Source organism: Paraburkholderia sp. SEWSISQ10-3 4 (assembly GCF_030464785.1).
GTDB lineage: Bacteria > Pseudomonadota > Gammaproteobacteria > Burkholderiales > Burkholderiaceae > Paraburkholderia > Paraburkholderia aspalathi.
Genome location: NZ_JALPRI010000026.1, coordinates 57052 through 114722 on the forward strand (window position 1 = coordinate 57052; position 57671 = coordinate 114722).

Annotated in this window: 42 protein-coding genes (2 of these 42 only partly in view); 23 read left to right on the plus strand and 19 right to left on the minus strand. The window is 62.8% G+C overall.

The annotated features are described in order from the left end of the window. From M0D68_RS31890 to M0D68_RS31915, 6 genes are all read left to right on the plus strand, one after another. On the plus strand, positions 1-335 hold the 3' portion of the coding sequence (locus M0D68_RS31890; RefSeq protein ID WP_200620951.1) for a VOC family protein. 100 nt of this gene lie to the left of the window's left edge; 335 of the gene's 435 nt are visible here — the last part of the coding sequence; the start codon falls outside the window, past its left edge; the stop codon is at positions 333-335. Between the two features lie 434 nt (positions 336-769). After that, a complete protein-coding gene (locus M0D68_RS31895) occupies positions 770-3994 on the plus strand; it encodes an efflux RND transporter permease subunit (protein WP_093632933.1) in 3225 nt (1074 codons plus the stop codon). 41 nt (positions 3995-4035) lie between these two features. After that, positions 4036-5259, plus strand: coding sequence for an efflux RND transporter periplasmic adaptor subunit (locus tag M0D68_RS31900; RefSeq protein ID WP_093632932.1), 1224 nt, complete (start codon positions 4036-4038; stop codon positions 5257-5259). A gap of 29 nt (positions 5260-5288) precedes the next feature. Continuing rightward, positions 5289-6776, plus strand: a complete 1488-nt coding sequence (locus M0D68_RS31905; RefSeq protein WP_266226407.1) for an efflux transporter outer membrane subunit — start codon at positions 5289-5291, stop codon at positions 6774-6776. Between the two features lie 79 nt (positions 6777-6855). Then, positions 6856-7542, plus strand: a complete 687-nt coding sequence (locus tag M0D68_RS31910) for a heavy metal response regulator transcription factor (protein WP_093632931.1) — start codon at positions 6856-6858, stop codon at positions 7540-7542. Continuing rightward, complete coding sequence (locus M0D68_RS31915; protein ID WP_093632930.1) at positions 7539-8963, plus strand: heavy metal sensor histidine kinase; 1425 nt, start codon at positions 7539-7541, stop codon at positions 8961-8963. The genes M0D68_RS31910 and M0D68_RS31915 overlap by 4 nt, the downstream gene beginning before the upstream one ends. On the opposite strand, the gene dinB is transcribed toward M0D68_RS31915, so the two are convergent. The 4 genes from dinB to M0D68_RS31935 form a co-directional block, all read right to left on the minus strand. Beyond that, on the minus strand, positions 8960-10126 hold the full coding sequence (gene dinB, locus M0D68_RS31920) for a DNA polymerase IV (RefSeq protein ID WP_266226374.1): 1167 nt from the start codon (positions 10124-10126) through the stop codon (positions 8960-8962). The genes M0D68_RS31915 and dinB overlap by 4 nt on opposite strands. A 183-nt stretch (positions 10127-10309) precedes the next feature. Beyond that, positions 10310-11455, minus strand: a complete 1146-nt coding sequence (locus M0D68_RS31925; protein ID WP_200621349.1) for a substrate-binding domain-containing protein — start codon at positions 11453-11455, stop codon at positions 10310-10312. A gap of 119 nt (positions 11456-11574) precedes the next feature. Continuing rightward, positions 11575-12576, minus strand: a complete 1002-nt coding sequence (locus M0D68_RS31930; RefSeq protein WP_054038800.1) for an ABC transporter permease — start codon at positions 12574-12576, stop codon at positions 11575-11577. Continuing rightward, positions 12573-14204 carry a sugar ABC transporter ATP-binding protein gene (locus M0D68_RS31935; RefSeq protein ID WP_266226376.1) on the minus strand — a complete coding sequence of 544 codons (1632 nt, stop codon included), beginning with the start codon at positions 14202-14204 and terminating at the stop codon, positions 12573-12575. The genes M0D68_RS31930 and M0D68_RS31935 overlap by 4 nt, the downstream gene beginning before the upstream one ends. A gap of 252 nt (positions 14205-14456) precedes the next feature. Here M0D68_RS31935 and deoC point away from each other — a divergent pair, with 252 nt between their 5' ends. The 7 genes from deoC (at position 14457) to M0D68_RS31970 (ending at position 23980) form a co-directional block, all read left to right on the plus strand. Next, a complete protein-coding gene (gene deoC / locus M0D68_RS31940; RefSeq protein ID WP_200572176.1) occupies positions 14457-15467 on the plus strand; it encodes a deoxyribose-phosphate aldolase in 1011 nt (336 codons plus the stop codon). Positions 15468-15483: 16 nt separating this feature from the next. Continuing rightward, entirely contained in the window at positions 15484-17877 is a 2394-nt protein-coding gene (locus M0D68_RS31945) for an aldehyde dehydrogenase family protein (protein WP_266226378.1), read from the plus strand. 162 nt (positions 17878-18039) lie between these two features. Beyond that, on the plus strand, positions 18040-19005 hold the full coding sequence (gene rbsK, locus M0D68_RS31950; RefSeq protein WP_266226381.1) for a ribokinase: 966 nt from the start codon (positions 18040-18042) through the stop codon (positions 19003-19005). A gap of 34 nt (positions 19006-19039) precedes the next feature. Further along, positions 19040-20110, plus strand: a complete 1071-nt coding sequence (locus M0D68_RS31955) for an ABC transporter permease (protein ID WP_266226382.1) — start codon at positions 19040-19042, stop codon at positions 20108-20110. 137 nt (positions 20111-20247) lie between these two features. Next, complete coding sequence (locus M0D68_RS31960) at positions 20248-21252, plus strand: autoinducer 2 ABC transporter substrate-binding protein (RefSeq protein WP_093632922.1); 1005 nt, start codon at positions 20248-20250, stop codon at positions 21250-21252. Positions 21253-21346: 94 nt separating this feature from the next. Then, positions 21347-22903 carry a sugar ABC transporter ATP-binding protein gene (locus tag M0D68_RS31965; RefSeq protein ID WP_266226384.1) on the plus strand — a complete coding sequence of 519 codons (1557 nt, stop codon included), beginning with the start codon at positions 21347-21349 and terminating at the stop codon, positions 22901-22903. Positions 22904-22918: 15 nt separating this feature from the next. Then, a complete protein-coding gene (locus M0D68_RS31970) occupies positions 22919-23980 on the plus strand; it encodes an ABC transporter permease (RefSeq protein ID WP_093632920.1) in 1062 nt (353 codons plus the stop codon). A 55-nt stretch (positions 23981-24035) separates the two neighbouring features. On the opposite strand, the gene M0D68_RS31975 is transcribed toward M0D68_RS31970, so the two are convergent. The 5 genes from M0D68_RS31975 to M0D68_RS31995 all read right to left on the minus strand — a co-directional run bounded on the left by M0D68_RS31975 (position 24036) and on the right by M0D68_RS31995 (position 27812). Further along, complete coding sequence (locus tag M0D68_RS31975) at positions 24036-24761, minus strand: DeoR/GlpR family DNA-binding transcription regulator (RefSeq protein WP_266226386.1); 726 nt, start codon at positions 24759-24761, stop codon at positions 24036-24038. 206 nt (positions 24762-24967) lie between these two features. After that, on the minus strand, positions 24968-25579 hold the full coding sequence (locus M0D68_RS31980; RefSeq protein ID WP_167378300.1) for a hypothetical protein: 612 nt from the start codon (positions 25577-25579) through the stop codon (positions 24968-24970). Positions 25580-25961: 382 nt separating this feature from the next. Beyond that, positions 25962-26540, minus strand: coding sequence for a YceI family protein (locus M0D68_RS31985; RefSeq protein WP_093632917.1), 579 nt, complete (start codon positions 26538-26540; stop codon positions 25962-25964). 48 nt (positions 26541-26588) lie between these two features. After that, the gene (locus M0D68_RS31990; protein WP_200621357.1) at positions 26589-27152 is read right to left on the minus strand and encodes a YceI family protein; all 564 of its coding nucleotides are present in this window, start codon (positions 27150-27152) and stop codon (positions 26589-26591) included. A 105-nt stretch (positions 27153-27257) separates the two neighbouring features. Next, positions 27258-27812 carry a cytochrome b gene (locus tag M0D68_RS31995; protein WP_200621358.1) on the minus strand — a complete coding sequence of 185 codons (555 nt, stop codon included), beginning with the start codon at positions 27810-27812 and terminating at the stop codon, positions 27258-27260. Between the two features lie 225 nt (positions 27813-28037). On the opposite strand from M0D68_RS31995, the gene M0D68_RS32000 reads away from it, so the two are divergent. Continuing rightward, complete coding sequence (locus M0D68_RS32000; RefSeq protein ID WP_200621359.1) at positions 28038-29054, plus strand: sensor domain-containing diguanylate cyclase; 1017 nt, start codon at positions 28038-28040, stop codon at positions 29052-29054. 126 nt (positions 29055-29180) lie between these two features. Further along, the gene (locus M0D68_RS32005) at positions 29181-30431 is read left to right on the plus strand and encodes an arsenic transporter (RefSeq protein WP_093632913.1); all 1251 of its coding nucleotides are present in this window, start codon (positions 29181-29183) and stop codon (positions 30429-30431) included. Between the two features lie 21 nt (positions 30432-30452). Here M0D68_RS32005 and M0D68_RS32010 read toward each other — a convergent pair whose 3' ends face one another. Then, a complete protein-coding gene (locus M0D68_RS32010) occupies positions 30453-30698 on the minus strand; it encodes a hypothetical protein (protein ID WP_093632912.1) in 246 nt (81 codons plus the stop codon). A 545-nt stretch (positions 30699-31243) separates the two neighbouring features. Next, complete coding sequence (locus M0D68_RS32015) at positions 31244-31582, minus strand: hypothetical protein (RefSeq protein WP_200651546.1); 339 nt, start codon at positions 31580-31582, stop codon at positions 31244-31246. A gap of 438 nt (positions 31583-32020) precedes the next feature. Here M0D68_RS32015 and M0D68_RS32020 point away from each other — a divergent pair, with 438 nt between their 5' ends. Genes M0D68_RS32020 through M0D68_RS32045 form a run of 6 tightly spaced genes read left to right on the plus strand, consistent with a single transcriptional unit; the run spans position 32021 to position 40314 of the window. After that, the gene (locus M0D68_RS32020; RefSeq protein ID WP_054038902.1) at positions 32021-32314 is read left to right on the plus strand and encodes a hypothetical protein; all 294 of its coding nucleotides are present in this window, start codon (positions 32021-32023) and stop codon (positions 32312-32314) included. 50 nt (positions 32315-32364) lie between these two features. Further along, entirely contained in the window at positions 32365-33933 is a 1569-nt protein-coding gene (locus M0D68_RS32025) for an efflux transporter outer membrane subunit (RefSeq protein WP_266226388.1), read from the plus strand. Positions 33934-33937: 4 nt separating this feature from the next. Further along, entirely contained in the window at positions 33938-35068 is a 1131-nt protein-coding gene (locus M0D68_RS32030; RefSeq protein WP_266226390.1) for an efflux RND transporter periplasmic adaptor subunit, read from the plus strand. Further along, positions 35065-38196 carry an efflux RND transporter permease subunit gene (locus tag M0D68_RS32035; RefSeq protein WP_200621364.1) on the plus strand — a complete coding sequence of 1044 codons (3132 nt, stop codon included), beginning with the start codon at positions 35065-35067 and terminating at the stop codon, positions 38194-38196. Before M0D68_RS32030 ends, M0D68_RS32035 begins: the two co-directional genes overlap by 4 nt. 16 nt (positions 38197-38212) lie before the next feature. Then, complete coding sequence (locus M0D68_RS32040) at positions 38213-38926, plus strand: response regulator (RefSeq protein WP_093632907.1); 714 nt, start codon at positions 38213-38215, stop codon at positions 38924-38926. Beyond that, positions 38923-40314 (plus strand): ATP-binding protein, encoded by a 1392-nt coding sequence (locus tag M0D68_RS32045; protein WP_211708344.1) that lies wholly within the window; start codon positions 38923-38925, stop codon positions 40312-40314. The genes M0D68_RS32040 and M0D68_RS32045 overlap by 4 nt, the downstream gene beginning before the upstream one ends. Here M0D68_RS32045 and M0D68_RS32050 read toward each other — a convergent pair. Both M0D68_RS32050 and M0D68_RS32055 read right to left on the minus strand, forming a co-directional pair. Further along, a complete protein-coding gene (locus M0D68_RS32050; RefSeq protein ID WP_266212518.1) occupies positions 40259-40525 on the minus strand; it encodes a hypothetical protein in 267 nt (88 codons plus the stop codon). The two genes, M0D68_RS32045 and M0D68_RS32050, sit on opposite strands and share 56 nt — an antisense overlap. Positions 40526-40747: 222 nt before the next feature. Further along, positions 40748-41776: an SGNH/GDSL hydrolase family protein gene (locus M0D68_RS32055; RefSeq protein WP_266226394.1), complete on the minus strand. Its 1029-nt coding sequence runs from the start codon at positions 41774-41776 to the stop codon at positions 40748-40750. Positions 41777-42045: 269 nt separating this feature from the next. On the opposite strand from M0D68_RS32055, the gene M0D68_RS32060 reads away from it, so the two are divergent. After that, positions 42046-42699 carry a glutathione S-transferase family protein gene (locus tag M0D68_RS32060; RefSeq protein ID WP_266226408.1) on the plus strand — a complete coding sequence of 218 codons (654 nt, stop codon included), beginning with the start codon at positions 42046-42048 and terminating at the stop codon, positions 42697-42699. 108 nt (positions 42700-42807) lie between these two features. After that, complete coding sequence (locus M0D68_RS32065; RefSeq protein WP_167378291.1) at positions 42808-43653, plus strand: MBL fold metallo-hydrolase; 846 nt, start codon at positions 42808-42810, stop codon at positions 43651-43653. A gap of 62 nt (positions 43654-43715) precedes the next feature. On the opposite strand, the gene M0D68_RS32070 is transcribed toward M0D68_RS32065, so the two are convergent. The 6 genes from M0D68_RS32070 to bcsA form a co-directional block, all read right to left on the minus strand. Beyond that, positions 43716-44636: a DUF72 domain-containing protein gene (locus M0D68_RS32070; RefSeq protein WP_093632903.1), complete on the minus strand. Its 921-nt coding sequence runs from the start codon at positions 44634-44636 to the stop codon at positions 43716-43718. 36 nt (positions 44637-44672) lie between these two features. Then, positions 44673-47324, minus strand: a complete 2652-nt coding sequence (locus M0D68_RS32075; protein ID WP_266226396.1) for a response regulator — start codon at positions 47322-47324, stop codon at positions 44673-44675. Between the two features lie 966 nt (positions 47325-48290). Then, the gene (locus M0D68_RS32080; RefSeq protein ID WP_266226398.1) at positions 48291-53057 is read right to left on the minus strand and encodes a cellulose synthase subunit BcsC-related outer membrane protein; all 4767 of its coding nucleotides are present in this window, start codon (positions 53055-53057) and stop codon (positions 48291-48293) included. Beyond that, the gene (gene bcsZ / locus M0D68_RS32085; protein ID WP_266226400.1) at positions 53048-54256 is read right to left on the minus strand and encodes a cellulose synthase complex periplasmic endoglucanase BcsZ; all 1209 of its coding nucleotides are present in this window, start codon (positions 54254-54256) and stop codon (positions 53048-53050) included. The genes M0D68_RS32080 and bcsZ overlap by 10 nt, the downstream gene beginning before the upstream one ends. A gap of 10 nt (positions 54257-54266) precedes the next feature. Further along, the gene (bcsB, locus tag M0D68_RS32090; protein WP_266226401.1) at positions 54267-56777 is read right to left on the minus strand and encodes a cellulose biosynthesis cyclic di-GMP-binding regulatory protein BcsB; all 2511 of its coding nucleotides are present in this window, start codon (positions 56775-56777) and stop codon (positions 54267-54269) included. 3 nt (positions 56778-56780) lie between these two features. Next, positions 56781-57671, minus strand: partial view of a UDP-forming cellulose synthase catalytic subunit gene (bcsA, locus tag M0D68_RS32095; protein ID WP_093632897.1) — the final stretch only. The gene runs 1314 nt beyond the window's last position; the window shows 891 of its 2205 coding nt (coding positions 1315-2205); its start codon lies beyond the right edge, outside the window; the stop codon is at positions 56781-56783.

Below are 57671 nucleotides of genomic sequence, written 5' to 3' on the forward strand. Positions count from 1 at the left end.
CGGAGGGGCGCAGCTCCCCGGAATGGATCGATTTCAACTTCTATGGACATCAGATCGTCGCGCACCTCGCACCAGAGGAAATCGGCCACCGTCACACTAGCAAGGTCGACGGCGACGCGGTGCCGGTGCGCCACTTCGGCGCGGTGCTCTCGATGGCGCAATGGCAGGCCGCAGCGGACAAACTGCAAAAGGCCGGCATCGACTTCATCATCGAACCGCACGTGCGCTTCAAGGGCGAGGTCGGCGAACAGGCCACGATGTTCTTCCTCGATCCGTCGGGCAACGCACTGGAATTCAAGGCGTTTGCCGATATGTCGTCGTTGTTTGCGAAGTGAAGTGATGTAGGTGCGAGGGCGCCGGCGGCACGCGCCGGTGCTTCGAAACGAAAAGGCCGGTCAACAATCATGTTGACCGGCCTTTTTGCCTGGCGCTAAAGCTCGGCGATTCACCGGCCGCGCCGGAATGAATCCCGGAATCGGCGCCGGAGCGTAAGGTATTTGCTTTCCATAACTTATTCTGAAGGCATGTCTCGCGGCAGTTCGGCGAGACATGCCTTTGGCAACACCCTTAAAAGAGCGTATCTACCTCTCATCAAACGTTTGCGCGGCATGAACCCGCGTGCGTTTGAAGCGCTGCTTCTCCTTACATTAGCCTTCCTGACAATCTGGCCATTTTGGCGCCATGCAGGCGTTGGTACTATGGATCTAGCATAGGTACGGATTCACCCATCCCCTCCCATTCCTTACCTGCATTCTCTCGGGCGCGTTTCATGTGGATCGTCAACGTTGCGCTTAAGCGGCCATACACGTTCATCGTGATGGCCATTCTGATCTTGCTGGCGACGCCATTTGTGCTGTTGACCACGCCGGTCGACGTGCTGCCGGAGATCAATATTCCGGTGGTCAGCATCATCTGGAATTACACGGGGTTGTCGGCCGAAGACATGGCCAACCGCATCACGTCCGTCAACGAGCGCAGCCTGACCACCACGGTCAACGACATCGAGCACATTGAATCGCAGTCGCTCGCGGGCATCACGATTCTCAAGGTGTTCCTGCAGCCGAACGCGAACATCCAGACCGCGATCGCGCAAACCGTGGCTGTGGAACAGGCGCAGCTCAAGCAGATGCCGCCAGGCGCGACGCCGCCGCTGGTGATCAGTTATTCGGCTTCCAGCATTCCGGTGATCCAGCTCGGTTTGTCGAGCCCGAAGCTCTCCGAGCAGGCGCTCAACGACACGGCACTGAACTTCCTGCGCCCGCAACTGGTGACGATTCCGGGCGCGGCCGTACCGTACCCGTACGGCGGCAAATCACGTCTGATCTCGGTCGACCTCGACACACGCGCCTTGCTCGCAAAGGGCCTGACGCCTTCGGATGTGGTCAGCGCGTTCAACGCGCAAAACCTGATTCTGCCGACCGGTACGGCCAAGATCGGGCCGAAGGAATACACGATCAACATGAACGGCTCGCCCGCCACGGTGGAAGGGCTTAACGACATTCCGGTGCGCACGCTCAATGGCGCGACGACGTACTTGCGTGAAGTTGCGCACGTGCGCGACGGCTTCTCGCCGCAGACCAATATCGTGCGGCAGGACGGACACCGCGGCGTGCTGATGTCGGTGCTGAAGAACGGTAGCGCCTCGACGCTTTCGATCGTCAATACGCTGCAAGGCATTCTGCCGGCGGCGCGCGCCGCGTTGCCGCCGGACCTGAACATCACGGCCCTGTTCGATCAGTCCGTGTTCGTGAAAGCGGCGGTGCAGGGCGTGGTGCGTGAGGCGCTGGTTGCCGCGGCGTTGACGGCCGCGATGATCCTGCTGTTCCTCGGCAATTGGCGCAGCACCTGCATCATCGCGATTTCGATTCCGCTGTCGATTCTGTCCTCGCTGATCGCCCTGCACGCGCTCGGGCAAACCATCAATATCATGACGCTGGGCGGCCTTGCGCTCGCGGTCGGGATTCTGGTCGACGATGCGACGGTGACGATCGAGAATATCGAACGGCACCTGCATATGGGCACGAATCTGCACGATGCGATTCTCGACGGCGCCGGCGAAATCGCGATACCGGCGCTCGTCTCCACGCTGTGTATCTGTATCGTGTTCGTGCCGATGTTCTTCCTGACCGGCGTCGCGCGTTATCTGTTCGTGCCCCTTGCCGAAGCGGTGGTGTTCGCAATGCTCGCCTCGTACGTTTTGTCGCGTACGCTGGTGCCGACGCTGGCCATGCTGCTGATGGGCCATGCGCACAAGCCCAAGGCCGATGCCCGGCCGAGCGTGTTTCGGCGCATCTACCTGCGTTTCGATCACGGCTTCGAGCGCATGCGGTCCACCTACATCGTGATTCTCAGCAGCGTGCTGGTGCGGCGCGGCATGTTCGGCAGCCTGTTCCTCGGCTTCTGCGTGGTGTCGATGGGTCTGGTTTTCGTGCTCGGTGAAGACTTCTTTCCGAGCGTCGACGCCGGCGACATTCGTCTCCACATGCGTGCGCCGACCGGTACGCGCATCGAGGAAACCGCGCGTCTCGCGGACGAAGTCGAGAAGGTGATCCGCGAGGTCGTGCCGGCCGACGAACTCGGCACGATCCTCGACAACCTCGGTTTGCCGTATAGCGGTATCAATCTTTCGTATAGCAACGCGGGCACGATCGGCACGCTCGACGGCGAAATTCAGGTCGCCCTGAAAGAAGACCACCACCCGACGCAAATCTACATGGACAAACTGCGCGCGATCCTGCCGCAGCGTTTTCCGGGCGTCGAGTTCTTCTTTCAACCGGCCGACATCGTCACGCAGATTCTCAACTTCGGCTTGCCCGCCGCCGTGGACGTGCAGATTTCCGGCGCGGATCAGCAGGGCAACTTCGACGTTGCGCGCAAGCTGCTGAAACAGGTGCGGATGATTCCCGGCACCGTCGACACCCACATCCAGCAAAAACTGGACGAACCGGCGATCAATCTTCAGATGGATCGCACGCGCCTGCAACAACTCAATCTGAGTGCAAGCAATGTGGCGCAAAATGTACTGATTTCCTTGTCGGGCAGTTCGCAGACTTCGCCGGGTTTCTGGTTCAACAACAAGAACGGTGTCGAATACAGCGTCGCGGTGCAGACGCCGCAGTATCAGATCTCGTCGATCGATGAGTTGTTGCGCACGCCCGTTTCGGCCTCGGCCAACGGTCCGACGCAACTGCTCGGCAACTTGGTGCGCGTCTCGCCGCAGAATCAGTTCGCGGAAGTCACGCACTACAACATCAGGCCGGTGATCGACCTGTACGTGAGCGTCGAAAAGCGCGACCTGGGCAGCGTGGCCACGCAGGTCGACAAGCTGGTGAACAACGTGCGGGCCTCGTTGCCGCGCGGTAGCCAGATCACCTTGCGCGGGCAGGTGCAGACCATGCGCAGTTCGTTCTTCGGTCTCGGGATCGGCGTGGCGATGGCCATTGTGCTGGTGTACCTGCTGATCGTGGTGAATTTCCAGTCGTGGGTCGATCCGCTGATCATCATCAGCGCATTGCCCGCGGCACTGGCGGGCATCGTCTGGATGCTGTTCCTGACCGGCACGCACTTGAGCGTGCCCGCCTTGACGGGGGCGATCATGACGATGGGCGTCGCTACCGCCAACAGTATTTTGATGGTGTCGTTCGCGCGCCAGCGGCTCTCCTCCGGGGCGCCGCCGCTCACCGCCGCGCTCGAAGCCGGTGCTAGCCGGATCAGGCCGGTGCTGATGACGGCGTTCGCGATGATCATCGGCATGATTCCGATGGCGCTGGGGCTCGGCGAGGGCGCTGAGCAGAACGCGCCGCTCGGCCGCGCGGTGATCGGTGGCTTGCTATTCGCCACCGTGTCCACGCTGTTTTTTGTGCCACTGGTGTTCGCAGGTATTCATACCCGCCTCGCGCGGCGCCATCGCGACGATGACGACACGGATACCACGGGCGGCCACGGTAACGACGGCCCCGCGCCTGACCACGGCGGCGCAGGCAAGCCCGCGTAACGTTCAATGTAAATGACGGCTGACTGAGATGGCTGACTGAGATGACCGAAAAAACCCATGCATCGCTGGCGATTCCCGCGCGAGAGACCGAAGGCGGCCACGCCTTGCCCCCGCGCAATCGCGAATGGAAGCGCGCCAAAATCGCCATCTGGATCGTGCTGGCGCTGCTCGCCGTGGGCGCGTTGCGCACCGTGATCGCGAATGTTCTGCAAAGCCGCTCGGTCGCCGAGACGACGAAGCAGAACGCCACGCAGTATGTGAACGTGGTCAGTCCGACGCAAACCGAGGGCGGTGGCAACACCTTGTTGCCGGGCACGTTGCGCGGCTTTGTGGAATCGCCGATCTATGCGCGTTCCACCGGTTATCTGCTGCACTGGTACGCCGATATCGGCACGCGCGTGAAGCAGGGGCAACTGCTCGCCGATCTGGATACGCCCGAGATCGATCAGGAACTCGCCCAGGCGCTGGCGCAGCGCGCGCAAACCAGTTCGAGTCTCGGCCTCGCCAAAAGCTCGATGGAACGCTGGCAGCAACTGCGTCAACGCGATGCGGTTTCGCAGCAGGAACTCGACGAACGGACCAGCACCTACTCGCAGGACCTGGCCAATCTCGCTGCCGCCGATGCCAACGTGAAACGCCTGCAGCAACTCGAATCGTTCAAGCGCATCGTCGCGCCATTTGCGGGCGTGGTCACGCAGCGCAATGTGGATGTCGGCGATCTGATCGACGCGGGCAGCGGCACGAGTCGTGCATTGTTCGCGCTGGCGCAATCGGACCCGTTGCGGGTCTATGTGCAATTGCCGCAGGCGTACGCGCAAAACGTGTCGGTCGGGCAGAAGGTGGTGGTGACGCAGGCTGAATTGCCGGGGCAGCAGTTTCACGGCACGATCACGCACATCTCCGGCGCGATCGACGTGCCGACCCGTTCGTTGCAAGTCGAAGTGACCTTGCCGAATCCTGACGACAAGCTGCGGCCGGGCGCGTATGTGCAGGTAGCCGTGCCGGCGGCGGCGCATGCGCAACTGATGGTGCCGGGCAATGCCTTGCTGTTCCGCGCAGAAGGTCCGCGGGTCGCGGTGGTCGATGCGAACGGCACTGTGGCCTTGCACAAGGTCGTGATCGCGCAGGACCTGGGACAGTCGCTCGAAATCGAAAGCGGGATCGAGGCGAACGACAAGGTCATCATCAACCCGAGCGATTCGATCGCGGACGGCGATCATGTGCTGATCACGCAGCCGAAGAAAAACGGCAAGGGGGCGTCGTGATCGCGAAGCAGGCGAGTGCTTATCGGGCACTGACATCGCGAGCGACACGAACGGCGCTGGCGGTCACCGCGAGTGCGGCCTTGCTGGCTGCATGCACAGTCGGCCCGGACTATCAGCGGCCGCAAGCCGAGGTGCCGCCAACCTGGCAAACCGATTCGTACTGGCGCGTCGCGGCGCCTTCGCATGCGCCGATCTCGTTGGACTGGTGGAGCGCCTTCGACGATCAGACGCTCGGGACGCTGGAAACGCAGGCGCTCGCGCAGAATCAGACATTGGCTGCGGCGAGCGCACATTACGCGCAGGCCAAAGCGACGCTGGCGAACACCCGTGCGCAGCAGATTCCTGAAGTCGATCTCGGAGCGTCCGGGTCGCGCTTCAGAATTTCGCAGGATCGCCCGCTGACCAATTACAACACGCCGACCACGTCGACAGTACAGAACAATCTGCAACTTGGCCCGACGATCAACTACGACACCGATCTATTCGGCCGGATACGTCGTGAAGTGGAGGGCGCCGCGGCCTCCGCGCAGCAATCGGCCGACGACCTCGCCAACGCACGGCTCGTCCTCACCACTGATCTCGCCACCGACTATTTCTCGCTGCGTGAACTTGACGCCGAGATCGACGTGCTGAATCAATCGGTGAAACTGCAGCAAAAGGCACTCGATTACGTCACGACCGAGCACGATCTCGGTTCGGTGTCCGGGCTCGACGTGTTGCAGCAGAAGTCGCTGCTCGATTCGACGCGCGTGCAGGCGCAACTCCTGCTGAATCAGCGCGCACAGTTTGAACATGCGATTGCCGCCCTGGTCGGCGTGCCCGCGCCGCAATTCGCGATCGAGCCCAAAGTGCTCGCGACACAGGTGCCGGCGATTCCGCTCGGTTTGCCGAGCGACGTCTTGCAACGCCGTCCGGATATCGCCTCGGCGGAGCGCGCGATGGCCGCGGCGAATGCGCAGATCGGCGTCGCCAAGGCGGCGTTCTTTCCGAGCCTGACGCTGACGCCGAGCATCGGCTGGGAAAGCACGCAGTTCGCGAGCCTGTTTAGCGCGCCGACGCTGATGTGGACGCTCGGCGCTGCAGTGGGCCAGGTGCTGTTCGACGGCGGCCGCCGTGCGGCGAACGTGCAATTTGCGAGCGAAGGCTACAAGGCCACCGAGGCGAACTACCGCCAAACCGTGCTCAATGCATTCCAGCAGGTGCAGGACGGCATCACCGGCCTCTCCGTTCTGGATGGCGCGTCGAAGCAGTCGCGTGAGGCGGTGACCGATGCACAGCATCTTCTGGCGCTCGCCAACGATCGTTATTCGGGCGGCCTGGTCGCTTACCTCGACGTCATCACCGCGCAGCAGTCGCTGCTGACCAGCGAGCGTCAGGACGTGCAGATCCACGGCCAGCAGATGACCCTCTCGGTTTCACTGGTGAAGGCGCTGGGCGGCGGCTGGGATGCCGCGGACGTAGCGGGCGCGCAGCCGCCCGGCAATGCAACGAAGGAGGCGATGGCTCCCGCGAAGTGAGCCGCCCGACAATGACACGGCCAGACAGGAAAGAGGAAAAACGAGGCGTTTCGTATAATGCACATACAAGGGGACGCGCATGAAATTGCTGATCGTTGAAGACGAGCATAAGGTGGTGGACTACCTGCGCTCCGGTTTGACAGAGCAGGGCTGGGTTGTCGACGTGGCGCTCGACGGCGAGGAAGGCATGCATCTCGCCACCGAATTCGATTACGACGTGATCGTCCTCGATGTCATGCTGCCCAAACGCGACGGCTTCAGCGTGCTGAAGGCGCTGCGCATGCGCAAGTCGACGCCGGTCATCATGCTCACTGCCCGCGATCACGTGAACGACCGTGTGCGTGGCCTGCGCGAAGGCGCCGACGACTACCTCACCAAACCCTTTTCCTTTCTCGAACTGGTCGAGCGGCTGCATGCGCTGGCGCGCCGCACGCGTTCGCAGGAATCTACGCTGATTTCCGTCGGCGATCTGTTCGTTGATCTGATCGGCCGGCGCGCCACCCGCGACGGCATACGCCTCGATCTGACCGCAAAGGAATTCCAGTTGCTGAGCGTACTGGCGCGCCGGCAAGGCGACATCCTCTCGAAGACCGCCATCACCGAACTCGTGTGGGACGTCAACTTCGATAGCCATACGAACGTGGTCGAGACCGCGATCAAACGATTGCGCGCCAAGCTCGACGGCCCGTTTTCCTCGAAGCTGCTGCACACCGTGCGCGGCATGGGCTACGTGCTCGAAGTGCGTGAAGAGGCAGAGCAATCATGAACCGTTCAATCGCGCGCCGCCTTGCGTTGATGTTTGCACTCGTGGCGCTACTGGTGTTCACGCTGATCGGCACCGGGCTGTTTCTGGTGCTGCGCACGCAACTCGAACACCATTTGCGCGAATCGCTCGACGATCGTACCGAGATCGCGCGCATCATCGTCTATCACGCGGTGACGCCGGAGAAGTGGCGCATGGCGCGCGAAAAACTCACGGACATGATGCCGCACGACGGCAGCACCGTGTACGCGGTGTCGAGTACCGATCCGTATTTTCACTATGGCAAGCCCATCGAGGGGCCCGTGGTGTCGAGCTGGCCGGGTGGCTATGCGAGGGTATCGCCCGTCGGCGGCGGCGCGGACATGCTGACCATCACGGTGACGATACCGGCTTACGGGGCCCGCCCACCTGTGCAATTGCAGGTCGCCGCCAGTTGTTCGCCGAATACCCGCACAATGCGCGTGTTCGGGGCGGCGCTCGCCGCGCTGTCCGCGTTGGGCAGTCTCGCCGTGCTGCTGCTGAGTTACTCGGTCGCGCGGCTCGGTCTTGCGCCGTTGACGCGCCTGACGAGAGAAGCGTCCGCGGTGAGTCCGAATAACCGCTCACAGCGTCTGAATACGGCCTCGCTGCCACTCGAATTGAGCGATCTGGCCAACTCGTTCAACGGCGCGCTCGAACGTCTGGACGGCGCATACGGCCGCCTCGAATCGTTCAACGCGGACGTCGCTCATGAATTGCGCACACCGGTGACGATTCTGATCGGCCAGACCGAAGTGGCGTTGACACGCAACCGCTCCGTCGACGATTTGCGCCATACGCTGCAATCGAACCTCGAAGAGTTCGAACGTATGCGCGCGATTATCAACGACATGCTGTTCCTCGCTCGCGCCGACCAGGGCGAACGCGCGACGGGCCTCGTCGAGGTGTCGCTGGCTGCGGAAGTTGCGCATACGCTGGAGTTTCTCGAGATTCCGCTGGAAGAAGCACGCGTGCATGCGCAGTTGCGCGGCGATGCGGTGGCGCGTGTGAACCGCTCGCTGTTCGGCCGCGCCTGCACGAATCTGCTGATGAACGCGATCCAGCACTGCGCGCCTGGCGCGGCGATTACGGTAACGATCCTGGAAGTAGCGGATCAGTTGCGCGTAGCGGTCGCCAACCCGGGCGAGCCGATCGAGCCGGCCGTGCTTGAACATCTGTTCGACCGGTTCTATCGCGCGGAAGTGTCCCGCACCAATAGCCGCGAAAACCACGGCCTGGGTCTTGCGATCGTGAAGGCGATTGCCGAGATGCATCGCGGCACGGTGTCGGTGGAAAGCGCGAACGGCGTTAACACGTTTGCGTTTTCGATTGCGGCGTCGAGTATGGAAGCCAGTTTGCCGGCGGCGCGTGTGAATGCCGGTGTCCCGGCGGAAGCAGCAGGTTAATCTTTGCTGGTAAAAGGCAAGTCGGCCTGAACCGGCACGCGCCGCTTTGCCGGTTGCGCGTTGGCCGGTGTCAATGCGCTCACACGCACGCCCAGCAGCCGCAGCTTGCGCTTTAATTCCACCCGTCTCAGACATTCCGTTGCGGCGCGCCGGATCTCGGTGGCGTCGGCGGTTGGTTCGTCGAGCGTCAGATCGCGCGTGACTGTGCGGAAGTCGTCGTAGCGCAGTTTGATGCCCACGGTGCGCCCCACATAGCCCTTCCTCACCAGGTCTTCCGCGACCCGCACACACAAGCTGGTAAACGAACTGGAAAGGGCCGGACGATCGTGACGTGGATGCAGATCGCGTTCGAAGGTCGTCTCGCGGCTCATCGACTTGGGTTCCGACTCGACCACGACCGGCCGCTCGTCGTAGCCTTGCGCGACCTGCATGAGCCAGGCCGAGTAGCTGCGTCCGAAGTTGTCCTGCAACAAACCCGCGTCCGCCGCCGCCAGATCGCCGACCGTGGCGAGGCCGAGCGAGGTGAGTTTTTCCGCGGCCTTCGGCCCGATTCCATTGACCTTGCGCACCGGTAACGGCCAGACGCGCAACGGCACATCCGCAGGCGTGAGGATCGTGAGGCCGTCGGGTTTGTCGAGTTCGGAGCCGATCTTCGCCAGTAGCTTGTTCGGCGCCACGCAAATGGAGCAGGTGAGACCGGTCGCCTGATTGACGGCCTGCTTGATGCGCGCGGCGATCTCGCGCGGCTCGCCCGGCAACTCGGTGAGGTCGATATAGATTTCGTCAATGCCGCGGTCTTCGATCCGATCGGTGAAGGTGGCGACCGCCTGTTTGAACAGGCGCGAGTAGTGACGATACGACTCGAAATCGGTGGGTAGCAGAATCGCCTCCGGCGCGAGCACGGCGGCTTTCATCATGCCCATCGCGGAGAACACGCCGAGCGCGCGGGCCTCGTAAGTGGAGGTGGTCACCACGCCGCGGCCCGCGTAATCGCGCAGCTTTGCAAAGCGAAGGCTGCCGTCTTCGAGCTTTTGCGGCACGGCATTGCGGCCGCCGCCGATCACCACCGCCTTGCCGCGCAGTTGCGGATAGCGCAGGAGTTCAACGGACGCGTAGAACGCGTCCATGTCCAGGTGCGCGATGTGGCGGCTTGCAGAACTCATGGCTGGCGGAAACGGGTGACGGTGCGGGCAGCGAGCATAACAGTCGATGCATGTGCCGTGCTGCCCGATCGTATGACTTGCTGCGTCGGGCGTCAGGACGTGCGAGCCATGATGCGCTGCACGCCGGACGCCAAACCGTAATAGTACCTTGCTCCGCCGGGGCAAGGTGCCGCGCTTGAAGCGTTAGCCGCAAGCCGGCTTGGCTTTCTTGCAGGCGTCCGCAAGCTGGGGCGGCGGGTCTTTCTTGAACACCGTCTTATACGACTCGAGCACGTTCGACTGAACCACCGGCAGAGACTGCACGCCAATCCATGCTGGCGGCGTCTGGCCGATCAGCGCCTTCATCATCGCCATGGCTTCGGCCACGCCTTGATCGTACGGGCGCTGCGAGCCGGTTGCCTTGAGCGGTCCGCCCTTGGCGATCTCGATCGCGGACTGAAGGCCCAGGTCGACCGTTGTGACGGGAATGTTCACGCCTTGCGCGCGCATCGACGTCAGTGTGTCGAGCGCTGGTTGATCCCAGACGGCGAACAGCCCCTTCACGTCCGGATTGCCGGTGAGGAAATCGCCCGCGATCTGGCCCACTTTCGACGGGTCCGTAAACGCGACCTGTTTAATCTTGATGTCCGGACGATTCTTCTTGATCCAGTCGTTGACGGCCTTGGTGCGTTCCGTCGTGCTGAAGTAATCCACGCCGAAATTCACCAGCCCGATCGTCGCGCCCTGCGGGACGCACGAAGCGAGTACTTTCGCGGCGATCTGACCGTTGCCTTCGCTGTCGGCGGAAATCATCGCTGCGTATTGTTCAGGATGCTTGAGGCCAGTTGGCACGTTGTCCATGAACACGAGTTTGATCCCGGCCTCGGACACTTTCTTGTAGGTGGCGGCCGTGGCCGTGCCGTCGACAGGAATGGAGATGATGCCGTCCGGGTGACGCTGAATGGTGTTCTCGATATCCGCGATCTGCTTGTCGACCTGGTATTCCGCCGAAGCCGTGCCGATCACTTCCACGCCGTATTTTTTGAGCGTGTCCGTGATGCCTTGCACCTGCAGTTGCGACCAGTCGAGATTCATGGTCTGCATCGAAATGCCGACCTTGAATTTGCCAGCCTTGATTTTGGCGATGTCGGCGTCGCTCAGCTTCACGGCATCCACTGAGGCCGCTTTTTCGCCGTTCGGCCCTTGCCCGACGATCGTTTTCGGTCCGATCGAACCGGCCGGCAAGCTGGTCACGCATTGCGCGTAGGCTCCCGATGAAGCCAGTGCCAGGACGGCCGCCGCCGCCATGAGAGTGGGTAGAACACTTCCTGAGCCACGACGATGTTTCATGATTCTTCTCCGTTGGTCTTCATGTTTGTGTTACGTCTCCTGCCATTCACGAACAACGCGGGCACGTGACATCTCGCGTGATCGACGTGCTTTCCTCATTTCCCTGGTTACTTCCTGAATCACTTCCTGGTAAACGCCACAGCCGCGACGATGATGGCGCCCTTGATCACCAGTTGCAGCGACGAACTGACGCCCAGCAGTACCAACCCGTTATTGAGCGTGCCGATGATGAGGCTGCCGAGCAGCGTGCCGAGCACGAAGCCGCGGCCGCCGAACAGACTGCAACCGCCGAGCGTCACAGAAGCGATCACATCGAGCTCGAGCCCTTGCACGACATCGGGCCGCGCCGCGTGCGAGCGCGCGGCGAGCACGAGCGCCGCAAGCCCGGCCAGCGCGCCGGTGAGAATGAAGGCGAGGGTGGTCACGCGCCGCGTGTTGATGCCGGAGTAGAGCGCCGCAGTCGGATTGCCGCCGGCCGCATAGATCTGCCGGCCGAACACGCTGTAATGCAGCAGCAGGATGCCGGCGATCACGGTCAGCACCGTCCAGATGATCGGCACCGGCACACCGGCAATATCGCCCTCGCCGAAGATCGAGATGAACGAGTCGTTGGTGATGATCTCGGGCCGGGTTGTCGTCACCATCAGCGCGAGTCCGCGTGCCGCGCTCAAGGTGCCGAGCGTCACGAGAAACGAGGGAATGTTCAGCCGCGTGGTGACGACGCCATTGATCGCGCCGACGATTGCGCCGGTGCCGATGCCGGCAATCGCGCCGATGATCCAGCTGTCGCCGACATGCGACATGGCGAGCGCCGCGGACATGCCCGAGAGCGCCAAGGTCGAGCCCACCGACAGATCGATCTGCCGCGCAATGATCACGAAGGTCATGCCGATCGCGACGATCGAGACCAGTGCGGTCTGCCGGCCGATATTCAGGAAGTTGTCGATGGAGAGAAACCACGGCGAGGCAAAGCTGAACACCACCAGCAGGATCGCGAACGCGCCGTAGAGTGCATAGGGCCGGTCGCCTTGCAGGAGGAGTTGCGCGAGGCGCCGCATACGGCTCTTCTGCGGTGGCGATGCCTGCCGTTTAGCCGTCAGCGGCGAGACAGAGTCGTTCATATTGCGCGCTCGAAAGAAGTCCCCTCGGGGGACTCGATGGAAGAACGGGACAGCTGGATCAAGTGATGAAGCGCTTCGGCGTTGGCGAGTTCGGCGCGCTCGACGGTCTTGACGATCGAGCCGTCCGCGACGATCGAAATCCGGCCGCACAGGCGCAACAGTTCATCGAGGTCCGAGGACACGACGAGCACGGCCGTGCCCGCTCGCGCGGCGTCATGCACTACGCCGTAGATCTCCTCGCGTGCGCCGACGTCGACGCCGACAGTCGGTTCGTCGAGCAACAGAAGCGTGGGGCGCGGATGGTTCCACTTTGCAAAGACCACTTTCTGCTGGTTGCCGCCGGATAAAAACTTGACCGCGGTCGAGGAGCCGGGCGCCTTGACGGCCAGCTCTTTCATCGAGCGCTTCGCCTGGTTGACGGCCGCCTGGCTGCGCAACCATCCCCAGCGAGAAAATTGCGGCAACCGCGGCAAGGTCAGGTTGCGTTCGATCGAATGATCGAGAACAAGCCCTTCAAGATGACGATCCTCAGGCACGAGCGCTATGCCGAGCTGGATGGCTTCGGCGGGCGTGATACGCGAGCGCGATTGGCCGCCGATCTCGATGGCGCCCGCGTCGATCCTGCGAATGCCAAAGATGGTTTGCAGAATTTCCGTGCGCCCGCTGCCGATCAATCCCGCGAGCCCGTGGATCTCGCGAGGACGAACCGTGAGGTCGACGTCGTGAAGCCTGTCATTGCTCACGTTCGACAATTTGAGAACGGTTACCGCGGCGGCATTGGCTGTGGCCGATGTTTGCGCTCCAACAGCGGATTCATCACCGGTAGCGCCGACAGCCGTCCTTTCCCGCGCCTGCAACGCGGCATGGCCGGGACCGACGATCGCGGCGACCAGCTGCTTCATATCGGTCTCCGCCGTCGAAAATGTGCCGGCGTTGGCGCCATCGCGGAACACGGTGACGCGCTGCGAAATACGAAACACCTCATTCAACCGATGCGTCACGTAGATCACGCCCACGCCACGGTTCGTGACCGCGCGAATCGCGTCGAACAGAATCTGCTCTTCGCCGCCCGTGAGCGCCGAGGTGGGTTCGTCGAGGATCAGGACCCGCACGTCGCCCATCAGCGCCTTGCAGATCTCAGTCATTTGCCGGTAGGCGAACGGCAATGCGCCAACGGCGGTGCGCGGGTCGAGCGGGATGCCGTGCGAGCGAAGAAACTCGCTAACCGTCGCCATGAGCTGGCGGTTTTTCACAAAGCCGAGGCGTGTGCGAGGCTCGCGCCCCAGCATCAGATTGGCGCCGACCGATAGCGATTCGACGAGGCTCAGATCCTGGTAGACCACGGCAACACCCGCCTCACGCGATCGCGCCGGCGACTCGAACGCCACTGTCTGGCCATCGATCTCGATGACGCCGTCGTCGTAGGTGTGAACGCCGCTGAGGATCTTGATCAGCGTGGATTTGCCCGCGCCGTTTTCGCCGAGCAAGGCATGCACTTCGCCGGGCAACACATCAAGGCTGACGCCGCGCAGCGCCTGCACGCCACCAAATCGCTTGGTGACGCCCGCAACACGGATCAATGGAACCTGAGGCGATGACGCGGCCGCGACCGCAACCGGCTCACTCATCTGGCATGTCTCCTTCGTCAAGACGACGACATTCTTTTCTTTGTATGTGGTGCTATCGGGCAAAGCCGTGTTGTGATCTTCGCATCATGAATATGGTGCGTCAATAACATTGGCGGCGCTCGCAGGGCTTGGGTGCCTGCTTATGTGATGATTGAAGCGTAATACTTGTTATGATTCTATCAATCGTTGTAGCATAAGTGGGAACAAATTGTCGGCGGGTGTTGTGCGCCGCATCAAATTTTCGGATGTCTTATGCCTGAAGCCCCTGTGCTTTCTTCTTCGGTCGTCGCGCTGCGCGGTGGCCCGCTCATTCACCCGGTGCGCAACCCGGGCATGCCGTTCGACGCATCCTGGCTGGACGGCTTGCGCGTCAACCAGTCGGCGGTCGAACGGCGCACGGCGACCCTTGCCACGCGTCGTACCGTCAAGAAAGATGCGCAGGCAGCGTGGCTGCTGAAGGCCGTCACCTGCATCGACCTCACCACGCTCAATGGCGACGACACCGAAGGCCGCGTGCGCCGCCTGTGTGCGAAGGCGCGCCAACCGGTGCGGGCCGATCTGCTCGAAGCGCTCGGTATCGCGCCGCAAGGCATCACGACGGGCGCGGTCTGCGTCTATCACCGTTTCGTCGCGGCGGCGGTGGATGCGCTGCAGGGCAGCGGCATTCCGGTCGCGGCGGTGTCGACAGGATTTCCCGCCGGGCTGATTCCGCATCCGTTGAAGCTGAAAGAGATCGAGGCTTCGGTTGCGGACGGGGCGCAGGAAATCGACATTGTCGTCACGCGTGAATATGTGCTGACCGGCAACTGGCAGGCGCTCTACGACGAAGTGCGCGACTTCCGTGCAGCCTGCGGCCCCGCGCACCTGAAGACGATTCTGGCGACCGGCGACATTCGCACGCTCTCCAACGTGGCGCGCGCCTCGATGGTTTGCATGATGGCCGGCGCGGACTTCATCAAGACGTCGACCGGCAAGGAAGGCGTCAACGCCACGCTGGATGTTTCGCTGGTGATGGTGCGCATGATTCGTGAGTACCAGGAGCGCACCGGCGTGCCGATTGGCTTCAAACCGGCCGGCGGCGTGTCGAGCGCGAAGTCGGTGCTGTCCTATCAGATCCTCATGAAGGAAGAGCTCGGCCGCCCGTGGCTTGAACCTGAGCTGTTCCGTATCGGCGCCTCGAGCCTGCTGGCCGATATCGAACGCCAGCTCGAACATCACGTCAGCGGTCGTTACTCCGCTTTCAACCGTCACCCCGTAGCCTGAACAGAAGACCGATCCCATGAGCGTAGCCGAGTATTTTTCATCGATGGAGTACGGTCCCGCACCCGAGGACGATCAACCCGCGCGCGCCTGGCTCGCGCAGCATGAGGCGAGCTTCGGGCATTTCATCGGCGGGGCGTGGCATGCGCCGGCCGCCGGTGAGCACTTTGTTTCGCACGCACCTGCAACAGGCGGGCGGCTTGCCGAGATCGCGCAGGGCGATGCGGCCGACGTCGACGCTGCGGTAGCGGCCGCGCGTGCCGCGCAGCCGGGCTGGCTCGCGCTTGGCGGCGCCGGACGGGCGCGGCATCTGTATGCGCTTGCGCGCATGGTCCAGCGCCATAGCCGCCTCTTTGCCGTGCTCGAAGCGCTCGACAACGGCAAGCCGATTCGTGAGACGCGCGATATCGACGTGCCGCTCGTTGCGCGGCACTTCCTGCATCACGCGGGTTGGGCGCAGTTGCAGGAGAGCGAATTCGCCGATTACGCGCCGCTCGGGGTCGTCGGGCAGATCGTGCCGTGGAATTTTCCGCTGCTGATGCTCGCGTGGAAGATCGCACCGGCGATCGCAACGGGCAACTGCGTCGTGTTGAAGCCGGCTGAATACACGCCGCTCACCGCGTTGCTGTTCGCCGAACTCGCTCATCGAACGGGGTTGCCGGCGGGCGTGCTGAACGTTGTCACGGGTGATGGCCGCACGGGCGCCGCGCTCGTCGAACATCCGCGGGTGGACAAGATCGCTTTCACGGGTTCGACGGAAGTCGGGCGCCTGATTCGCGCGGCTACGGCCGGCACGGGCAAATCGCTGACGCTCGAACTCGGCGGCAAGTCGCCGTTCATCGTGTTCGACGATGCGGATCTCGATGGCGCCGTCGAAGGTGTGGTTGACGCGATCTGGTTTAACCAGGGGCAGGTCTGCTGCGCCGGCTCGCGACTGCTCGTGCAGGAGGGGATCGAAGCGCGCTTCATCGCAAAGCTGAAGCGCCGCATGGAAACGCTGCGCGTCGGCACGTCGCTCGATAAAAGTATCGATATCGGTGCGATCGTCGATCCGGTGCAGCTCGAACGCATCGAGTCGCTGGTGGAAACCGGCCGGCGCGAAGGCTGTGCGGTGTGGCAGTCGCCCGATACGACGATGCCCGCCGGCGGTTGCTTCTATCCGCCCACGCTCGTCACCGGCGTGGCGCCGGCATCTACTCTCGCGCAGGAAGAAATCTTCGGACCGGTGCTGGTCACGATGAGCTTTCGCACGCCGGATGAGGCGATTGCGCTCGCCAACAATTCGCGCTACGGACTCGCCGCGAGCGTGTGGAGCGAGACCATCGGCCGCGCGCTCGATATCGCGCCGCGTCTCGCGTGCGGTGTCGTATGGATCAACGCGACCAATCTGTTCGATGCGGCGGTCGGCTTTGGCGGTTATCGCGAGTCCGGCTATGGTCGCGAAGGCGGCCGTGAGGGCATCTACGAATATCTGAAACCGCGGGCGTGGTTCGATCTTGCTGTCCGTCAGCCTGTGCGCGCTGAACAGACGGCAGGCGCAGGCGAGCGCGATCCGTTGTCGAACGTCACGCTGATCGATCGCACCGCGAAACTCTTTATCGGCGGCAAGCAGGTGCGTCCGGATAGCGGCTTTTCGCTGCCGGTACACGCGCCGGATGGGACGCTGGTCGGTGAAGTGGGCGAGGGCAACCGCAAGGACATTCGCAACGCGGTCGAAGCGGCGCGCGCGGCGCAGAAGTGGTCGCAGGCAAGTACGCATAACCGTGCTCAGGTGCTGTTCTATCTCGCGGAGAACCTGGCCATTCGTGCGGACGAGTTCGCGCGGCAACTCGTAACGAGAAACGGCGCGACGGAAGCGGCAGCGCATGCGGAAGTCGAGGCGGCGGTGGCGCGTCTCTTCACGTACGCGGCGTGGGCCGACAAGTTCGACGGCGCCGTGCATACGCCGCCGCTGCGCGGCGTCGCGCTGGCGATGCATGAGCCGCTCGGTGTGATCGGCATTGCCTGTCCGGACGAAGCGCCGTTGCTCGGCTTCGTCTCGCTGGCGGCGCCCGCATTGGCCATGGGTAATCGCGTGGTGGTGTTGCCGAGCGTCTCATGTCCGCTTACGGTGACCGACTTTTATCAGGTAGCCGAAACGTCGGATGTGCCGGCCGGTGTGTTGAACATCGTCACCGGTGAACGTGGCGCGCTGTTGCCGGCGCTCGCCAAACACGACGACGTCGATGCCGTCTGGTGTTTCGGCAACGCGGCGGATTCGACACTGGTCGAGCGCGAGTCGATCGGTAATCTGAAGCGTACGTTCGTCGATCACGGCCGCCAGTTCGACTGGTTCGACCGTTCGAGCGAAGGCCGGCCGTTCCTGCGCCAGGCCGTCCAGGTGAAGAACATCTGGATACCGTATGGAGACTGATTGAACGTCGGCCCTTACGCCTGAACACCCTGCACGCCAACCAGAAAATGGAGGAGACAACGTGCTGAAGCATCTGGATCTGCAATGGAACACCGCGGTGCTGCGCGCAATACATGCCCCGCGCGCATGCCTCACGATCAACGCGCCTCAAGGGGAACGCGAATGAACACGTCTTTGCAAGGAAATGGGCGTGTCGTCATTCTCGGCATCTACGTCACCGACCTGACGTTTCGCGCCGGACGTATGCCGCTGATCGGCGAGACGATTGCCGGCACGGCCTTCGCGATGGGGCCGGGCGGCAAGGGCTCAAATCAGGCGGTGGCGGCGGCGCGCGCCGGTGCCCAGGTGGTGTTCTGCACGCGCATCGGCAACGACGCGTTCGGTGAGATTGCGCGCGCCACATGGGCCGCTGAAGGCATCACGGCACGCGCCTCGGTAGTGGAGGGCGTGTCCACGGGCGCCGCGCATATCTTTGTCGACGACAACACCGGCATGAACGCGATCATCGTCGCCTCCGGCGCGGCCGGCACGATGGAGGCAGCCGACGTCGACGCGATCGAAGCCGATATCGCCGCCGCGCGCGTATTCGTCACGCAACTCGAACAGCCGCTGGCTGCCGCGCGCCGCGGGCTCGAAGTGGCGCGCCGGCACGGCGTCATCACCGTGTTCAATCCGGCGCCCGCCTTTCCGCTCGACGACGACATCTTTCCGTTGTGCGACTACATCACCCCGAATGAAACCGAGGCCACCGCGCTCACCGGCGTGCCGATCGCGAATGCCGACGACGCGCGCCGTGCCGCCGACGTGCTGCTCGCCAAAGGTGTCGGCGCGGTGATCGTCACGCTGGGGGAAGGCGGCGCGCTGCTGCACTCGGCAAGCCAATCGATACTCGTGCCGGCCTATCACTGCGGCCGCGTGGTGGAGACCGCCGGCGCCGGCGACGGCTTCACGGGCGGTTTCGCGGCGGCGCTTGCACGCGGCGACGACGCCGTCTCGGCGCTGCGTTTCGGCTGCGCGCTCGCCGGCATTTCCGTCACGCGCCCGGGCACGGCGCCTTCCATGCCGACGCTTGACGAAGTGAACCGCGTGTTGAGCCAGCCGGCCGAGGCCGCCTCGCCGCTGTCCTGACCGTTCGCGAAGACTGAAGGAGATCGCGCTCATCATGAAGTCCTCGTTCACCGCTGGAAAAATGTTCGGCGACCGGCAACTGAATTTTCTGCTGATCGTCAATGTACTCGTCGTGCTGGTCGCGACGTGGCTTTCGCATGGGCAATTCGTCGACATAGACAACCTGCAGTCGATGGGCGGGCAGTTGCCCGAACTCGGCTTGTTGGCGCTCGGCATCATGTTGTCGATGGTCTCGGGCAACGGCGGGATCGATCTGTCAGGTGTCGGGCTCGCGAACCTGTCCGGGATGGTTGCAGCGCTCGTCGTGCCGCACTTTGTCAACGGCGACGATTCGCCCGCGCTCTACACGTCGCTCTTCTGCGCGATCGTGGTGGCGATGGGGCTGCTGGGCGGCCTCCTGAACGGCGTGGTGATCGCGCGCCTCAGGCTCACACCGATTCTCTGCACGCTCGGCACGCAGTTGCTGTTCACGGGCTTTGCGGTGGTGCTCAGCAACGGCGCCTCGGTGCATGTCGACTATGTCGACCCCTTGTCGAATATCGGCAACGGTACCGTGTTTCAGGTGCCGATCGCGTTCTGCATCTTTATCGCGGCGGTGATCGTGCTCGGCTGGTTGCTCAGACGCAGCCCGTTCGGCCTGCGTCTCTATCTGATGGGCACCAACCCCAAAGCGGCGTTCTATGCGGGCATTCCGCGCGCGCGGATGTTGATTACGACGTATGCGATGTGCGGCGTGCTGGCGTCGCTCGCTGGTCTGATCAGCGCGACCCATACGTCCAGTGCGAAATGGGACTATGGCAATTCCTATCTGCTGATCGCCATCCTGATCGCGGTGATGGGCGGCGTGAATCCCGCCGGCGGTCACGGCCGCATCATCTGCGTGTTCTTTGCCGCAACCGTGCTGCAGTTCCTCTCGAGTCTGTTCAATCTGCTCGGCGTATCGCAGTTTTTCGGCGATTGCGCGTGGGGATTTTTGTTGTTGCTGTCACTCGCGTTTGCAGGCGGCGAGCGGGTGCGGGCGATCTTCGGTTTTGGCGGCGGCGGCGGCGGTGGCGGTGGCGTGAGTGCTAGTGCCGCAAGTTCCGGCACAGTCCCGAAACGTTAGCGCGACGCTCAGACTTAAAAGGCATAACCCAGGTTTCAAATCCAGGTTTCAGTACGCGGCGGACAACGAGCCCTGACTGTCCGTGATGGTGAAGTAGGGCGACATCGAACTACATCGAAGGATAAAGGAGACATCGCATGAAATTGACTCGACTGGGTGCCGCGCTCGCGGCAGGCGCTCTTACCGTAGGCGTGATCGCCGCTGCGCAGGCTGCAACCAACGAGACGATCGTCACGGTCGTCAAGGTGACCGGTATCAACTGGTTCAACCGGATGGACGACGGCGTCAAGCAATTCGCGAAGGACAACCCCGGCGTGAACGCGTATCAGACCGGCCCGGGCCGCGCGGATGCGGCACAGCAGTTGAAGATCATCGAAGATCTGATCGCGAAGAAGGTCACGGCGATTGCCGTGGTGCCCTACGATCCGCCGACGCTGGAACCGGCACTGAAGAAGGCGATGGATCGCGGCATCAAGGTGGTGACCCATGAGGCCGACAACGCGAAGAACACGATGGTCGACATCGAAGCATTCGACAACACGGCCTACGGCGCCGGCCTGAACGAGCGTCTCGCCTCGTGCATGCACGACGACGGCAAGTGGGTTGCGCTGGTCGGTTCGCTCGGCAGCCGCTCGCAGGTGCAATGGGCCGACGGCGGCATCGGCAACGCCAAAGCCAAGTATCCGAAGATGGATCTGGTCGAACCGAAACTCGAAACCAATAACGACGGCGAGCGCGCCTATGAAGTCGCGAAGGAAGTGCTGCGCAAGCATCCGGACCTGAAGGGCTTCCAGGGCTCGTCCTCGCTCGACGTGATCGGCATCGGCCGCGCGGTGGAAGAAGCCGGCATGCAGGGCAAGATCTGCGTCTACGGTACGGGCCTGCCGACGGAAGCCGGCAAGTTCCTCGAGAGCGGCGCGATCAACGGCATTGCGTTCTGGGATCCGAAGCTCGCAGGCATTGCGATGAACAAGGTCGCGCAGATGCTGATCGACGGCAAGACAGTTGAGAACGGCGCCGATCTCGGCATTCCGGGCTACACGAAGGTCACCGTTGCTAAGGGTCCGGGCAAAGGGATTATCGTGCGCGGCCAGGGCTGGGTGAATGTCGACAAGTCGAACTACAAGCAGTATCCGTTCTGATTGGTTTTTTGCTTCATGTGTCACGGCGTCCCCCTCGGGGGACTTCCTTCAAGGCGTGCCCGTGTGGACACGCCTTAACTTGCGACTCACCATCATGAATCAGGACGTATCGTCTTCGCAGCCGCAGTCCGATACCTCGCAGCCGTTTCTGCAGGTGGTCGGCGTGCACAAGCGTTTCACCGGCGTACATGCATTGCGCGGGGTGAGCCTGTCGTTCGAGCGTGGTCAGATCTATCACCTGCTCGGCGAGAACGGCTGCGGCAAGAGCACGCTAATCAAGATCATCTCCGGCGCGCAGCCGCCCGACGAAGGCGAACTCGTGATCGAAGGCGTTCGGCATGCACGGCTGTCCGCACTGGAATCGCTGGCGGCAGGAATCGAAACCGTCTATCAGGATCTCTCGCTGCTGCCCAACATGAACGTGGCGGAAAATGTCGCGCTTACCGCCGAGCTGGCCACGCACGAAGGCCGGCTTGCGCGGACGTTCGACCGGCGCGCGCTCGCGCGCACGGCGGCGCGCGCGCTGGAATCGGTCGGCTTGCCCGGCGACGCCGAGTTTCAGGCGACCCTCATCGAGCAATTGCCGCTCGCCACGCGTCAACTTGTCGCGATTGCTCGCGCAATTGCCAGCGAGGCCAAGTTCGTCATCATGGACGAGCCCACCACGTCGCTCACGCAGAAGGAAGTCGACAATCTGATCGCCGTGCTCGCGAACCTGCGCGCGCAGGGCGTGACGGTGCTGTTCGTGAGCCACAAGCTCGACGAGTGTTATGCGATCGGCGGTGAAGTTATCGTGTTGCGCGATGGCCAGAAGATGGCGCAAGGACCGATCGCGCAATTCACCAAAGCGCAGATTAGCGAACTGATGACAGGACGCCATCTGACGAATGAGCGCTATCGTGAAGGCACGTTAGGGCAAGATGTCGTACTCGACGTGCGCGGCTTCACGCGTACGGGGCAGTTCAACGACGTGTCGTTCCAGCTGCATCGAGGCGAGATTCTCGGTGTCACCGGTTTGCTCGATTCGGGGCGCAACGAACTCGCGCGCGCACTCGCGGGCGTTGCGGCGGCGCAATCGGGGCAGGTGCTGCTCGACGGCAAGGCGATTGCATTGCGCACGCCTTCGGACGCGAAACATCATCGTATTGGCTATGTGCCCGAAGACCGCCTGAACGAAGGGCTGTTTCTCGACAAGTCGATTCGCGACAACGTGATTACCGCGATGATCTCCAGCCTGCGGGACCGCTTCGGCCAGATCGATCGCACACGCGCGCAGGCGCTCGCGGAACAGACGGTGAACGATTTGCAGATCGCGACGCCCGGCGTCGACAAACCCGTGCAGTCGCTCTCGGGCGGCAACCAGCAGCGCGTGCTCATCGGCCGCTGGCTCGCCATCGATCCGCGCGTGCTGATTCTGCATGGACCGACGGTCGGCGTCGACGTCGGCTCGAAAGACATCATTTATCGCATCATGCAGCGCCTGTCGAAACGCGGCATCGGCATCATTCTGATCAGCGACGATCTGCCCGAGCTGCTGCAGAACTGCGATCGCATCCTGATGATGAAGAAGGGGCGTGTGGCCAGCGAATATCAGGCCGATACGCTGAGCGAAGCTGACCTGTATCACGCGCTGCTTTCGGAAGCCGCATAAAGGACGCCGATACCCATGAACTCGCGGATCCCTTCGCGCATGAACGAAACCATGACCACCCCGACCGTTGTCGAAGTCGCACCCGAGGTCAAGCCGCCCACTTTGCGGGCCAGGCTTTCGCGCAACCCCGAATGGTTCACGGTCGCGTTGATCGCGGCGACGTGCCTGATTGTCGGCGCGATCAATCCGCGCTTCTTTCAACTGGCGACGCTGTTCGATCTGCTGCATTCGGCCACCACGATGTCCCTTTTCGCGCTGGGCACGCTTGTAGTGCTGGCGTCCGGCGGCATCGACGTCTCGTTCACGGCGATCGCCGCGCTGACGATGTACGGCATCACGAAGGCGGTGTTTGCCTGGTGGCCGGACGCGCCGTTCGCGCTGATTCTGATCACCGGCGCGCTGGGCGGCGTGCTGCTCGGTCTGATCAACGGTCTGCTGGTGCATCGTTTGAAGGCGCCTTCGCTGATCGTCACGATCGGCACGCAGTACCTGTATCGCGGCCTGCTGCTGACGTTTATCGGCACGACGTTCTTCATGAACATTCCGCACAGCATGGATCACTTCGGCCGGATTCCGCTGTTTTTCTATCACACCAACGAAGGCCTGCGCGCAGTACTGCCTGTTTCGGTGCTGGCGCTGGTGGCGGCCGCCGGTGTCACGTGGTGGCTGTTGAACCGGACCATGATGGGACGCGGCGTCTATGCAATGGGCGGCAGCCTCGCGATTGCTGAGCGGCTCGGCTACAACCTGCGCGCGATCCATCTGTTCGTGTTCGGCTATACCGGCATGCTCGCCGGCATAGCGGGCATTCTGCATGTATCGAACAACCGGCTCGCGAATCCGTTCGATCTGGTGGGCTCGGAACTCGATGTGATCGCCGCGGTGATTCTGGGCGGCGCGCGCATTACAGGGGGGACGGGTACGGTGGCCGGCACGTTGCTCGGTGTGGTGCTGGTCACGTTGATCAACAGCGTGCTGATTCTGGTGGGCGTGCCGAGCACCTGGCAGAAGGTGATCATCGGCGCGTTCATTCTGATTGCCGGGACGCTGTTCGCATTGCAGCGTAAAAACGGATAACTGAAGGCCGGTCACGCCGGTTGCCCGACAGCGCAACCGCGCGCCTCTAGCGCATTCATTTGCGCTTGCGGTGCTCCTGGCCTTTCTCAGTGATGATGGAATCGAAGTCGTCGATTTGCGAGAAGCGCACCGCCTTGACGACGCCGAACTTGCTCTGATCCACGACCAGATGCCGTTCGACGGCGCTTGCCATGGCCGCCTGCTTGAGCGCGACTTCGTGAAAGTTCCAGCACGTCACGCCGCGCGCGTTGTCCACACCGCCCGCGGAAATGAACGCCTTGTTGATGCCCATGCGCCGCAGCATCTCCAGACTCTCTTCGCCCGCAAACGAATCTGACGAGGGCACGTAGACGCCGCCCAGCAGAATCATCCGCACATCCGGCTTGCGCCGCAAAATCTCCGCCACATTCAGCGAATAACAGACCACGGTGACGTGACGTTCGAGCGGAATCAGGCGCGCAAGCGTGGTGAGCGTCGTACCGCAATCGATGAAAATGGTTTCGTGGTCGACGACAAGTTTCGCCGCATGCGCGGAGGCCTCCGCCTTGGCTTGCGCGAAATGATCCTTCTCTTCTTCGAGTGAATAGCCTGCGTTATTGGGTACGTCGGTCGCGCTGACGATGTAGCCGCCGAGATACGTAAATCGTTCCGGACTGCCTGCGATATCGCGCCGGACAGTCATCTCCGATACGTCCAGCAGGCTGGCGGCGTCGCGCAGGCGCATCACGTTCTGCTTGGCCAGCGCATCGGCGAGGGCGCGGAGGCGGTCGGGTTTCAGCATGGAGGTCCTGTCGCGCAGTGTGGGGCGCAGTGTAGAGGCGCGTTATGTTTTGTTCGCGTTGATGAGAGGATTATAACAAGAGCTTGTCTGCGCGGCGAGCCTGTTTAAGCGTCGAATGCGAGGATCGTCTCGCACCGGCAATGAGAAAAAGCCTTTAACCCAAAGGGCTAAAGGCTCCTCGAAGATGAATCAGAAAAGGTGTTTGCTCAGAACCGGTAGCTCACACCGATCTGTACCACCGGATACACCTTGTAGCGCTCGACCTTGTTGCTGATGTTCTGTTCTTCCTGGTCGATGTTCGCCTGGCTTGTGAGTTGCGAGTAGATCGCCGGCACGTTGTACGTCGTGCGCGGGCGGCCGTAGGCCACGCCGAGATCGAACGTCAGGCCGAAACCCTTCGAAACCGGCTTGTGGCCGTACCCGATGCCGAGATAGGGCATCACGCGCGGCAGTGTGATGGTGGTCGATGGCGCGGGGCCCACGGCCGGCACGAATTCATCGCCGATCTTGTAGTTGCCTTGCGCGTTCGGCACCGCCTGACCCGTCAGTTCGTCGTCGTTGATCAGGGCGCCGGCCGTCAGGCGAAAACCGCTGGACGAAAACGGAAACAGATCGAGATACAAGCCGCCTTGCAGCAGTTTGAGATGGCCGTCGTAATCGTTACCGCTGACGTTGAACGAATGCGAGAAGCCGAGTCCTTCGAATTCCGCATGCACGCCGGCCCACGAGGTCAACGGCAGTGCCGCGCCGACACCTGCGCCGAGTGTGCCGCCGTGCACATAAACTTCCTGTGCTTGTACCGATCCTGCGACCGCCATCGCCACTGCCGCGACCAGAGCCGCATTTTTCACCTGATTCACCGCGCCGTCTCCAGTAAGAAGTCATTCCCGTGCTGGCGACTTTACGGTTTAACCTTGCGGTTCAAATCGAAGAAAAGCGGGCAGTTATGGCGACTCTTCGCGCTCAAGTTTTTGCGCGCGGAGAAACCGGAAGATATGACGTGTAACGCTTGCCAAACAGGTGATTAAACTCGGCCTATTGATCAGACGAGTCCTGTTTTTAAGGGCTTTTTGGTGGGGTGAGGGAATTGTTCAGATGAATCGACAGTCAGCATGATGGTGACGTCGTGATGTCGTGATTTTCGAATCGGCAGGCGGGGAGTTGCTCCACCGCCTGCCGCAAGCTACAGGGGAGTAGCGACTACTGCTTGATGCCTTCAGCTTGAATATGCAGTGTGGTCTGCATCTTGAAGCCATAGGTCTTGCCGAAGTCGACGCCGAAGTCGTCGCGGTTGAACGTCGCGGTCGATTCGGTGCCGCACACTTCGCGCTTGAGCATCGGGTTGATGAAGCACTTGAACGATTCGATCTTCAGGTTGACCGGCTTGGTGATGCCGTGCATGGTCAGCGTGCCGATCACTTCCACGGGCTTGTCGCCGTCGAAGCGGATCTGCGTGCCCTTGTACGTCGCCGTCGGGTACTTGGCTGCGTCGAAGAACTTGTCCGTGACCAGTTCAGCGTCGAGCTTGTCGTTACCGATATCTACCGAGCTCATGTCGATCGTCACGTCGACCGTGCCGGTTTTCGCCGCGCGATCCAGCACCACGGTGCCGCTGCTCTTCTTGAACTTGCCGCGCCAGATCGACAGGCCGCCGAAGTGGTCGGTCTCGAAGCTCGGGTAGGTGTGCGTCGGGTCAAGTTGATACGTGTCGGCGGCCATGACATTGAACGACATGGCTGCGGCCAGCGCGCCTGCGGCGAGCAAAAGTTGTTTCTTCAAGTGATTCTCCAGGTTTCAGAAAGTGCTGTGACGCTTAGGTGTGTTCCGTTACTTCTTCGAAGCAACGATGTGAAATTTGATGACGACTTCGTCGGCGACCACCGACGTGTCTTTCCATTCGCCCGTCCCGACATCGAACTGCGAACGCTTGATCGGCAGTGAGCCGTCGAAGGTTTGCGTGTTGCCCTGGCTCGCGATGGTGACCGGCACCACGACAGTCTGCGATTTGCCCTTGATGGTCAGCTTGCCGGTGATCTTGTACTGATTGCCGCCGGCCGGCGCGATTGCGCTCGAGACGAACGTCGCGGCCGGATAGGTCGCGCTATCGAACCATTCCTTGCCCTGGGCCTGCTTGTTGTAGTCGTCCGCGCCGAGGTCGTAGCTGCCGGTGTCGATCGACACGTTGGCGTTGCCGGCGGTCGGCTTGCCCGGATCGAAATTCAGCTGCGCCGAGAATTTCTTGAATTTGCCGTCCACCGGCACGTTCATCTGCTTCGTCGTGGCGACGACCGTGCTTTTGCTGACGTCGACATCGGCGTGCGCGAGGCTTGCGCCGAAGAGTGAGAGGGCGGCAACGCCGGCCAGAATGGAGTGATAAAAGTTTGATTTCATAGTGGTACGCATCCTATCGAACCCACGCGCGCTGATTGCGCACCGTTGGGAATTAGATTGCCAACTGGCTGTAGCCAATCGTCTGTTACGCGTGAGTCGCGTGAGTCATCTGAGGAACGGAATCATCCGCGCGAGTAATCCGTCGCGGTCGACAAATTGATGCTTGAGCGCCGCGAGTACGTGCATCGCAACGAGCGCCAGCAACGTGTAATTGAGCAGCACATGAACTGTGCGCAGGATTGCCTTGAGCGCCTGGTCCGGACCGATGAGGGTGGGCAGCGGAACGATGCCGAGGTACACCACCTGAATGCCCGCCGCCGAGCTATAGAAGTAGCCGGACACCGGAATGGCCAGCATCAGCACGTAGAGCAGGCCGTGCACGAGATGGGCCGCAGCCTTCTGCCATACGGGCGTAGCGCTATCCAGCGCCGGCGCGCGGTGAGTGGCGCGCCACAGCACACGCGCCACGGCCAGCACGAAGACCGTTACGCCAATCCACTTGTGCCATGAGAAATACTTCAGCTTGGTGGGCGTAAAGCCGGGGATATCGGTCATGACCCAGCCGATGCAGAACCCGCAGACAATCAGCAATGCGATTAGCCAGTGCAGGGCGACGGCGGTGCCGCTGTAATGCTTGACGTCTGAAGGACGGGGATTCATGGGTTCATGCTCACAATTCGTGGTGCGTATCGCGTGCGGTATGCCGCGTGTGAATGCGGATAGTAGGGATGCCAATGAAAGTTGAATAGACCAGGAGAAGAGAACAGATTGTTCTAGCCGTGACGCTAATGGGGGTGGAATAAAGCCGGGCGGCGGCCTGATTTGGCGGAATGGAAGCGGCATTGTGTTAATTTGCCGGCTCAACCGCTATAAAAGGTTCGACCCATGAAGAGCACTGAAAAGAACAGCGCCGCACTTGGCGCGGATTTCCTGCGGCACGACACGGCGGTGGCCGAAGGCGGTGTCGAAGGTTACCTGGAGCATGACGCAGCGGTCTACCGGACCTTGCTTGAATCGACGAGAGCGATTCCCTGGAAGATCGACTGGGCGACCATGGAGTTCGCGTATATCGGCCCGCAGATCGAAACCTTGCTGGGCTGGGCGCCGTCGAGCTGGAAGACCGTGCAGGACTGGGCTGCCCGCATGCATCCGGACGACCGCGACAAGGTGGTGGAGTTCTGCGTCGCGCAGTCGAAGGCGGGCACCGATCACGAAGCGGACTATCGGGCGTTGACGAGCGGTGGCGAATACGTGTGGCTGCGCGACGTCGTGCATGTGGTGCGCGATGGCCGCGGCGAGGTGGAGTCGCTGGTCGGTTTCATGTTCGACATCAGCGAGCGCAAAAAGACCGAGGAGAAAGTGGCGGCGTTGCAGCGGGAACTCGAAGCGCTGTCGTTCAAGGACGGTTTGACGGGCGTGGGCAATCGCCGCGAGTTCGACGCTGTCCTGCAGCGCGAATGGAGCGCGGCACAGCGGCATGGCGCGCCGCTGTCGCTGATCATGGCCGATATCGATTTCTTCAAGTCGTACAACGATTACTACGGACACGTGCAAGGGGATGCGTGCCTGAAGCAGATCGCCACGGTGTTGAGCGAGGCGGTGCGGCCGGGGGACTTCGTCGGCCGGTTCGGCGGGGAAGAGTTCGTGCTGATCTTGCCGAATACCGGGGCCGAGGCCGCACGGCAGGTGGTCGAACGTTGCCGTGACCGCATCTCCGCCGCGGAGATCGCGCATGAGAGGTCGCCATTCCGGCAGACCGTCACCGCCAGTTTCGGTGCGGGAACGGTGATTCCTTCAGCGTCGGATGATCCCGTCGCCTTTGTGAACCTGGTGGATACGCAGTTGTACCTCGCCAAGGATAACGGGCGGGATTGCATTGCCGCGGTGAACCGGGTGGGGTAGCGAGGCAGGCATGGCGGTATTGCGTGGTACACAACTTGCGCTCCGACCGCCTGCAGCGTCCCGCTCATCGGTTATGCTGCGCTCCCATTCCGCGCTCGCGCACAATCAGAATCCAGGATCTACTTGGTGAATTCCGTCTTCCTGTCTTGGGGTATCGCCATAGCCGCCACGGCCGGCGTCATCACCCGTCCGTTCAAATGGCCCGAGGCTGTGTGGGCCGTCGCCGGCGCGCTATTACTCGTATCGCTGGGCCTGCTTCCCGTCGATCTGGCCGTCGAGGCCGTCGGCAAGGGCACGGACGTCTATCTCTTCCTGTTCGGCATGATGGTGCTATCGGAAGTCGGGCGCCGCGAAGGTCTGTTCGACTGGGTCGCCGTTTTCGCAGTCAACCATGCCAAAGGTTCGCCGAGAAAGCTGTTTCTGCTGGTCTATCTGGTCGGCGTGGTCATCACCGCCTTCCTTTCCAATGACGCTACCGCAGTCGTTCTCACGCCCGCGGTTTTTGCCGCCGCCAGGAAAGCGAAGACGCCTCCGCTGCCCTTGCTCTTCATCTGCGCGTTCATTGCGAACGCCGCGAGCTTCGTACTGCCGATCTCGAATCCGGCCAACATTGTGCTGTACGGCAATCACACGCCCGCGCTCGGGGCCTGGCTGATGCGCTTCACGCTGCCTTCGCTACTGTCGATCGTCGCGACCTATGTGCTGTTGCGCTGGACGCAGCGCGAGGCGCTCGCCGGCACCTGCGAAGCCGATCTCGAGCCGCTCGAGTTGTCGTCGAGCGGGCGCGTGGCGCTGGCGGGTATCGCGGTGACGGCCGTCGTGCTGCTGACGGTTTCGGCCTTCGATGTCCCGCTCGGCCTGCCCACCGCGATACTCGGTGCGCTGACTGCCGCGGTCGTGCTGATCCAGGAGCGCAAATCGCCGCTGCCGATGATCCGGGAAATATCGTGGAGCGTGCTGCCGCTGGTCGCCGCGTTGTTCGTGCTGGTCGAAATGCTCGATCACACCGGGGTCATCAGAACATTCGTTCAACTGTTGCAAGATGCGACGCAACACAATGAAGCCACGACGGCTGCCTGGGCAGGCAGCGTCATCGCGATCAGCAGCAATCTGATGAACAACCTGCCGGCGGGCCTGATCGCCAGTTCGACCGTAATGCAGGCTCATAGTCCCGAGCGCGTGATCGACGCGCTCCTGATCGGCGTCGATCTGGGGCCGAACCTGTCGATCACCGGTTCGCTCGCGACGATCCTCTGGCTCAACGCAATTCGCCGTGAAGGCGAAGAAGTGAGCTTCATGAAGTTTTTTAAAGTGGGCGTGGTGGTGATGCTGCCCGCTCTCGCGCTGGCGCTCGCCGCGCGGATCCTGATCGGTTAAGGGCAAATAAAGGGTAATGCATCATCGCTGGGTGCCCGTCGCTCGCATGGGCGGCTCCGTCTCCAGCGCTCGCGCGGACTGCTCGAGCGAGCGCAGGGCGGCTTCGAGCCGTGCGAGGCGGGCGCGCTGGCTGGGCATCAGCAATGTCTTGGGAAACATGGCTAGCCGATTGCGCCAGTACGTCAGGGGAATGCGATCGTTGGTGGAAATCTTCCCGAAGACAAGTTCGAGATGGGCGATTTCTTTGTCTATGTCGTGATAGCTCATCTAACTAACGTTCCAGAAGAAGAGGTGGACGGGCGATAAAGCGCGTGTGAGCCGAGCGCCGCTAGCTGAACAGATCGGTCCAGCTAGCAGGCGCGCCTGCCGGTGGTGGAGAATGCAGCAAGCGCCGTACCGCGCGTCCACGATACCAAGCTAACATCGAGCTTTCAAACACCGAACATTCATCTGATGATTCGGCGCCGCCCAATCAGGGAGGCCTCTTGAGGAGACTGGTCTTTCTCCTGTTTTAATCCACACATTTCGTCGCTCGACCGCCAAAAAAGCGAGTTCATCTCGCCTTTCTGCCCGTAAGAATCGTTTCCTGGGACACAAGCTACCGATTGCCGGTAATCCAGTGCGCCGCGCAAGCGGAACAACCCGTTCTCACGCGGCGCGCCAGCCATTCTTCAGGACAACGGGAATTCACCAGGCATTCTTGCGGACAGCATGTCCTATGCTGGTTCAACGGCTATTTTTGTAATCCAAATGTTGGATCCGTTCGTGCTGACAGCACGGCGATCGTCTGTCGGGACTCGCATTCGGCACATTTAGCGCGGCACCACCATCACGGGCTGCGAGTAGCTGACGGCAGGGGCGGGCACGATCGCATAGTTGGTCGGCGCGGGCACCACGACCGTCGTGTACAGGGTGACGGGTTTCGGAGGCAGCGGCACGGGCGTGCCGACCGCTACGGCAACGGGGATTGGGGCCGGCGGCGGCGCGACCACGTAGACCGGCTTGACCGGCGCGTAGTAATAGACAGGGCGCGGCGGCGGCGCGTAGACCACGGCAGCCGGCATATAGACGACCACCCGGGCGAACGCCGTCGACGAACAGGCGAGACCGATGGCGGTGAAGGTAGAGGCGCAGACGAGACGAATACTCACTTGATACTCCTGAGACGTTGAGCGGTGCGGAGCGTCTTCCGGTGAAGAAGCCGTGCGACTGGTTCGGATTGCTTGAGAACCCTTCCGAACCGTTGAGGCGCCGCTGAGGCACTTGATGCACTTAAGGCACTTGCGGCACTGGTAGCGCCGGCAGACGAAAGATACGCAAACCACCCTGTAAACGGCAGCGCGAACTTATTTCATTCAATGTCGCGCGCAAGTGGGCCATGAGATGAGCATGCAGGTGTATGAAGCGCATGCTGTGTTGCGACGACAGCGATAACGTGTGCCGCGCCGGCGCCACAAGAATCCATGACATAAGTCGACATGATTCTCAAATTGCCTTCCGGCGGCGCTTCCTCAAGAATTCGGCCTGTCATCGAACGGATCGCGGCGGTTTGCAGGCGACGCACGATGGCTCAATCCAAGGAGTCAGTCATGAAAAAATTTCTCGCCGTTGTGCTGCTGTGCTGCGCATCCACCGTCACGTTCGCCCAAACGGCCGCACCGCAGGGCGCCAACCCGCAGCGCATGGAGCGCATGGCGCAGCAGTTGCAAACACGCTTTGCGAATGCCAACACCACGCACGACGGCAAGCTCACCCGGGAACAGGCTGCCGCGGGCATGCCGATGGTCGCCAAGCATTTCGATGAAATCGACACACAGAAGGCGGGCTACATCACGTTGCCGCAGATCGCGGCATTCATGCAGGAACGCGGGGCAGCGCACTGAGCCGCGCGGGCATCGGCGGGATCGTAGGATATTTGACGCCTCAATGCGTGATGAAACCAGCCACGTCCTGCCGCCTGTCTATCGCCTGTGCGCTGATCGTATCGATGAGCGTGGCGCTGACGGGTTGCGTGACGGTCGGCCCCGACTTCAAACAGCCGGACGTGACGCTCGAAAACCAGTGGCTCGAAAGCCTGGCAGGCGAGGCGCAGACCGCGCCCGGTGCTCAGGCGGCCTGGTGGACGGCTTTCAACGATCCGGTGCTGAGCGCGCTGGAACAGCGTGCGTACGAACGCAATCTGTCACTGCAAGTGGCGGGTTTGCATATCTTCAAGGCGCGCGCGCAACTCGCGATCAGCGCCGAGAATCTGCTGCCGCAATCGGGCAGCGTGTCTGCTGGCGCGGACCACATCAACACAAGCGGCGTCGGTCCGATTCCGCCCACGCATCTGTGGGCCGAGCATCTGCGTGTGAACGTGGGCTGGGAAATCGATTTCTGGGGCAAGTATCGCCGGCAGATCGAATCGGATCGCGCGCAACTGCGCGTGTCCGAAGCGGCGTATGACAACGCGCTCGTGTCGCTGTTCGCCGATGTCGCCAATGCGTACATCGACCTGCGCGCGCTCGAGCAGCGTATCGCGGTGGCGCAGCAAAACCTGAAGGCGGTGCAGCAGAGTCTTACGCTGACCCAGGCGCGCTACAAACGCGGCGCGTCGAGCCAGCTCGACGTCGAGCAGGCTGCCACGCTGGTGGCCGAAACCGAGGCGCAGATTCCGCCGCTCATCAAGGCACGCGCGCAAGACCGCGACACACTTGCCGTGCTGCTCGCCGATCCTCCCGACGCAGTCGATGCGCAACTCAAAGGCAGCAGCGCGATTCCGGTGCCGCCGACGCAGATCGATGTCGGTATTCCCGCCGATCTGCTGCGCCGGCGCCCTGACGTGCGCCAGGCCGCGCTCAACGCGGCGGCGCAATCGGCGCTGATCGGCGCGGCCAAGGCGAAGCTGTATCCGTCGCTATCGTTGACGGGACTGTTCGGGCTTTCGTCGGGCGAACAGCGTGGCATTGGACTATCGCAGTGGGGCAGCAAGACGATCGGTCTCTTCTCCGCGGGCATCACGCTGCCGATCCTCGATCGAGGCCAGTTGAAGAACGCCGTGCGGATTCAGGACGCGGCCTTCCAGGAGGCCGTGCTCGACTATCAGAACACGGTGCTGCAAGCGCAGAAAGAAGTGGAGGACGCGATTGCCGCACTACGTACCTCGCTCGATGCGCTGGCGGCGTCGTCGCGTGCGTCCGATGCGTCGCAGCGCGCCTTGAAGCTCGCGAATGTGCAGTATCGCGCGGGATCGGTCACGTACGACACGGTGCTCGACGCATCGCGTTCGATGCTGCGTGACGGCGATTCGCTCGCGCAGAACCAGGGAATCGCCGCGCTTGCGGCGGTGTCCTTGTATCGCGCGTTGGGCGGCGGCTGGGAAGTGGCAGAGGGGCAGCAGGTGGTGAGCGAACAGATCGCCGAACAGATGGCGCAGCGCACGGACTGGGGGCGCTTACTGAACCCGCCGGCGAATTCCGCGCTGGCGCGCGCCAGTGGAGGCCAGCTCGAGAATGGGAAATAAGAACATGAAAAACGGGAGCGGGGCACAGCGTAGCGTGGCGAACACGCACCTGGGAGCGAGGTTTTGCATCGTGCTGGCAGCGGCAATGGCGCTGGCCGCGTGCCGCGACGGCAGCGCGCCCGCCGCACAATCGTCGCAAGCCGCGTCCCTGCCGCAAGTCAGCGTGATGCGGCCGGTGCCGCGCGAGGTGCGCGAACAACTCGATCTGAGCGGCACCGTCGCGCCCTCGGCGACCGTCACGCTAATCGCGCGCGTGCAGGGTGTGCTGAAGGAAATCGGCTTTGCCGATGGTGCTTACGTCAAGCAAGGGCAGGTGCTGTTTCGCATCGAGCCGGATACGTATCGCGCGCAACTGACTTACGATCAGGCCGCGCTCGACAATGCCGACCAGGAACTGGTCCGGCAAAAGCAACTCACGTCCGATAACGCGACCTCCGAATCGACGTTGCAAAAGGCTCAGACCACCCGCGACCAGGCGCTCGCCAAACGCGACATGTCGCGTATCAATCTCGCCTACACGGAAATACGTGCGCCGTTTGCGGGCCGCATCGGCGCACGTGCATTCGACGTCGGCAATCTGGTGGGTGCGTCCGACTCCACCAAGCTCGCCACGTTGGATCGCATCCAGCCGGTGTATGTGAATTTCACGCTCAACGAGCGCGACGCCAACCGCATCGGGCTCTTCACGCAGCCACCCCGCACGGTGCGCGTCAATGCGCTCGGCGCGGCCGCGGGCCAGGGGCAAGGTGAGGACGCCGCGCTCGAATTTGTTGACACACGCGTCGATCCGAGCAGCGGGGCGGTCAAGCTGCGCGCCGATATCGTCAATCGGGATGCGCATCTGATTCCCGGCATGTCGGTTGAAGTGCACATTCCTGCGGGCGCGCCGCACAACGTGTTGCTGGTGCCGGACACGGCATTGCTGCGCGATCAGGCAGGCGCGTCGGTGCTGATCGTGAACGGCGCGGGCGTGATCGAAAAACGCGCGGTTGTCACGGGTGGTTTGTACGGTTCGCAGCGGGCGGTCACCTCGGGGCTCACCGCGAACGATCAGGTCGTGACCGGCGGTGCGCTGGCTGTCGCGCCCGGCGCCAAGGTGCAGGTGGTCGCCGCTGCGGCGCAGGGTCAGTCATGATCCGTTTCTTCGTTGAGCGGCCGGTTCTTGCCAATGTGATCGCGTTGATCGTGATGCTGCTCGGCGCGGTCGCGCTGATTAACCTGCCGATCGCGCAATATCCGCCGATCACGCCGCCGACCGTGCAGGTCGTCGCACGCTTTCCGGGTGCGAGCGCCGCGACTGTGATCGACCGTGTGGCCTTACCGATCGAAACGCAGGTCAATGGCGTGGAAAACGCGCTGTACATGCAATCGACCAGCACGAACGATGGCACCTACACGCTCACGGTCACTTTCGCCGTCGGCACGGATGTCGATAAAGCGCAGGTGCTGGTGCAAAACCGCGTGTCGGCCGCCACCGCGCAATTGCCGCAAGCGGTGCAGCAGCAGGGCGTGACCGTGCGCAAACGTTCCACGGCGATCCTGCAGTTGTACACGCTGCAGTCGCCTGATCCGAAATACGATTCGCTGTTCCTGAGCAACTACGCGGTGATTTATCTGCGCGACACGCTCGCGCGTTTGCCGGGTGTCGGCGACGTCACCGTGTTCGGCACGGGGCAGTACAGCATGCGCGTGTGGCTCGATCCGCAGAAGCTGAGCGAGCGCGGTCTGACCGCCGCCGACGTGATGCAGGCGATCCAGAGCCAAAGCAAGGACGTGAGCGCCGGTCAGCTCGGTTCGGAGCCGAACGCGGGCGGCCAGGCGTTCCAACTCACAGTGACGATGCAGGGCGCGCTGTCCGATCCGCACGAGTTCGACGACATCATCGTTAAAGCCGATCCGAACGACGGTGGCCACTTCGTGCGCATTCGCGATGTGGGTCACACAGAACTCGGTTCGTCTAGCTATGGGCAGTTCTTCAATCTCGACGGCAAACCGGCCGCGGGCATTGCCATCTATCAACTGCCGGAAGCCAACGCGCTTGAAGTCGGCAATGCCGTGAAAGCGACCATGGCGCGACTCGCCAAGGACATGCCGAAGGGCGTCAGCTATCAATTGCCGTTCGATACGACGACCTTCGTGCGGCAATCCGTGATCGACGTGTACAAGACGCTATTCGAGGCCGCGTTGTTGGTGCTCGCGGTGATCCTGCTGTTTCTGCAGAACTGGCGCGCGATGCTCGTGCCCGCCACGACGATTCCGGTGACGATCATCGGCACGTTCGGCGCGATCTACATGCTCGGTTTCTCGATCAACCTGCTGACGCTGTTCGCGATCGTGCTGGCAATCGGCATTGTGGTGGACGACGCGATCGTGGTGGTCGAAGGGATTACGCAGCATATCGAGCAGGGCAAGACGCCGAAGCAGGCTGCCATCGACGCAATGCACGAGCTGCTCGGGCCGATCATCGGCATCACGCTGGTGCTGATCTCGGTGTTTCTGCCATCGGCGTTTCTCGGTGGCGTCACGGGCCAGATGTACCGGCAATTCGCGCTGGTTGTCGTCGCAACGACCATCATCAGCGCGATCAACGCGGTGACGCTCAAGCCGGTGCAAAGCGTGCGCTGGCTGCGGCACGCGCGGCCCGGCAAGCCGAACATCGTGTATCGCGTGTTCGACAAGGGGTACGCCCGTGTCGAAAAGGGCTATGTGCGCATCGTGTCGTGGTTCGTGCAGCGCTGTGGCCTCGCGCTCGGCATCGCGTTGGTGCTCGGCGCGGCGTCTGCGTTTCTGCTGACGCGCGTGCCCACCAGCTTCATTCCGCTCGAAGATCAGGGCTATATCCTGATCGCCGCGCAACTGGCCGATGCCGCTTCGCTCGGCCGCACCCGCGAGGCGAGTACGCAGATAGAGAAGCGCATCGGTGCGATTCCTGGCGTGAGCCATGTGGTGTCGATCGGTGGCATCTCTCCGCTTGATAACAACGCGTCGCTGCCGAATTCCGCGCTGATCTACGTCACGCTCGACGACTGGAGCAAGCGCGGCAAAGGCGAGGACCTGCGCTCGCTGTATTTGCGCATGAATAGCGAACTCGCGAAACTGCCTGACGTGCGCTCCGTGGTGATCGTGCCGCCGCCGATCCAGGGCCTCGGCAATAGCGGCGGCGTGCAGATGCAGGTAATGCTCACGGACGGCTCGCAGAACTATCAGCGCTTGCAGGATGCCACCGACGCGCTGATCGCCAGCGTCTCGAAGCGGCCTGAACTGCAGCGCGTGTTCAGCCCGTTTCGCGCGTCGGTGCCGACCGTCGAACTCACGCTCGATCGCGCCAGGGCCGAGTCGCTGCAGGTGCCGGTCGGCAATGTGTTCGACCTGCTGCAGGATTACGTCGGCTCGAGCTATGTGAACCAGTTCACGACGTTCAACCACACGTTCCCCGTGTTCGTGCAGGCCGACGGCGCGTTTCGCCGCGAAACCGACGACATTCGCCGCTTGCAGATTCGCAGCAATAGCGGCCATATGGTGGAGCTGGGCACCTTCATCGATGCGCATACGAGCGTCGGCCCGGCCGTGGCGACGCTGTATAACCTCGCGCCGGCCGCGGCCATCAATGGCAATCCGGCGAACGGCTATAGCACCGGTCAGGCGATCGCCGCGTTCGAACAGGAAGCCGCACGCGTGCTGCCGGCGGGTATCGGTTACGAATGGACCGCGATGTCGTATCAGGAGAAACTGGTCGGCAATTCGGCCTATTGGGTGTTTGCCGTGGGCGTATTGCTGGTGTTCTGCGTGCTGGCCGCGCAATACGAAAGCTGGTTGCTGCCGGTGGCGGTCGTGCTCGCCGTGCCGCTGGCGTTGCTCGGCACAGCCGGTACGCTTGCCGCACTCGGCGCCGCTAATAACCTCTACACTCAGATCGGCCTCGTGTTGCTGATCGCGCTGTCGGCGAAGAACGCGATTCTGATCGTCGAGTTCGCGCGGCATCTGCGCGCGCAGGGCGTGGGCGTTGCCGAGGCCGCGGTGGAAGCGGCACGCTTGCGGTTCCGGCCGATCATGATGACCTCGTTCGCGTTTATTCTCGGCGTGGTGCCGCTCGTGATCGCCACCGGCGCGAGTGCGAGCGCACGCCGTTCGCTCGGGATTGCTGTATTTTCGGGGATGCTCGCTTCAACGTGCATTGCCGTGCTGTTCATTCCGTCGTTCTACGTGCTGTTGCAGCGCCAGGCCGAACGGCACGCGGCGCGGCATGCACCGCCCGACGCTTAAACCGAGGAGCTTTCGTATGGAACGCCCCGCCAAAATCATCGTGCTCGACGACGAAGCCGAACTGCGCAACATGCTGCAGCGTTTTCTGCGCGGGCATGGCTTCGATGTCCGGATCGCGGAGGACGGCAAGCGGCTCGACCGCTATCTCGAGCGTGAGCCGTTCGATCTGCTGGTGCTTGATCTGATGATCGGCGAAGAGGACGGGCTTGCCATCTGCGCCCGGTTGCGCGAGCAAGGGCAGACGCTGCCGATCCTGATGCTGACCGCGAAGGGCGATCCGCTCGACAGGGTGCTCGGCCTCGAAACCGGCGCCGACGACTACCTCGCCAAACCCTTCCTGCCGCGTGAACTGGTGGCGCGGATCAATGCGCTGTTGCGCCGCCAGAAGATCGCCTCGGGCGATGTCACCGTGACTTCGCAGAGCGTGCGCTTCGGCGATTTCAGTCTCGATGTCGGCAAGCAGCAGTTGTCGCGTACCGGTGAGTTGCTGGAGATCCATTCGGCGCAGATGTTGTTGCTGGTCGCATTGGCCTCGTCGCCGAACCGGCCCGTGAGCCGTGACAATCTGCTGGCGCGCGCCCGTGGGCGTGATCACGATGCGCTCGATCGCAGCATCGACGTGCAGGTGCTGCGGCTCAGGCAAATTATCGAGGACGACCCGTCGAAGCCGCGCTTCATCAAGACCGTGTGGGGCGTCGGCTACATGCTGGTCGCGGACGTCGACTCATGACGCGCGCGTGGCTGCAGAGGGCGCTGCCTAAAACGCTGCTGGCGCGCAATATCCTCTTGCTGATCGTGCTGGTGATGCTGAGCCAGCTCTGCGCGCTTGCGGTGTTGCTGCACTATGTGCAGCGGCCCCGCGTCGAACGTGCGGCTACGGTGTTCGCCACTTACGTGACGACGCTCGATAGCCTGCTTCAAGCCACGCCGCCGGGTGCGCGCGCCCAATTGACTGCACGCCTCGATGCTCGCACGCAACTACCCGCCGATGCCGCCCTTGAACCACCGCCCAGTCTGATGCGCGCTTATCGCACGTATCAACGCAACGTGTTTCTCGAGAGTTTGCGCGAGCATCTGCCCGCCGACATGCCCGCGCTCTGGCAGTCCGAAGGCGGTCAACGCTTGTGGATTCGCATGCATGCGCCGGCCGATGCGCCGCACACGCCGTACTGGATCGCGCTGCCGATTCCCGAGGACGCGCAAGGCAACGGACTCGACGCCGCGATTCTGTTGTCGCTGGGTTTGGGCGCGCTGGCGGCGCTGACCGGCTACGTGATTCAGCGCCACCTCAACCAGCCGCTGCAGGCGTTGACGCAGGCGGCGCGTCGCGTGAGTGCCGGTGAAACGCCCGCGCCGTTGTCGACCGACGGTCCTATCGAGATCGCCACGGTGAGCAGCGCGTTCAATCAGATGACGCATGCGCTGCAGCAGGCCGAGGCGACGCGCGCGCTGATGCTGGCGGGCATCTCGCACGATATCCGCACGCCGCTCACCAAGTTGCGGCTTTCGATGGCCATGGCGATGCCCGACGGCAGCGACAGCAGCTTCGTGGTCGCCGCCGAGGGATATCTGGACCAGATCGAGACGATCTTGCAGCAGTTCATGGATTACGCCGGCAGTGGCGAGCGTGAAGCGGCGGAGCCCGGCGATCTCAATGCATTGGTCGAGCGGCTTGCCGGCGATTTCGCCGGGCTGGGCCATGAGTTTGAGCTGTCGCTCGCGGTTCTGCCTGCGATTGCCTACCGGCCGATCAGCATGATGCGGCTTCTGATGAACCTGATGCAGAACGCGATCGTCTATGGCGGCACCGGGTTCTCCGTGCGCAGTTGGGCCACAAGCGAAGCTGTGTATGTCGCGGTGGGCGATCGCGGCAAAGGTCTTTCAGCGGAGGAGTTGGAGCAACTGAAAGCGCCGTTTCAGCGTGGCCGCAATGCTCGCGCGCATAGCGGCGGCACCGGGCTGGGGCTGGCGATTGTCGAACGGATCGCGCGGCTGCACGGCGGCAGCCTGCAGTTTCATGCGCGCGAGGGCGGCGGGTTAGAAGTGTGGGTGGTGCTGCCACTCATTCCCGGTCCAGCCACGCATCCAGTCCCACCCGGAAAGCCACGCCCGCAATGACCGGCACGGTCAGCATGAGGATGATGCCGAAGTTGGGAATCTCGTCGCCGTAAGTAATCGGACCGTAGAGCACGACAGTCGCAACGATCGCGAAGACGATGACGCCGATCGCAACCATCATAAGATTGCGCGCCACCATGGACAGATCCTTGCGCTTAGTCTTGCCCGGCGTGGTGCTGGTAGTGGGGACTTCGTCGTGTTGGGCGGGCATGATGGTTCTCGTGGCTGGAAATGCAATGACAAACGCTGCGGCGAAACGTGGTGCCGAATCGAGCGCCGGCCGGCGCTCGATTGGCATCATACCAGGGGTCGTTCGTGCCGCGCACCTACACGAACATCCCTAACACTAACGTATCACACGCCAGACGAAGCGCAAGTCGCCGGAATTTATCGGGAAAGCCTTACGTCGGCAAGTCGTCATCGTTCTGAAGGCTCAGTGACCCAGACCGCTGCTGGCGATCTGCTGTTCGACGAACTGGGCGAATAGCGCATGCAGATGCGTCGTCGGATGAAGATCGTCGGCGAACATGTACGTCTGATCGGCATTGGCCGTCACATAGGTCGCCGGTGAGCACAGCAATGCCGTGTCGTCCGGCGTTTTCTTGGGGTCGCAGGCCTGACCGGTATTTGCCACGACGAAGCCATTAGCCTGAAAGTTCGCAATGATCTGGTCTACCCATGTATAGGAATCGATCTGGATGACCTTGCCTTGCAGGCCATCGGCCTGCAAGGCAGCGTTCAGGTCCTGGTTGAAGAGTTGCGATAGTTGGGTCAGATTGGCCCCGCCGTCGGCCGCGGCGAGGCCTTTGGGCGACAGACCGACATTCGGCGCATTGACCACCACCACATGCGTGGCGCCGTTCTGAACGATCTGCCCGACAAGCTGAGCGAGGGTGGTTGCCGCCGTTTGCACCGTCGGCGCCGCCGCCGGCAGCGAACCGGCGCGAAGCACGTCGTTCGCGCCGGCCCAAACCAGAACCAGTTGACCGGAATTGAAACTCCCGTGCGTGGCCAGATAGCTCGAAACCTGCTGATTGACCGGCATTTCGACATTGCCGATCACGTTCGTAAGAAAGTCGTTCTGGTTTGCCGGCGTCGCCACGGTGGAGCCGCCCTCGGCATAGCCGAGACCGTTTTGCGCACTCAGCTTATGCGTGATGTCGATCGTAAATGCGGCGCTTAGCGTACCGCCGTAATATTGCGCGACGTTCTGGGTCCAGACCTGGCCCGGATTGGTGGTGAAACGCCCGCCACCCACCGCGCTCGCGAGCGGCGCATAGGTCCCGACGTCCGACAGGCTGTCGCCGAATGAGACAACTTGCAATTTGACGCCGCCCGGCGGCGTGGCTGTGCCACTGCCATTGCTCGAGCTGCCTCCGCCTCCACCGCCGCCGCATGCTGTCAATAGCGACATCATCGTGGCAAGAATTACAGCACGTACCGTGTCTTTGCTTCCCTGCATAGCGCCTCCCCACAGATTGAACGGGCGGTTGCCCTATGTGGCGGACGTAGCGCCAGCCTGCATATCGTTCTCTTAACAGCACTTCTGGGGTAGCAAAAAGGATGCCGCTCGCGGCGAGCCACGCAGCGGGATGATTGGGTCGTCTAATAAAATGAGTTCAGCGATGTCGATTCAGCCCGATCTCGAACGTCGAGTAGGTAAGCGCTGGAATTGCGTATCCGGCACGCAATGAGACATCCGGCAAAGGAGAATCCATCGTGCCCCTTCCACTGACCCCCGTTATCACCGCCTTTGAACGTTCGCCCGATCGCGGCAGGGGACTGGCGCGTGACACGCGTGTTCGCTGGGCGTTTGAAGAAGTCGGCCAACCATACGAAGTGCGTCTGGTTTCATTCGATGCGATGAAGGAACCCCCGCATCGCGCGCTTCATCCTTTTGGGCAGATCCCGACCTATGAAGAAGGCGCGCTGGTCCTGTTCGAGTCGGGGGCGATCGTGTTTCATATCGCAGAGCGCCACGCAGGCCTGCTACCTGACGATGCGGATGCCCGCGCACGCGCGATCGCATGGATGTTTGCCGCGCTCAACACGGTTGAGCCGCCGATCCTCGATCTCCAAACCGCTAAATTCCTGGAGGGAGACAAGAGCTGGTACGACGAGCGCCTGCCGCTCGTCAAGGATCGCATCCGTGACCGGCTGGGCGAGCTTTCCAATCGCCTTGGCAACGCCGACTGGCTCGATGGTGCGTTCAGCGCGGGCGACCTGCTTATGGTGTCCGTACTACTCAGGTTGAAAGCATCGGGGCTGCTGGACGAATATCCGAACCTCTCCGCCTATGTTGCCCGCGGTGAAGCGCGGCCCGCCTACAAACGTGCTTTCGCCGCGCAATTGGCGGTTTTCACCGGCCAGTCATCGACCGGCTGATGAAGGTCGGCCGTGTCATCGCGAGGGTCAACTAAACGCCCCGCAATTCTCAATCGGGCAAAGATGCTATCTTTGAACCGTCTGCCCAATATCAGCCAGGAGCGCGCTATGGCGGAGGACAAAGATGATGTCGATGATCATTGGCACGTAAGTGCGGCGTGCTTCAACTGCGGCGCGGTTCGAACGGCCGCTCCCAATCTGTTCATCGAGCGAAACGGTGCTTCGGCGTTTGCTCACCAGCCTGCCAGTGAACAGGAAACAGAAGATGCGTGGCGAGGCGTGCTCCTCTGTCCGGCGGCAGCCGTTCGGGCGCCAAAAGGTTTGAAGATGCCGACAGGCCTCTTCCCGCAAGCCCTGGCGCCCGGCGTGTGGCGGCTCGGATATAACGCCCGCTCTTCGTACGGTGCTCACAGCTACTTCACGCTTGCAGGGGGCCTGCGTCTGATGATCGACGGGCCGCGCTGGTCCGGCCATCTCGAGCGCTGGATCGCGGAAGCCGGAGGATTGGATCACATCCTATTGACCCACCGCGATGATGTCGCGGACGCGGGTCTCTATGCGAAGCGTTTTGGCGCCCGCGTCTGGATCCATGCAAACGATGCCGATGGCGCACCGTTCGTCACCGACGTCATCACAAGTGATCTGGCGCATGAGATGTTGCCGGGCGTTCGGGTCATTCCGGTGGCGGGACATACGCAGGGAAGCGTCATGTTCCTCATCAACCACGCGCTTTTCTCCGGAGACTCACTGAGTTGGGATTTCGAAAAGCGCGCTCTGCATGCCTTTCGCGACTTTTGCTGGTACGACTGGCCCACCCAGCTTCGCTCCCTCGAGCGGCTCGTTCACGAAAGCTTCAGTGGCGTATTCGCCGGACATGGCGGAAGTGTCGTTCTGGATGCACCGACCATGCAGCGCGAACTCCGAGCGTTTCTCGATACGGTAAAAGCGGACTGAGGCTTTCCCGGCAAGCTGCGAAGCGCGGCGCTGCCCGATGCCTGGTCGAACCGACGACTGGCTCATAGCGGCTTCGCGTCCGCCCTCAGGATGCTCATTAGCGTCCGCGCGTTGCGCTGCCCCTGGTCCTCGAAACAGTTATTGAAGATGACGTGGGTACGGCCGGCCCGCGTCGCGATTGCGCGGATCGAGGGGGCCAGTCCGGTCAGCTCGTCGTCGCTGTAGTCGTAGTCGAAGCGATCGGCCGCGCTTGCCGCGCCCGTTGCGCTCCATGCCTGCGTATTGCGGCCGTGCAGACGCACCATCGCGAGTTGAGGATGGGTTGCTTCCCATACGGTGTGCACGCGGTTCGTCACATCCGGCGGTGCGTCGACGATCACGTGGACGAGGCTGCGTTCGCGCAGAAAATCGAGCGTCCATGGCGCGTGCTGATCGTCGAACCAGGACTGATTGCGAAACTCGGCGGCCATCATGTAGCCCGCCATGCGCGCCCGGCATTCTTCCACGAGCGCGAGACCATCAGGCGCGCGCGTGATCCACGGCGCGAACTGGAACAGCACGGCGCCGAGCCGGCCGCTCGCGCGCAACGGTTCCAGCGCTTCCAGATAGCGCCGCCACAGTTCGTCGAGGATTTCGGCAGGCATGTCGCGGTAGTAGACGTTTTTCTTGCGCGGACCCGTGATGCCTTCCGGCAGCGCCATTGCAATGTCTTTCGGCAAAACGTCGGGCGAAGTCTGATGTCCGGTAAACAGCCGGAACGCCTTGAAGTTGAACGTGAAGTCTTCCGGCGTGCGCTCGGTCCACAACTGCGCATTGCTTGCCGACGGCATAGCGTAGTAGGCCGAATCGACTTCGACCAATGGAAACTGCGATGCGTAAAAGCGCAGCCGGGCTTCAGCGCTGCTGCTGCCGGGCGGATAAAACCGCTTACAGGCGATCAGCGTTTTGTCGGTCCAGCCTGCGGTGCCGCAGAGGATGTCCATCGGCGTCAAAGTGGTGGTTACCGCGCACAGGCGAGCCTAGGAAGCCGCCTCCGTGTGATCGAGCCACTCCGCGAGTTCGCGCCGCAACTGCGAGATGTCGAGCGGCTTGCCGAGCAGCCGAGCGCCGGGAATCGTGTCGCCGATATCGGCGTTCTCTCCGTAACCCGACACCAGCAACACGCGGATGTCCGGCTGCTGACTCAGCACCGCGCGCGCCAGGTTGTCGCCGGACATGCCGGGCAAGGTCAGGTCCGTGAACAACACGTCGAAACGTTGAACGGGCACGAGCGGCAGCGCTTCTTCGGCGCTTCCGACCGCGGTGCAGTCGAGTCCCAGCGCGCCGAGCAGATCGCAGAGTGCGTCGCGCGAATCGGCGTCGTCTTCGACCAGCAGCACGCGAGCCGGCGTGCCCGGTTGGTGCGAAGACGGACTCGCCAGGCTATCTGCCGCCCGCGAATTCGCCGGGGCGTGCAGGCTTTCGCGCGGGTTGGGCGCTTCGGCTGCACTGGCCGGATCGTAGACCGTGCGCGGCACGCAAGGGGAAATCTGCCCATCGCTCACGCTTGCAACGCCGGCGCCGCGCAGCACGCTACGCACCTTGCGCGCGAGATCATCGCGCCGGTAAGGCTTGGACAGCAACGTGATGCCGGCGTCGAGCTTGCCGTGATGGACGATCTCGTCGCGCGTATAGCCCGAGGTGAAGAGCGTCGGCACCATGGGCGAGCGCGCCGCAGCACGCTGCGCCAGTTCCACGCTTTTCACCTGGCCGGGCATCACGACATCGGTAAACAGCAGATCGATCGGCACGTCGCTGTCGATGAATTCGAGCGCCGCATCGCCACTCGATGCAGTCAGCACTTTGTAGCCGAGTTGCGCGAGCATTTCGACGGCGGTCAGGCGCACATCCGCATCGTCTTCGACCACCAGAATCGTTTCGCCGCCGCCCACCGGAGCCGAGGTCTGATCGACGGCTTCGACTGTTTCCGGCTCGCAGCAGCGCGGGAAAAACAGCGAGACGGTCGTGCCGCGTCCCACTTCACTGTCGATCACCGTATGGCCGCCGCTTTGCCTGACGAAGCCGAACACCATGCTTAAGCCGAGGCCCGTGCCGTGGCCGTCGGGCTTGGTCGTGAAGAACGGTTCGAACACGTGCTCCAGGATTTCGGGTTTCATGCCGGTGCCCGTGTCGTTCACCGAGAACTCCACGTACTCGCCTGGCGAGAGTTCCGGCTTGCCGCGGCAAAACGCATGATCCAGCACGCGGTTCGTCGCGCGAACGGTGAGTGTGCCGTCGGCCTGCATCGCGTCGCGCGCATTGATCGCAAGATTGAGCAGGGCGTTTTCGAGTTGATTGCGATCGGCCTGCACATTCCACAGGTCGTCGCTCAACACCGTTTCGATCTTGACGGTCTCGCCGAGCGCGCGGTGCAGCATCTCGCTCATGCCGGCGAGCAGGCGGCACGGATTGAGCACGGTAGGCGAGAGCGGCTGACGGCGCGCGAAGGCGAGCAGATGCGCGGCCAGTTTCGCGCCGCGTTTGACGGCATCCGTCGCGGCGGAGAACCGCCGTAGCGTGGCCGGACTCTCACCGGCGTCGGCGGCGAGCATCTGCAGATTGCCGTTGATTACTTGCAGCACATTGTTGAAGTCGTGTGCGACGCCGCCTGTGAGGCTGCCGATCGCTTCCATCTTCTGGGCCTGGCGCAACTGTTCTTCGGCGAGCGCCCGTGCCGCGACTTCATCGGCGACGCGTTGTTCGAGCGTTTCGGTCAACTGACGCAGCGATTGTTCGGCGATCTTGCGTTCGTGGATGTCGATCAGTACGCCGGGAAAACGCGTCGGCTCCCCCTGTTCGTCGAACTCGCACTGGCCGTTTGCCTGCACCCACATGTAGTCGCCATCGGGGCGGCGAATCCGGTATTCGGCGCGAAACGGCTGGCCGGTGCGTATCGCTTCGGCCGTCAGGCGGTCGTTGAGCGGCTGGTCGTCGGGATGGATCACTTGCGTCGCTGCATTGCGTTCAAGCCCTTTCGCGGCTTCTTCCAATGGAAACGAAAAGGTGCGCGCGAAACGCTCGTCGCCGGTGACGATGCCGGTGCGCGCGTCGAGCACCCATGTGCCGAGCACCGCGCCGGTATTGAGCGCGAGTTGCAGCCGTTCGTTGGTTTCGCGCAGTTCGGCCTCGGCATGTTGCCGCCAGCGTTCGGTGAGTACACGCGTGGTGGTTTCGACGACCATCGCGAGGACGCCCGCGGGTGCGCCGCTGTCGTCGGCAACGGGGCTGTAGTAAAGGTCCATCCAGACCTCTTCGGGCTTACCGTCGCGCAGCAGAACGAGCTCCTTGTCGCGATACGACAGGGTGCCGCCAGCGAGACACGTCGTCATCACGTGACGGTTGAAATCGGCGACTTCCGGCCAGCCGTGTTCGACCGGACAGCCGAGCAGATACGGATGCCGTCCTCCCGCGAAAATCGCGTAGGCGTCGTTGTAGATCATGTAGCCGGGTTTGCCCCACAGAAGCACGAGGGGGACGGGCGAGGCTAGCAGCATCTGAACGGTGGCGGTCAGACTGCGCTGCCAGTTTTCTATTGCGCCAAGGTCGGTGGCGGCCCAGTCGAATTCGCTGATGCGTCGCGCCATTTCCCCGTTCCAGCCGGGGCAACCATGGTCTTGTGCCGGGAATGGCATTGCTGCGCTCCACAGAGGTCACGTCGATGAGTGTGCCCCCATTCTGCCGGCGCGCATGGCGCGCGTGAGTGTTCAGCAGGAGGCGGGATAAATCTTCTGCCGTGCACAGCGGGCGCGAAGCGGCCACGCGGCAGGAATAATTGTAGGCCACAACGGTTGGGTGGGGACCCTCTCTAGAGGGCTTTGTGGGTTCTGCCGAACTAATGCGTGTGGAGGGAGTTGGGAAGTTTTACCTGGCTTGCGCAGGTGGGTCGTGTATAGCGGAAAAAAGGGTGGTCTTTTGTCTGTCTTTTGGTTTGTGGTTTTTATGGCGGGGCCTGTTTTTGATGTGTTTGCCTACGCGGCGCTTTTGTCCGTGTTCCTGGCTTTTGTGCCTTTCCTTGTTTTGTTAGTGGTCTATTAGCGTTCCCCCTGTGCGGGGGGGCACCTACTTTTCTTTGCCGCCGCAAAGAAAAGTAGGCAAAAGAAAGCGGCTAGAAGCCCCTGCTAAGCGGGCACCGTGGTCTGCTGCGGGTAGTGGTGCGACTGGAATCCGTGCTCTCGCACATTCCACGTTAGTGACAAAGGATTCATCAGCTCCCACTCCGCACTACGTGCGTCGCGGACGGGTCTGCATGGGAAACCACGGGTTTCGGTTGAGGACCGTGGGCGTTAAAACGTAGCGGGTGGTTTTAAGAACTACTCTTCGGCGCGCGCAGCGCCGCCGGAAGTATGACGCCCTTGTCACTGGCGTATGCAGGTGCACGAACACAGATTCCAGATGCACCACTACCCGCAGCAGACAACGGTGCCCGCTTAGCATTAGCGGTTTGAGCTGCTTTCTTTTGCCTACTTTTCTTTGCAGCCGGCAAAGAAAAGTAGGTGCCCCCCCGCACAGGGGGAACGCTAATAGACCACTAACAAAACAAGGAAAGGCCAAAGCGCTAAGAGCACTGACAACAAGCGCCGCGCAGGCAAAAAACCCCTCTAGTTCGACAAAGACAAATAAGGCGAACTCACCGGCGTAGGCGGAAACGGCTGCAACCCAGTCTGCTTACTAAAGCTATACCTCAAATAAACCGCCGCGAGCCACTCGCGATACTCATAAGCATTGCCGAGCGAAGCGGTCGCCCCAAACGCCAACTGCGGAGCCAGTTGATACTCCCCCACCGCGCTAAGCGAATAAGAAACCCCAGTCTTACTCTGCCCAGGATACTGCGCACCACTATCCAGATTCGAACCGAGGGTCTTGGCTTCTGCCGCCGCATTGGCCTGGAGCGTGCCGTCGAGCGGGAAGTAATCCGATGCATCCTGCCGGTAATGCTGTACGCCGATCGAGCCCTTCACGTCATAAGTAAACTGACCATTGCGCCCAGTCCACTCCACCGGCAAATTCAGAATCATGTACTGCTGCGGACTGAAGTACCCGCCCTGACCATACGTGAAGTACGAGAGGTTCTTGTTATAGGTCATCAGCGTCGTGTTCACACCGACAGTGAGCGTCTGATCGGCATCCTTGTAAACACGCGTGTAGATACCGCCGCCGCCTTTGACTGCGTTATTGCTTGCGACGTGATAGCCATGGTAGTTCTGGTACGCGGCGTTCACATACAGGCCGTTGGTGCCGTCATCCCATGCAAGACTGGCGAGGCCGCCGAAGGAAGTGACGCCGCCCCACTCGAGGCCGGAGCCGGAGTCGCGCGCGCCGGCATACGACAGCAAGCTGTCAGTCACCGCGCGGCGCGCGACGGCCAGCGAATACGACACCTTGTCGGTAATGCCACCGTTGTATTGCAAGCCGCCCACAATGTTCTTCTCGGGGAAACCAAGCGGCGTTACGCCGATATCACCATTAAGGTTGCGGCCTTCGTAGCCGAGCGACAAACCTACGCCGTTGGCGGTCTGGCTGCCATAAGTGTTGGTGCCCGCCACCGCCGCCGTAGCGGACGTGCTATTGGACAACCCCGAGCCGAATCGCGCGAGCGTCGATAGACTGCCCGCGGCCGTGCCGGCATCCAGCGTTACCGCCGTCGCTGTCACGACGATGTGACCGTTGCCGGCCTTGATGCGCCCCTGAATCGGTGCTTCGATATCGGTCAGCGTCGACAGGCCGTCCTCGCCCGTGCGATTGCGGAACACGACCCCGCCCGACACGGTGCTCGACTGCTCGCGATTGACCTGCGCCAGTTCTTCGGCCACGCCGAGCGTCTGCGTGTTGGCGACGTTCGGTTGCGGGTAAGTGCCGCCGTTACCGTTCGCGCCAGGTTGTTGCGGGTAGTACGCCTGCGCGTAACCAGTCGGCGGCTGCGGAATATACGGCTGCTGTTGCTGCGCGTAATACCCCGAGCCCTGATTCGGATACGGCTGATAAGACTGCTGACCGTAGGCCTGTTGCGGCGGCACCGGTTGGTAAGGCTGCTGTGCGTAACCCTGTTGTTGCTGCGGATAAGGCTGCTGGCCGTAGTAGGGCTGTTGCTGCTGCGGATAAGCTTGTTGCTGCCCATACGGCGCCTGCGCATAGGCTTGCGCGTTGCGGTTGCTCTTCGACGCGCTTTGCTTCTTGCTGGTCGAGCGTTTCGTGCTCGTGGCCGAATTCGTATAACGCGGTTGCTGCATCGAACCGGCATTGGCCTGCGCATCGCGTGCCGCAGGCGACATCGGCCACGGCGTGGTCGCATAACCGTCCGGCTGCTGCGGATAGGGCGCCTGCGGCTGATATTGCGCCTGTTGAGGATATCCACCTTGTTGCGGGTAACCGGATTGCTGCGGATACGCCGGGTTGTACTGCTGCTGCGGCGCCTGCTGCATCTGCGCCTGCCCTTGCCCCGGATACGGCTGCAATGGCGCGCCGGACTGGCTCGACCCGTTGGTCTCCTGGCCGTAGCCATCCGCGTTGGTGCCGGGACGTGGTGCGTTATAGGGAACGGCGGTAGGCGCGGCGTTCGGCGCATACGGCTGTGCAGGCGCGGTATAGGGCGCAACGTACGGCGCGGGCTGCGAGGGCGGCGGATAGTTCGGCACGGTCTGGGACGGCAAGGAGGACTGCGAGTACGGGAGCGATGCACGCGCGGCATTGGAGCCGCCACCTGCGAGCGCGGCGTTGTCGGCGTCGGTCGGCGAGATCGTTGCGGTTTTACCTTCGAAGGGATTGGTGCCCGGCAGCGGCGTCGCGCCGATCCGGCGCATCGCGACCTCCCAGCCACGCGGCACGTTGCTCGCCGCATTGGTTCGCGGCCCGTTGGCCATCAGCGGCGTATTGGCGGCGATCAGCGAGCGTTGCAGATAAGTCGACGCGAGCGACAGCTTGCCTTCGGCGCGATACATGCGGCCGACCGTCGCCAGCACGCCGGGGTCGCTCGGCGCCGCGGCAAGCGCCTGATTGGCGAGCGATTCGGCATAGCTAAACTGCTTCGCACCAGATGCAGCGGAGATCGTCGCTTGCAGAAGGTTCAGGTCGTCGGGCTTGCGTTGCAACGCGACGCGGTAACTGGCGAGCGCGTTGCGGTCGTCGCCGGCGCTCGAATAGAGGCGGCCGAGGGCGGCTTGCAGATCGGGATTGTCGGGCATCGCCGCGAGCCACGGCGCGATCACGTCGTAGGCGCTGGCAAGATCGCCGCGCTGACGCACCGCGTCGCATTGCTTGATGACGATGCCCAGATTCAGATTGCCGAAATCCGTGCGCTGCTGCGGCGTCAACTGCATCGCTGCGAGGCGTCGCATCACCATGCCGAGTTCGGCTTCCTGCTGCGTGGCGGAGAGAATACCCGCGTATTGCAGCAGCAAATCGGTGTTGCCAGGCGCCGCGTTCATCGCGCTGCGCACGAGGCCCAATGCGCGATTCGGGTCGCCCGCCTGCTGATACGCGGCAGCGATCACGCCGATCAGTTCGGGATTGTTGCCGGCAACCGGTTCGGCGGCGTGCAAGGTTGCCAGCGCTTGTTGCGACTGACCGTTGCGCGCCATCCGCGTCGCGAGATCGGCCTGCTGATGCACCCACAGGCGATGCTGCAAGGTCGTCATCGCGTCGGTGCGCTGCGCGGCCGGAATCCGTTCGAGTTGCGCGAGACCTGCCGTCCAGTCCTGTGTTTCCGCCGACAACAACGCACTCGCATACAGCGCGTCAGTCATGTCGGGATGCGCGGCGAGCAATCCGTCCATCATGCTGCGGGCATTCGCAACCGCGCCCTGGCGCACGTAAATACGCGCGAGGTCGAGGCGCAGCCAGGGATCGTCAGGATCGTTCAGCAACGCGTCTTCGAACAGGCTGCGCGCGCTGCCGAGATCGCCGCGCGCTTCGGCCGCGCGTGCCTGCGCGGCCTGTGCTTCGCCACGCAGACGGTTGATGCCGCCGGCCTTCGATTGTTGTTCGCTGTTCAATTGATTGGCGAATTGCAGCGCTTCGTCGCCACGGCCTTGCGCGGCGAGCGAACCGACGAGGCCGCGAATTGCATCGGGATTGTCGGCCTGGCGGCGCAGCGCCATCCGGTAGGCCTGTTCGGCGCCGACCGGGTCGCCGTTCGTGAGCAGCATTTCGCCGAGCAGCACCTGTGCGGTGACGTCGGACGGATTCAGCGCGATCGCGCGTTCGAACAGCGACTTCGCCTTCGCGAACTCGCCATTGCTGCGCGCGCCGATGGCGTCGCTCGTATAGGTCCAGTAGGTCGCGCTATCGAGCGCGGTTTTCCAGCGCGCCGGATTGCCGTTGCGCGACGCGCGTTCCAGATAGTTGCGGGCCTCGGCGAATTTTTCCTGCTTCAATGCGGCGATACCCATGCCGCCGAGCGCGTCGGTGTCGTTCGGACTGTTCGCCAGTACTGACGAAAACTTCGCGCGTGCCGTGCCGAGGTCGCCGCGATCGAGCGCGGCGAAACCGTCGGCAATGGTGCGGCCGCGGGCGTCGACGGCGGCGTTTTCCTGGGCGCGATCGCGGGCCACCTTGTCCTGCTGAACCATCGACTCGAAGCGCGCCTTGACCGCGGCGTCGTCGGTTGCGCCTTGCAGATACGCTTCGTACATTGCGGCGTCCGACGGCCGTGCGTCGAGCCACAGCAAGGCCTGGCGCCAGCTCTTTTTCGCCGACGCGCCGACCGTGCTGTCACCGGCCAGCTTCTGCAGCCGCGCGATACCGTCGCGGCGCGTCGTATCGCGATACGTCAGATGCTGTGCGTAGGCGAGGGCGTAGCGCGGGTCGTCGGGGTTGTCGCGTGCGAGCTGTTCGAGGCCGCGGCGCGCCTGGTCCCAGCCTTGCGGCGTGGCGGAGAGCGCCTGGTAATACTCGAGTTGCAGCGCGGGTGTGGCCGGCTTGCCGTTCAACGCGCGCTGATACTCCTCTACCGCGCTCGCGCTTTGACCGCTTTGCGCGAGCCGCCGCGCATCGTTGACCGTCTGGTCACGCAGACTGGATTCGCCGAGGCGCCGGCCCAGTTCGTCCAGGTTCGGATAGTTCGGCGCGACCGCTTTCAGACGCGCCAGATATTGCTGCGCGCCGGCGCCGTCCTTGCGGTCGGCGAGCACCATGCCCATGCCGTAGAGCGCATCGGGTTGCTTCGGATCGATGCGCAACACTTTCTGCCACGCCTGCTCGGCGAGGTCGCCGCGATGATGCGATTGCCAGTACTTGCCCTGATCGATCAGCACGTTCAAGGGGTCTTTGGACGCCTGCGCCAACGCGTCAGGCGAAGCCGTCGCCACGCAGCAGACGGCCGTGAGGCTCAGCGCGAACCGCAATGAAAACGCGAGGGCGCTCAATCGCATGCATTTCTCCAACTCGGCACGAGACGGCCGGCTTCGTCGAAACGATAGCGTCCGTCGATGAATCCGGTGCCGAACAAGCCCAGCACACGATCGTAATAAACAGGTTCACGGCCCGGCACATTGATGTCGAGCACGGCGAGATGGGTGCGCGCGAGACCGAGGCCGCGCTCGTCATTGAGCGCCTTGAAGTACGGCGCGAGCGCGCCCCAGTAGCTCAACGGTCCTTCGCCGCTCGCCGTACCGGTGGTCGACGAAACCTTCTCGGGCGGAATGCCGCTTTGCGCAACCTTCGCGCGCATGCCGCCGAGCGCCGCGAGCCAGGGTTTGGCGAGCGGGTCGGCGGGCGAGGTGAGTCCGGCCCACAGATAGACGCGGATCGCGTCGTAGCTGCCGGTGTCGCCTTCTTTCGGATCGACTACGAACTGGCCGTTCTGCCACGCCGCCCAGTCGGGCGCGAAACCTTGCGGCGCGGTGGTCTTGATGAGCTTGTAGGCGCTGTCGGCGAGCTTGGCCCATGGGCCGTTCGGCATGTCTTTGGCGAGCGCGCGTAGCACCGGCAAGGGCAGGTAGCTCGGATTCAGGCGCGTCACGCCGCCATTTTTGAAGCCCTGCGGACCGGGCAGCAGCATCGGGCCGACGCCCGGCAGCGTGGTCATCTCCTGGCGCGCGATCTGCGCGGCGAGCGCCTCGCCGAGTTGCGTATAACTCGCCTCATGCCACAGGCGGCCGGCTTGCAGCAGATCGTAGGCGATCCACAGGTCGGAGTCGGATGCGGAATTCGGATCGAGCACGCCGAACGAGCCATCCGGCTTCTTGCCCCAAAGCCACGACGGCAGCCGCACGTTTTGCGCATCGAACTGATTGCCCGCGAGATTGGTGCGGGTCCAGTTCAGGAGCCGGTCGAAGGTTGCGCGGTCGTTCGCGACCAGCGCGAAGAACAGGCCGTATGACTGGCCTTCGGAGGTGGTCTTCAACTGTGGCGAGGAGTAGTCGATCACGCGGCCATCGGCCTGCACGAAGTGTTCGACGAAGATGCGGTAGGCCGGCCAGTCTGTGTTACACGGACCCGTTTGGCCGGGTGCCGAAGTGGTCTGCGCCACCTTCGTGATATTGGCAAAGCACGTGGCCGCCGCAAGGACAAGGCCGAAGCCAAGCCCGAGCGTTAGCGCCACGTGTGTCTTGATGTTTCGAACCCGCATATCAGTCCTATCAGTCCTTTAGGCGGCGCGCGGCGATCGAGCGCAGCGTCCGGTAGAACAGTCCGGCGATGATCAACGCGGCGAGCACGCCACCCAGCATCAGCAACAGCGGATGCGACGACAGTGCCCAGCGCAGATACTCCTGCGGTGACAAATGGCCGACATAGTACGCTTCGCCGTTCGACGTGATGGTGACGGTGCGGCCGTGGACCACGGCCATCGCGCCTTGAATTTCCTGCAGCACGTCGGCGTCGAGCAGGGCGGCGGACAGATCGGCGTCCGACTGGCCGGCCGCGCTCACCAGCGCGACGGCGCTGCGGTTCTTCTGCAGCGGCGATTCGAAACCGGTCAGGAGCGCATCGCCGCTCGAGCTCACGAGCGTCAGGTCGGCGCGTGCCGGCGAGCGTTCGACGCCGCGTTCGCCATGCCACCAGTCCTCGAGCTTGAAGACCACGTCCGAGAGCGCGAAGGTGCGCGAATCGCCGTCGCTGGAGAACGGCATCGACTTGGCCCAGCGTTGCAGCAGCGGTTGCTTGCCCGGCGCGCCGAAAATCAGCAGGTCCTTGTTGGCGTACTTGTCGACGTCGTCGGCCGTGCCGACGGTGACGCCATTCACCGGATAACCCGTCGATGCGCCCATGCGGCCCATGGTCAGCAGGAACAGGCTGTAGTCGCTCGAATCGGCCTCGTTCGGCAAGACCACCGCGGTCTCGGAGAGATCGGCCATCCGCGTGAACGGGAAGCCGCTATTGGCGAAGGCCGCGAGATCAGGCAGCGCCATGTAATGCGGGAACGACGAGAGGTCGATGGTCGAGTTCGGATCGATGGCGCCGACCACGTTTTCCAGCAGACGGCCGTGGCATTCGCCGGTGTTCGGAATGTCGTAGAAGAAATGCAGGCGCACCTGGGCGCGCGGCGTCAGCAGCAGCGGCGGAATATGCACGGTGCGACGCGCTTCGGCGGTCTTATCCGGCAACACGCGCTCGAAGTAATGGCCCAACTCGAACACCGAGGCCGACTCGGCCGGAATCGGCAGGGCCTGCACGAAGCCGTCGTTGACGCTGACGTTCAGCGACGAACGGTCCCGCAGCGGACGCACCGTATAGCGGTAGCGCAGATCGATCGGCGCGCCCTTGGTGTGCCACATGAACAGATCCGGCGGCACGCGAAGATTCACGCGCACGGCGTCGGCGTCATAGCCGGACACCGTCAGGTCGCGCGGATCGGTGAGTTCGCCGAAACGCACCGGACGGTTAGTCGGCAGCCAGTTCGGCGCATCGTACGGCGCACGCTGCATGAGTTCGTTCAACTGCGTGATCGTCGCGCTCGGGCCGGTGAGCGTGTTCTGGCCGATGCCGAGCGCTTTGGCGGCGGTTTTCAGTTCGGCCTCGGTGCGGCCGAGCACGAGCAGCAGCTTGCCGCGCGCCGGCGCTTCGCGATCCACCACTGCAATCGTCGGGCCGGAAATCGCCGGAATTGTTACGCCGGCCGGGCGCTGGTCGTCGGTCGCGAACACGACGGCGTTACCCGACAGCGGCGCGTTATCCAGTTGCGCCGGAAACACCGCGCCGCGATAGCCGGCGAGCGCGCCGAACCAGGATGCGACGATGCCGCCCGCTTCGAGCGTCGCGGCGCCGGGTTTTTGCGGGAACACGAAGGGCAGCTCGAGACGGCGCACGTCGCGGCGGTCGAAGAACGGCTGCGGCAGGGCGGCGAGATCCGGTTTGCTGGCGAGCGACGCGTAAGTCAGATCGAGCGAACTCGCATTGCTGACGGTGGCCCACAGCGACGAATTCGCCGGGTCCTCGCAACTGGTCGTGTAGTGACCGATCAACTGCACGTTCAGGTGGTTGAATTCGGTGATGAAGCGCGGATCGATCGAGACGTCGCGCGCCACCAGCATGCCGGCCTGTTCGTGCGGCACCGGCAGCGTCGCGGCGACTTCGCCGTTCACCAGCACTTTCAGCTGGGAAATATTCGCGAGCAGTGCAGGCGAGTAGCTGTAGACCAGATGCAGGATCGCGCCGGTCACCACTTCGTCGCCGCGCACGGAGAACGCGACGCCGTTCTGGCCGTCGGTGCCGCGCAGTTGCAGCGGATCGCGCGCGCCGAGGTCAGCGAACGTGAGCGTTTGACGGCGGCCGCCCGGCACCAGCGTGCCCGGTTCGGCGGTGGTCGGCGTTTTGATCCCCAAGGCTTTCACCGACGAAGCAGCGAGTGCCGGCGTTGGCGTGGCCAGTTGCGCTTGCGCGAGCGCGTTCGGATCGTAGAGGACGGCCGCGCTCGGGGCGCCTGCCGCCGGCGACGCTTGCGACGCACTCGCGCCGCTCATGGCCGCTGCGGCCACTTCAGCTGCCGAAGCCAGTGGCGCCGCCAACGCGGTTTGCAACGCGAGCCAGCAGGCAAGCCCGCGCATCAGCCGTTTTGAGCGAGGGCGTCCAAAAAGGCGTGCCTCCGTTTCCATCTCATTGCGCTCGTGATTCGAGCGTTCGACGTGTCCCTTCGCCATCCTGTTGCCCATTGATCAGTCTTTGGTTTTTAGCTTCTTGACGTCCACCGGACGGCTTTTCATCGAGCTTCGAAGGTCGGCATAGAGATGCTCGAAGAGCCCCACGATGCCGCGTGCGCCGACCGTCAGCACATGCGTCAGACCGCGCAACGGCGTGTCCTGCTGACGCCCTTCGGCCCAGCCGGTCCATGCGTCGGCGCGCGCGAACGTGGTCTTGACGAACTCGTATTCCTGTTCGCGCGTCATCGCCGAGAAGCGCAGGCCCACGCGGCCCGGCTCCGTAAATCCGACGGTGGCGGGGAAGGCGTATTCCTCGTCGCCGCGAAACAGCGATACGGTCACGCTTTCGTGCATCGGCACTTCGATCTTGGCGGGCAGCGCCACGCCGACGCCGCCTTCCGAGTAGTCGATGGTCTCGCAAGCGAGCGTGCGGCCGGTCGAGAACTTCAGCATCACCGGCATGGTCATCGCCACGCGGTGCACTGCGCGAATCTGCCGGCGCTCGCTGGCCGCGGCCACGCTCGCGCCGAGAATCAGCATGTTGTAGGTGGTCCAGCCCAAGTTCAGGATGGTCGTCTGCACCACGCTGCGAGTGTGCCAGTTCAGATAGATATGCACGATGCCGACCACGAAGCCGATCAGGTTCAGCAACAGCAGAAACAGATACGGCCGCGAGATCGCCCAGTCGAAGTAGTTCTTTTCGATCTGACCGCCCTTGGCCGTCACGTTGAACTTGCCGAGCTTCGGGTTGATCAGCGCGAGCAGCGTCGGGGCGGTAATGTACGACGCCAGCACCGATTCGTAAACTTCGGCCCAGAAAGAATGGCGGAACGAGCGCTGCATCCGCGAGTTGGTGATGCTCGCATGCATCATGTGCGGCAGTGCGTAGATCGCGATCGTGCTGGC

Excerpts from the sequence above, each read along its gene's own strand:
- M0D68_RS32055 (WP_266226394.1), bottom strand. The coding sequence starts at position 41,776 with ATGCAGGGAAGCAAAGACACGGTACGTGCTGTAATTCTTGCCACGATG.
- M0D68_RS32010 (WP_093632912.1), bottom strand. The coding sequence starts at position 30,698 with ATGAGCTATCACGACATAGACAAAGAAATCGCCCATCTCGAACTTGTC.
- M0D68_RS31895 (WP_093632933.1), top strand. The coding sequence starts at position 770 with ATGTGGATCGTCAACGTTGCGCTTAAGCGGCCATACACGTTCATCGTG.
- M0D68_RS32080 (WP_266226398.1), bottom strand. The coding sequence starts at position 53,057 with ATGCGATTGAGCGCCCTCGCGTTTTCATTGCGGTTCGCGCTGAGCCTC.
- M0D68_RS32000 (WP_200621359.1), top strand. The coding sequence starts at position 28,038 with ATGAAGAGCACTGAAAAGAACAGCGCCGCACTTGGCGCGGATTTCCTG.
- M0D68_RS31910 (WP_093632931.1), top strand. The coding sequence starts at position 6,856 with ATGAAATTGCTGATCGTTGAAGACGAGCATAAGGTGGTGGACTACCTG.
- M0D68_RS32030 (WP_266226390.1), top strand. The coding sequence starts at position 33,938 with ATGAAAAACGGGAGCGGGGCACAGCGTAGCGTGGCGAACACGCACCTG.
- rbsK (WP_266226381.1), top strand. The coding sequence starts at position 18,040 with ATGAACACGTCTTTGCAAGGAAATGGGCGTGTCGTCATTCTCGGCATC.
- M0D68_RS31995 (WP_200621358.1), bottom strand. The coding sequence starts at position 27,812 with ATGAATCCCCGTCCTTCAGACGTCAAGCATTACAGCGGCACCGCCGTC.
- dinB (WP_266226374.1), bottom strand. The coding sequence starts at position 10,126 with ATGAGTTCTGCAAGCCGCCACATCGCGCACCTGGACATGGACGCGTTC.
- M0D68_RS31970 (WP_093632920.1), top strand. The coding sequence starts at position 22,919 with ATGAACTCGCGGATCCCTTCGCGCATGAACGAAACCATGACCACCCCG.
- deoC (WP_200572176.1), top strand. The coding sequence starts at position 14,457 with ATGCCTGAAGCCCCTGTGCTTTCTTCTTCGGTCGTCGCGCTGCGCGGT.
- M0D68_RS31945 (WP_266226378.1), top strand. The coding sequence starts at position 15,484 with ATGAGCGTAGCCGAGTATTTTTCATCGATGGAGTACGGTCCCGCACCC.
- M0D68_RS31925 (WP_200621349.1), bottom strand. The coding sequence starts at position 11,455 with ATGAAACATCGTCGTGGCTCAGGAAGTGTTCTACCCACTCTCATGGCG.
- M0D68_RS31955 (WP_266226382.1), top strand. The coding sequence starts at position 19,040 with ATGAAGTCCTCGTTCACCGCTGGAAAAATGTTCGGCGACCGGCAACTG.
- M0D68_RS32065 (WP_167378291.1), top strand. The coding sequence starts at position 42,808 with ATGGCGGAGGACAAAGATGATGTCGATGATCATTGGCACGTAAGTGCG.
- M0D68_RS31915 (WP_093632930.1), top strand. The coding sequence starts at position 7,539 with ATGAACCGTTCAATCGCGCGCCGCCTTGCGTTGATGTTTGCACTCGTG.
- M0D68_RS31960 (WP_093632922.1), top strand. The coding sequence starts at position 20,248 with ATGAAATTGACTCGACTGGGTGCCGCGCTCGCGGCAGGCGCTCTTACC.
- M0D68_RS31935 (WP_266226376.1), bottom strand. The coding sequence starts at position 14,204 with ATGAGTGAGCCGGTTGCGGTCGCGGCCGCGTCATCGCCTCAGGTTCCA.
- bcsZ (WP_266226400.1), bottom strand. The coding sequence starts at position 54,256 with ATGCGGGTTCGAAACATCAAGACACACGTGGCGCTAACGCTCGGGCTT.
- M0D68_RS32050 (WP_266212518.1), bottom strand. The coding sequence starts at position 40,525 with ATGCCCGCCCAACACGACGAAGTCCCCACTACCAGCACCACGCCGGGC.
- M0D68_RS31965 (WP_266226384.1), top strand. The coding sequence starts at position 21,347 with ATGAATCAGGACGTATCGTCTTCGCAGCCGCAGTCCGATACCTCGCAG.
- M0D68_RS32035 (WP_200621364.1), top strand. The coding sequence starts at position 35,065 with ATGATCCGTTTCTTCGTTGAGCGGCCGGTTCTTGCCAATGTGATCGCG.
- M0D68_RS32075 (WP_266226396.1), bottom strand. The coding sequence starts at position 47,324 with ATGCCATTCCCGGCACAAGACCATGGTTGCCCCGGCTGGAACGGGGAA.
- bcsB (WP_266226401.1), bottom strand. The coding sequence starts at position 56,777 with ATGGGCAACAGGATGGCGAAGGGACACGTCGAACGCTCGAATCACGAG.
- M0D68_RS31900 (WP_093632932.1), top strand. The coding sequence starts at position 4,036 with ATGACCGAAAAAACCCATGCATCGCTGGCGATTCCCGCGCGAGAGACC.
- M0D68_RS31975 (WP_266226386.1), bottom strand. The coding sequence starts at position 24,761 with ATGCTGAAACCCGACCGCCTCCGCGCCCTCGCCGATGCGCTGGCCAAG.
- M0D68_RS32045 (WP_211708344.1), top strand. The coding sequence starts at position 38,923 with ATGACGCGCGCGTGGCTGCAGAGGGCGCTGCCTAAAACGCTGCTGGCG.
- M0D68_RS31930 (WP_054038800.1), bottom strand. The coding sequence starts at position 12,576 with ATGAACGACTCTGTCTCGCCGCTGACGGCTAAACGGCAGGCATCGCCA.
- M0D68_RS31990 (WP_200621357.1), bottom strand. The coding sequence starts at position 27,152 with ATGAAATCAAACTTTTATCACTCCATTCTGGCCGGCGTTGCCGCCCTC.
- M0D68_RS32040 (WP_093632907.1), top strand. The coding sequence starts at position 38,213 with ATGGAACGCCCCGCCAAAATCATCGTGCTCGACGACGAAGCCGAACTG.
- M0D68_RS32020 (WP_054038902.1), top strand. The coding sequence starts at position 32,021 with ATGAAAAAATTTCTCGCCGTTGTGCTGCTGTGCTGCGCATCCACCGTC.
- M0D68_RS32025 (WP_266226388.1), top strand. The coding sequence starts at position 32,365 with ATGAAACCAGCCACGTCCTGCCGCCTGTCTATCGCCTGTGCGCTGATC.
- M0D68_RS32070 (WP_093632903.1), bottom strand. The coding sequence starts at position 44,636 with ATGGACATCCTCTGCGGCACCGCAGGCTGGACCGACAAAACGCTGATC.
- M0D68_RS31980 (WP_167378300.1), bottom strand. The coding sequence starts at position 25,579 with ATGGCGGTCGCAGGATCGGTACAAGCACAGGAAGTTTATGTGCACGGC.